Origin of the sequence: Arthrobacter sp. SW1, from assembly GCF_001766675.1 — a bacterium.
Lineage (GTDB): Bacteria > Actinomycetota > Actinomycetes > Actinomycetales > Micrococcaceae > Arthrobacter.
On sequence record NZ_MJLT01000001.1, the window covers coordinates 456,429 to 513,241 of the forward strand.

The 56,813-nt window shown below is 67.8% G+C and carries 49 protein-coding genes, 2 tRNA genes and 1 riboswitch (2 of these 52 cut by a window edge); of the genes, 19 read left to right on the plus strand and 32 right to left on the minus strand.

The annotated features are described in order from the left end of the window. Positions 1 to 813: the 3' end of a TPM domain-containing protein gene (locus BIU82_RS02155; protein WP_171906472.1), read on the plus strand. Its footprint begins 1,254 nt before the window's first position; 813 of the gene's 2,067 nt are visible here — the last part of the coding sequence; its start codon lies off the left edge, out of view; the stop codon is at positions 811 to 813. Positions 814 to 913: 100 nt separating this feature from the next. Next, positions 914 to 1,702 (plus strand): PspA/IM30 family protein, encoded by a 789-nt coding sequence (locus tag BIU82_RS02160; protein WP_070347790.1) that lies wholly within the window; start codon positions 914 to 916, stop codon positions 1,700 to 1,702. A gap of 94 nt (positions 1,703 to 1,796) precedes the next feature. On the opposite strand, the gene BIU82_RS02165 is transcribed toward BIU82_RS02160, so the two are convergent. The 8 genes from BIU82_RS02165 to BIU82_RS02200 form a co-directional block, all read right to left on the minus strand. Continuing rightward, on the minus strand, positions 1,797 to 2,942 hold the full coding sequence (locus BIU82_RS02165; protein ID WP_070347791.1) for an acyl-CoA dehydrogenase family protein: 1,146 nt from the start codon (positions 2,940 to 2,942) through the stop codon (positions 1,797 to 1,799). A gap of 40 nt (positions 2,943 to 2,982) precedes the next feature. Then, on the minus strand, positions 2,983 to 3,912 hold the full coding sequence (locus tag BIU82_RS02170; protein ID WP_070347792.1) for a cytochrome b/b6 domain-containing protein: 930 nt from the start codon (positions 3,910 to 3,912) through the stop codon (positions 2,983 to 2,985). Positions 3,913 to 4,090: 178 nt separating this feature from the next. Beyond that, positions 4,091 to 4,924, minus strand: coding sequence for an alpha/beta hydrolase (locus tag BIU82_RS02175; RefSeq protein WP_083292142.1), 834 nt, complete (start codon positions 4,922 to 4,924; stop codon positions 4,091 to 4,093). Positions 4,925 to 5,053: 129 nt separating this feature from the next. Beyond that, positions 5,054 to 6,775 (minus strand): LuxR C-terminal-related transcriptional regulator, encoded by a 1,722-nt coding sequence (locus BIU82_RS02180; protein ID WP_139146463.1) that lies wholly within the window; start codon positions 6,773 to 6,775, stop codon positions 5,054 to 5,056. 72 nt (positions 6,776 to 6,847) lie between these two features. After that, positions 6,848 to 6,921: transfer RNA gene (locus tag BIU82_RS02185), tRNA-Met, on the minus strand. Between the two features lie 133 nt (positions 6,922 to 7,054). Further along, positions 7,055 to 7,128, minus strand: a tRNA-Met gene (locus BIU82_RS02190). 165 nt (positions 7,129 to 7,293) lie between these two features. Further along, positions 7,294 to 10,305: a UPF0182 family protein gene (locus tag BIU82_RS02195; protein ID WP_070347794.1), complete on the minus strand. Its 3,012-nt coding sequence runs from the start codon at positions 10,303 to 10,305 to the stop codon at positions 7,294 to 7,296. Between the two features lie 129 nt (positions 10,306 to 10,434). After that, positions 10,435 to 11,469, minus strand: a complete 1,035-nt coding sequence (locus BIU82_RS02200) for a S16 family serine protease (RefSeq protein WP_253182663.1) — start codon at positions 11,467 to 11,469, stop codon at positions 10,435 to 10,437. Between the two features lie 339 nt (positions 11,470 to 11,808). On the opposite strand from BIU82_RS02200, the gene BIU82_RS02205 reads away from it, so the two are divergent. After that, positions 11,809 to 13,272 (plus strand): zinc-dependent metalloprotease, encoded by a 1,464-nt coding sequence (locus tag BIU82_RS02205; RefSeq protein ID WP_070347795.1) that lies wholly within the window; start codon positions 11,809 to 11,811, stop codon positions 13,270 to 13,272. On the opposite strand, the gene BIU82_RS02210 is transcribed toward BIU82_RS02205, so the two are convergent. Genes BIU82_RS02210 through nudC form a run of 3 tightly spaced genes read right to left on the minus strand, consistent with a single transcriptional unit; the run spans position 13,269 to position 17,027 of the window. Further along, positions 13,269 to 13,898 (minus strand): M48 family metallopeptidase, encoded by a 630-nt coding sequence (locus BIU82_RS02210; protein WP_070347796.1) that lies wholly within the window; start codon positions 13,896 to 13,898, stop codon positions 13,269 to 13,271. The two genes, BIU82_RS02205 and BIU82_RS02210, sit on opposite strands and share 4 nt — an antisense overlap. Continuing rightward, positions 13,888 to 16,041, minus strand: coding sequence for an ATP-dependent DNA helicase UvrD2 (locus BIU82_RS02215; protein WP_070347797.1), 2,154 nt, complete (start codon positions 16,039 to 16,041; stop codon positions 13,888 to 13,890). Before BIU82_RS02215 ends, BIU82_RS02210 begins: the two co-directional genes overlap by 11 nt. Next, complete coding sequence (nudC, locus tag BIU82_RS02220; protein WP_070347798.1) at positions 16,038 to 17,027, minus strand: NAD(+) diphosphatase; 990 nt, start codon at positions 17,025 to 17,027, stop codon at positions 16,038 to 16,040. The genes BIU82_RS02215 and nudC overlap by 4 nt, the downstream gene beginning before the upstream one ends. A gap of 158 nt (positions 17,028 to 17,185) precedes the next feature. Here nudC and BIU82_RS02225 point away from each other — a divergent pair, with 158 nt between their 5' ends. Further along, positions 17,186 to 18,430 carry a macrolide 2'-phosphotransferase gene (locus tag BIU82_RS02225; RefSeq protein ID WP_070347799.1) on the plus strand — a complete coding sequence of 415 codons (1,245 nt, stop codon included), beginning with the start codon at positions 17,186 to 17,188 and terminating at the stop codon, positions 18,428 to 18,430. Positions 18,431 to 18,444: 14 nt separating this feature from the next. On the opposite strand, the gene BIU82_RS02230 is transcribed toward BIU82_RS02225, so the two are convergent. From BIU82_RS02230 to BIU82_RS02240, 3 genes are all read right to left on the minus strand, one after another. After that, positions 18,445 to 21,891, minus strand: coding sequence for an ATP-dependent DNA helicase (locus tag BIU82_RS02230; RefSeq protein ID WP_253182664.1), 3,447 nt, complete (start codon positions 21,889 to 21,891; stop codon positions 18,445 to 18,447). A 119-nt stretch (positions 21,892 to 22,010) separates the two neighbouring features. Next, a complete protein-coding gene (locus BIU82_RS02235; protein ID WP_070347800.1) occupies positions 22,011 to 25,307 on the minus strand; it encodes an ATP-dependent DNA helicase in 3,297 nt (1,098 codons plus the stop codon). Next, complete coding sequence (locus BIU82_RS02240; protein ID WP_070347801.1) at positions 25,304 to 25,720, minus strand: MGMT family protein; 417 nt, start codon at positions 25,718 to 25,720, stop codon at positions 25,304 to 25,306. The genes BIU82_RS02235 and BIU82_RS02240 overlap by 4 nt, the downstream gene beginning before the upstream one ends. Before the next feature lie 72 nt (positions 25,721 to 25,792). On the opposite strand from BIU82_RS02240, the gene BIU82_RS02245 reads away from it, so the two are divergent. The 4 genes from BIU82_RS02245 (at position 25,793) to BIU82_RS02260 (ending at position 29,383) form a co-directional block, all read left to right on the plus strand. Beyond that, complete coding sequence (locus BIU82_RS02245; RefSeq protein ID WP_070347802.1) at positions 25,793 to 26,503, plus strand: 3'-5' exonuclease; 711 nt, start codon at positions 25,793 to 25,795, stop codon at positions 26,501 to 26,503. 328 nt (positions 26,504 to 26,831) lie between these two features. Next, on the plus strand, positions 26,832 to 27,767 hold the full coding sequence (locus BIU82_RS02250; RefSeq protein WP_070347803.1) for an ABC transporter substrate-binding protein: 936 nt from the start codon (positions 26,832 to 26,834) through the stop codon (positions 27,765 to 27,767). A 117-nt stretch (positions 27,768 to 27,884) separates the two neighbouring features. Continuing rightward, positions 27,885 to 28,649 carry an amino acid ABC transporter permease gene (locus BIU82_RS02255; RefSeq protein WP_070347804.1) on the plus strand — a complete coding sequence of 255 codons (765 nt, stop codon included), beginning with the start codon at positions 27,885 to 27,887 and terminating at the stop codon, positions 28,647 to 28,649. Next, positions 28,646 to 29,383, plus strand: coding sequence for an amino acid ABC transporter ATP-binding protein (locus BIU82_RS02260; protein WP_070347805.1), 738 nt, complete (start codon positions 28,646 to 28,648; stop codon positions 29,381 to 29,383). The genes BIU82_RS02255 and BIU82_RS02260 overlap by 4 nt, the downstream gene beginning before the upstream one ends. A 94-nt stretch (positions 29,384 to 29,477) precedes the next feature. Here BIU82_RS02260 and BIU82_RS02265 read toward each other — a convergent pair whose 3' ends face one another. After that, positions 29,478 to 30,464, minus strand: coding sequence for a glycoside hydrolase family 3 N-terminal domain-containing protein (locus BIU82_RS02265; RefSeq protein WP_074466394.1), 987 nt, complete (start codon positions 30,462 to 30,464; stop codon positions 29,478 to 29,480). On the opposite strand from BIU82_RS02265, the gene BIU82_RS20110 reads away from it, so the two are divergent. Next, positions 30,448 to 30,672, plus strand: coding sequence for a hypothetical protein (locus BIU82_RS20110; RefSeq protein WP_253182645.1), 225 nt, complete (start codon positions 30,448 to 30,450; stop codon positions 30,670 to 30,672). The two genes, BIU82_RS02265 and BIU82_RS20110, sit on opposite strands and share 17 nt — an antisense overlap. A gap of 211 nt (positions 30,673 to 30,883) precedes the next feature. Here BIU82_RS20110 and hemL read toward each other — a convergent pair whose 3' ends face one another. The 9 genes from hemL to hemE all read right to left on the minus strand — a co-directional run bounded on the left by hemL (position 30,884) and on the right by hemE (position 40,945). Continuing rightward, on the minus strand, positions 30,884 to 32,197 hold the full coding sequence (hemL, locus tag BIU82_RS02270) for a glutamate-1-semialdehyde 2,1-aminomutase (protein ID WP_070347806.1): 1,314 nt from the start codon (positions 32,195 to 32,197) through the stop codon (positions 30,884 to 30,886). A gap of 58 nt (positions 32,198 to 32,255) precedes the next feature. Beyond that, complete coding sequence (locus BIU82_RS02275) at positions 32,256 to 33,386, minus strand: LLM class flavin-dependent oxidoreductase (protein WP_070347807.1); 1,131 nt, start codon at positions 33,384 to 33,386, stop codon at positions 32,256 to 32,258. Positions 33,387 to 33,457: 71 nt separating this feature from the next. After that, positions 33,458 to 34,438, minus strand: coding sequence for a porphobilinogen synthase (hemB, locus tag BIU82_RS02280; protein ID WP_070347808.1), 981 nt, complete (start codon positions 34,436 to 34,438; stop codon positions 33,458 to 33,460). Next, the gene (locus BIU82_RS02285) at positions 34,435 to 35,307 is read right to left on the minus strand and encodes a uroporphyrinogen-III synthase (RefSeq protein WP_070347809.1); all 873 of its coding nucleotides are present in this window, start codon (positions 35,305 to 35,307) and stop codon (positions 34,435 to 34,437) included. Before BIU82_RS02285 ends, hemB begins: the two co-directional genes overlap by 4 nt. A gap of 4 nt (positions 35,308 to 35,311) precedes the next feature. Beyond that, the gene (gene hemC, locus BIU82_RS02290) at positions 35,312 to 36,295 is read right to left on the minus strand and encodes a hydroxymethylbilane synthase (protein ID WP_070347810.1); all 984 of its coding nucleotides are present in this window, start codon (positions 36,293 to 36,295) and stop codon (positions 35,312 to 35,314) included. Then, complete coding sequence (locus BIU82_RS02295; RefSeq protein WP_070347811.1) at positions 36,292 to 37,509, minus strand: ferrochelatase; 1,218 nt, start codon at positions 37,507 to 37,509, stop codon at positions 36,292 to 36,294. Before BIU82_RS02295 ends, hemC begins: the two co-directional genes overlap by 4 nt. Further along, on the minus strand, positions 37,506 to 38,207 hold the full coding sequence (gene hemQ, locus BIU82_RS02300; RefSeq protein ID WP_070347812.1) for a hydrogen peroxide-dependent heme synthase: 702 nt from the start codon (positions 38,205 to 38,207) through the stop codon (positions 37,506 to 37,508). Before hemQ ends, BIU82_RS02295 begins: the two co-directional genes overlap by 4 nt. Positions 38,208 to 38,287: 80 nt before the next feature. Then, positions 38,288 to 39,808: a protoporphyrinogen oxidase gene (hemG, locus tag BIU82_RS02305; RefSeq protein ID WP_070347813.1), complete on the minus strand. Its 1,521-nt coding sequence runs from the start codon at positions 39,806 to 39,808 to the stop codon at positions 38,288 to 38,290. Positions 39,809 to 39,811: 3 nt separating this feature from the next. Continuing rightward, a complete protein-coding gene (hemE, locus tag BIU82_RS02310) occupies positions 39,812 to 40,945 on the minus strand; it encodes a uroporphyrinogen decarboxylase (RefSeq protein WP_070348000.1) in 1,134 nt (377 codons plus the stop codon). Positions 40,946 to 41,094: 149 nt separating this feature from the next. Here hemE and BIU82_RS02315 point away from each other — a divergent pair, with 149 nt between their 5' ends. Further along, positions 41,095 to 42,441: a glutamyl-tRNA reductase gene (locus BIU82_RS02315; protein WP_070347814.1), complete on the plus strand. Its 1,347-nt coding sequence runs from the start codon at positions 41,095 to 41,097 to the stop codon at positions 42,439 to 42,441. Between the two features lie 4 nt (positions 42,442 to 42,445). On the opposite strand, the gene BIU82_RS02320 is transcribed toward BIU82_RS02315, so the two are convergent. Continuing rightward, positions 42,446 to 43,183, minus strand: a complete 738-nt coding sequence (locus BIU82_RS02320; protein WP_070347815.1) for a VOC family protein — start codon at positions 43,181 to 43,183, stop codon at positions 42,446 to 42,448. Between the two features lie 26 nt (positions 43,184 to 43,209). Further along, complete coding sequence (moeB, locus tag BIU82_RS02325) at positions 43,210 to 44,409, minus strand: molybdopterin-synthase adenylyltransferase MoeB (protein ID WP_070347816.1); 1,200 nt, start codon at positions 44,407 to 44,409, stop codon at positions 43,210 to 43,212. Positions 44,410 to 44,521: 112 nt separating this feature from the next. Between moeB and BIU82_RS02330 the strand changes: the two genes are divergently transcribed. The 3 genes from BIU82_RS02330 to BIU82_RS02340 are packed head-to-tail and all read left to right on the plus strand — an operon-like array spanning position 44,522 to position 45,762. Then, positions 44,522 to 45,151: a TetR/AcrR family transcriptional regulator gene (locus BIU82_RS02330; protein WP_070348001.1), complete on the plus strand. Its 630-nt coding sequence runs from the start codon at positions 44,522 to 44,524 to the stop codon at positions 45,149 to 45,151. 52 nt (positions 45,152 to 45,203) lie between these two features. Continuing rightward, positions 45,204 to 45,428, plus strand: coding sequence for a DUF3107 domain-containing protein (locus tag BIU82_RS02335; protein ID WP_070347817.1), 225 nt, complete (start codon positions 45,204 to 45,206; stop codon positions 45,426 to 45,428). A gap of 31 nt (positions 45,429 to 45,459) precedes the next feature. Next, positions 45,460 to 45,762, plus strand: a complete 303-nt coding sequence (locus BIU82_RS02340; protein ID WP_070347818.1) for a hypothetical protein — start codon at positions 45,460 to 45,462, stop codon at positions 45,760 to 45,762. Positions 45,763 to 45,859: 97 nt separating this feature from the next. Here the strand turns inward: BIU82_RS02340 and BIU82_RS02345 are convergent, their stop codons facing one another. The 4 genes from BIU82_RS02345 to thiO form a co-directional block, all read right to left on the minus strand. Continuing rightward, on the minus strand, positions 45,860 to 46,195 hold the full coding sequence (locus BIU82_RS02345; RefSeq protein WP_070347819.1) for a 4a-hydroxytetrahydrobiopterin dehydratase: 336 nt from the start codon (positions 46,193 to 46,195) through the stop codon (positions 45,860 to 45,862). Between the two features lie 35 nt (positions 46,196 to 46,230). Further along, positions 46,231 to 47,028: a thiazole synthase gene (locus BIU82_RS02350; RefSeq protein WP_070347820.1), complete on the minus strand. Its 798-nt coding sequence runs from the start codon at positions 47,026 to 47,028 to the stop codon at positions 46,231 to 46,233. 3 nt (positions 47,029 to 47,031) lie between these two features. Further along, positions 47,032 to 47,268: a sulfur carrier protein ThiS gene (gene thiS, locus BIU82_RS02355; RefSeq protein ID WP_070347821.1), complete on the minus strand. Its 237-nt coding sequence runs from the start codon at positions 47,266 to 47,268 to the stop codon at positions 47,032 to 47,034. Further along, positions 47,265 to 48,524 (minus strand): glycine oxidase ThiO, encoded by a 1,260-nt coding sequence (gene thiO / locus BIU82_RS02360; RefSeq protein WP_070348002.1) that lies wholly within the window; start codon positions 48,522 to 48,524, stop codon positions 47,265 to 47,267. Before thiO ends, thiS begins: the two co-directional genes overlap by 4 nt. Next, positions 48,516 to 48,635: riboswitch (TPP riboswitch) on the minus strand. It overlaps the preceding gene by 9 nt. Positions 48,636 to 48,662: 27 nt before the next feature. Between thiO and thiE the strand changes: the two genes are divergently transcribed. The 4 genes from thiE to BIU82_RS02380 all read left to right on the plus strand — a co-directional run bounded on the left by thiE (position 48,663) and on the right by BIU82_RS02380 (position 53,840). Further along, positions 48,663 to 49,346 carry a thiamine phosphate synthase gene (gene thiE / locus BIU82_RS02365; protein ID WP_070347822.1) on the plus strand — a complete coding sequence of 228 codons (684 nt, stop codon included), beginning with the start codon at positions 48,663 to 48,665 and terminating at the stop codon, positions 49,344 to 49,346. Between the two features lie 132 nt (positions 49,347 to 49,478). Then, a complete protein-coding gene (locus BIU82_RS02370; protein ID WP_070347823.1) occupies positions 49,479 to 50,969 on the plus strand; it encodes an RNB domain-containing ribonuclease in 1,491 nt (496 codons plus the stop codon). Positions 50,970 to 51,252: 283 nt separating this feature from the next. Continuing rightward, the gene (locus tag BIU82_RS02375) at positions 51,253 to 52,941 is read left to right on the plus strand and encodes a DEAD/DEAH box helicase (RefSeq protein WP_070347824.1); all 1,689 of its coding nucleotides are present in this window, start codon (positions 51,253 to 51,255) and stop codon (positions 52,939 to 52,941) included. A gap of 8 nt (positions 52,942 to 52,949) precedes the next feature. Next, positions 52,950 to 53,840, plus strand: coding sequence for a site-specific DNA-methyltransferase (locus BIU82_RS02380; protein WP_070347825.1), 891 nt, complete (start codon positions 52,950 to 52,952; stop codon positions 53,838 to 53,840). A 2-nt stretch (positions 53,841 to 53,842) separates the two neighbouring features. On the opposite strand, the gene BIU82_RS02385 is transcribed toward BIU82_RS02380, so the two are convergent. Continuing rightward, positions 53,843 to 54,205, minus strand: coding sequence for a hypothetical protein (locus BIU82_RS02385; RefSeq protein WP_070347826.1), 363 nt, complete (start codon positions 54,203 to 54,205; stop codon positions 53,843 to 53,845). A 191-nt stretch (positions 54,206 to 54,396) separates the two neighbouring features. Here BIU82_RS02385 and BIU82_RS02390 point away from each other — a divergent pair, with 191 nt between their 5' ends. Next, entirely contained in the window at positions 54,397 to 55,194 is a 798-nt protein-coding gene (locus BIU82_RS02390; protein ID WP_083292144.1) for an EI24 domain-containing protein, read from the plus strand. Positions 55,195 to 55,240: 46 nt separating this feature from the next. Here BIU82_RS02390 and BIU82_RS02395 read toward each other — a convergent pair whose 3' ends face one another. Beyond that, positions 55,241 to 56,089, minus strand: a complete 849-nt coding sequence (locus BIU82_RS02395) for a PHP domain-containing protein (RefSeq protein WP_070347828.1) — start codon at positions 56,087 to 56,089, stop codon at positions 55,241 to 55,243. 93 nt (positions 56,090 to 56,182) lie between these two features. On the opposite strand from BIU82_RS02395, the gene BIU82_RS02400 reads away from it, so the two are divergent. Next, positions 56,183 to 56,813, plus strand: partial view of an aminopeptidase P family protein gene (locus BIU82_RS02400; protein ID WP_070347829.1) — the 5' end (the start) only. 941 nt of this gene lie beyond the right edge of the window; the window shows 631 of its 1,572 coding nt (coding positions 1–631); it begins with the start codon at positions 56,183 to 56,185; its stop codon lies beyond the right edge, outside the window.

Below are 56,813 nucleotides of genomic sequence, written 5' to 3' on the forward strand. Positions count from 1 at the left end.
CAGACCAACGTCCTGCTGGACGCGATCTCCAAGCTCTCCGGCAGCCTCGACGAGGCGCGCACCGCGCTGGAATCCGCGGTGGTGGACACCAGCCAGGACCTGGCACAGGCCAAGGCCATGATCCAGTCCGGGGCGCACCCCGAGCTGACCGGTCCCGTGGCCGGCGTTGAATCCGCACTGGCGCAGGTGAAGGCCGAGATCCGATCCGGCAAGATCGACCCCATCGCCACGCTGGACAAGGTGGAGAAGGCGCACCAGGCTCTCGACCAGTCCCTCGGCGGCATCCGCGACCAGCAGGAGCAGTCCCGCCGTGCGCAGGCTTCGCTGCAGCAGACCATCATGGCTGCCCAGGCACAGATCAGCGCCACCTCGGACTACATCACCGCCCGCCGCGGCGGTGTCGGTACCGAGGCCCGCACCCGCCTCGCCGAGGCGCAACGGAACCTGGACTACGCACTCTCCATTTCCCGGAACGATCCCGTGACCGCTTTGGCCTATGCGCAGCAGGCCCACGCGCTGGCGGCGCAGGCCGCCCAAGTGGCGCAGTCCGACGTCGAGCAGTTCGGCGGCTACGCCAACCAGGGCTACAACAGCGGCGGCATGTTCGGCGGCGGTGGTGGCGGCGGCCTGGGCGGCGCCATCCTGGGCGGCATCCTCATCAACTCCATCTTCAACAGCGGCGGAGGCGGCTGGGGCGGCGGTCACAACGACGGCGGTGACGGCGGCGGCTTCTTCGGAGGCGGCGGCGACGGCGGAGGCTGGGGTGGCGGCGGCGACTGGGGCGGCGATTCCGGTGGCGGCGGCGACTTCTAGCCAACAAAGACTAGGCGGGGCACCTGCCCCACGTAGAAGCGGTACAACAACTGATCACTGGATTCAGTGAAACCCACTGAGCAGGACGAAAGGCAACACCATGGTTAAGCAGTCCATTTTCGGCAGGATCGCACAGCTCGCCAAGGCGAACATCAATGCCTTGCTCGACCAGGCTGAGGATCCGCAGAAGATGCTGGACCAGATGGTCCGTGACTACACGAACAACATTGCCGAGGCAGAGTCCGCGGTGGCCCAGACGATCGGCAACCTGCGCATGCTCCAGGCCGACTACAACGAGGACATCAAGAACGCCCAGGACTGGGGCAACAAGGCCCTCGCCGCGTCCCGCAAGGCCGATGAATACCGCGCTGCCGGAGACACCGCCGATGCCGAGAAGTTCGACAACCTGGCCAAGGTGGCCATCCAGCGCCAAATCACTGCCGAAAGCGAAGCCAAGGCAGCGGAGCCGAACATCGCCTCGCAGACCGAGGTGGTGGACCGCCTCAAGGCCGGCCTGGACCAGATGAAGAACAAGCTCAACCAGCTCACCGCCAAGCGCAACGAACTGGTGGCCCGCTCCAAGACCGCCGCTGCGCAGTCCCAGGTGCACGACGCCCTCAAGAGCATCGACATCATGGATCCCACCAGCGAGGTTGGCCGCTTCGAAGAAAAGATCCGCCGCGAAGAAGCCAAGGTCCTCGGACAGCAGGAACTCGCCGCATCCAGCCTCGACGCGCAGTTCAACCAGCTTGAGGACCTCGGCGAGCAGAGCGAGATCGAAGCCCGCCTTGCGGCGCTGAAGTCCGGCGGTTCGACGGCGGCCATCGGCAGCGGCTCGGCAGCACCCGCCACCCCGGCCATCAACGAAGCGGACTTCGACAAGCTCTAAGCCCGCCCACCGGCGATAGACCAAGAGCCCGGTTCCCGGTCCGAAAGGACGGGGAACCGGGCTCTCGCCGTTTCAGGCACGCATCCGGCCGCGCTTAGCCTCGTTTCGCTTCCACCGCCATGCGGCCGATGATGAGCTGCATGATCTCGTTGCTGCCTTCCAGGATCTGGTGGACACGGAGGTCCCGCAGGATCTTCTCCAGGCCGTACTCGGAAAGATAGCCGTAGCCGCCGTGCAACTGGACGGCTTTGTTGGCTACGTTGAAGCCGGCATCGGTGGCCACCCGCTTGGCCATGGCGCACAGGCGGACGGTGTCCGGCGCTCCCCTTTCCAGGGCGTCAGCTGCCCGCAGGAGCAGGGTCCGGGCGGTTTCCAGCTCGGTGTCCATGTCCGCGATGTCGAACAGGAGCGCCTGCTGCTTGATGAGCGGGCCGCCGAATGCGGAGCGGCCGCTCAGGTAGGCGATGGATTTCTCCATCGCTGCCTGGCCACCGCCAAGCGAACAGGCCCCGATGTTCAGCCGCCCGCCGTTCAGGCCCTTCATCGCAATGGCGAAGCCGCCGCCTTCCTCCCCCAGCATGTTGGCGGCAGGCACCCTGACTCCGTCGAAAATGACCTGGCGGGTGGGCTGGGCGTTCCAGCCCATCTTCTTTTCGTTGGGCCCGAAGGACAGGCCCGGTGCCTCACCCGGGACCAGGAAGGCCGTGATGCCGTGGCTGCCCGAATCCGAGGTGCGGGCCATCACGATGTACACCCCGGCGGCCCCGGCCCCGGAGATGAACTGCTTGGTGCCCGTCAAAAGGTAATCGTCGCCGTCGCGCACGGCCTTGGTGGTGAGCGCCGCGGCGTCGGAACCCGCGCCCGGCTCGGTGAGGCAGTAGCTGCCCAGGATTTCCATGGAGGCGAGCTGCGGTACCCAGGCGGCCCGCTGCTCCTCGTTTCCGAAGGCATCCACCATCCAGGCCACCATGTTGTGGATGGAGATGTAGGCGGCGATGCTCGGGTCCGCCTTGGAGAGCTCCTCGAAGATCAGCACGGCGTCCATCCGGCCAAGTCCGGAGCCGCCGAATTCCTCGCCGACGTAGATGCCGCCCATGCCCAGCCCGCCGGCTTCCTTCAGCACGTCCACGGGGAAGTGTTTCTGTTCGTCCCATTCAGCCGCGTGCGGGGCGATCGCTGTTGCCGCGAAGTCGCGCACCATTTCCACTACTGCCTGCTGCTCTTCGTTGAGCTCGAACATGCGCACTCCTTATCCGGGTTGGCCGGCTGTTTGCCAGGTGCTATTTACTGACCTTCCCCGTCAAGGATGCGATGGGGCGAAGGAACAGGGGCCTGGCCAGGAACCAGGCAGCCACGATCACGGCAAGTGATGCGGCGAAGATACCGAAACCGATCCAGTTCTCGTCGGTGCTGCCGCCGTACATGTGGTTCAGGTTGCGCAGTGCGCCGGTAGCCAGCACGAGAGTGATGTGCACGAACGTGAACAGCACGAAGTAGATCATCACCGGGAAATGCACGGCGCGGGCGAACTCGATCGGGTAGATCTTGTTGACCGCAGCCTTCTTGGGCCAGGCCGAGGAGGTGCGCAGGCCGGTGATGATGGCCAGCGGCGCGGCGATGAACACCGTGGCGAAGTACGTCAGGAGCTGGAGGGCGTTGTAGTTGACCCAGCCGTCCTCAACGGGCCAGTTCAGGGACAGGTACTGGATGCCTGCGGAGACCGCGTTGGGGAAGACATCCCAGCTGGTGGGCACGATCCTCACCCAGTGGCCAGTGGCGAAAAGCAGGATGATGAACACAACGCCGTTGAGCACCCAGAGAGCGTCCAGGGTGAGGTGGAACCACAGGTCCAGGCTCATCTTGGTGGGCGCGTTCCTGGTGCGGATCAGGCCCTTGTTGTTCCGGGTCCAATAGGCCGGAGGGCGCTTGGCCGTGCGGACCTGCCAGCCGGAGCGGACGATGAGCACCAGGAAGAACATGTTGAAGAAGTGCTGCCAGCTGAGCCAGACAGGGAATCCTACGGGCGCGCCTTCCGGGAGCTCCGAATGGCCGGGGTAGTCATGCAGGAACGACTGTCCGGCGGTGGTGCCCGTGAACCATTTGGCCAGCAGCACGAGCAGCAGAAGCAGCAGCAGGGCGGCGGAAACGGCCACGGCGGGCCGGAACCATTTGCTTTGCTTGACTGACGGCTTCTTGGTGGGGGCGGACATCTTCGCAGACACCTCTCGGGGGAACTTTCGCAATCACGGACGCATCAAGCTAACAGGCTTTCGCCCGCCGCAGCCAACGCCTGTTACGCCAGCATTCGCTTGCGGCCCTCGGACGCTCCCGACGGCGGCTTCCAGCTGCCGTCCGGGCGTCCTGAACCGAGAATACTAGGAAATCCAACTATTCACCATGGGCGCGCACGCCGTCGAAGAAGGCAGTCAATTCTCCACCCAGCAGTTCCGGTGCCACGACGGGCGCGAAGTGGCCGGCGCCCTCCAGTTCGCGGACCTCCCCGCGGGCCACATGCTCCGCCAGGTACCGGGCGGACTCCCGTACAAACGCGGGGTGGGTGGTGCGTGTTCCCCACAAGGCGAGCACCGGGGCGGACACCTTGGCGAGCCGGCCGGCGTCGTACATTCTCGGTCCTTCCGCCGTCGCGTTCTGCTGGAAATACCGCAGCATGGCAGGGATGCTGCGCCCCCACTGCTCATGGAAATCCGGAGGCAGCGCCGCGTGTTCAGCGTCGTTGATGACGTACGGGGCGAAGGACCGCGCGGCATCCGCCAGGTTCCCGACGACGGCGGGCGCGGCCGCGCGCTCGATGGCGGCTCCCAGCGCGGCCAGCTCGCCAGGCCCGGCCACCGTGGGAATGTAGCCTTCGAAGATGGCCACGGCGGCTACGGAGGAGCTCTGCGCGGCAGCACCGAGAACGGCTTCGATGCCCGACCAACCCAGCAGGTACACGGGCGCGCCGACCATGTCGATGAACGCCACCAGGTCTTCGACAAGCCGGCCGGCGGTGTGATCGGGATTGTCGCCGGACAGGCCCCGCCCGCGGGTGCTGGGTGTGTAGCAGGTGAACCGCCCGGAGAGCTGCGGCACGAGGGCCTCGTAGGCGACTTCGCCGTCGCCCCATCCGCCGTGGACAAGCACGAGCGGTGGCCCCTCTCCCCGGACACGCCCGACAATTTCCGTGCCATCGGCGGAGATGGCCACTTGCACTTTGTCTTTCATGATCCGCTCCTTGCGTGGAGGCACCGTGTTTCGGTGCTCTACCTCCGACGGTAGGGAGCGCGGGGTCGCGCCGGCATCGGCAAAAGCGGCCACCTTCGCGGCATCAGCTACGCAAAAGCGCGTAGGGCCTCAGCGGGCCCCGGCCAAGCGATGGGCTATTGCATAGCGCGCAGCCTGGGTCCGGGACGTGGCGCCGATCTTGTTATAGATGTTCGTCAGGTGCCGGGCCACGGTGCGGTCGCTGATGAACAATGCCGCGCCGATCTGCCGGTTGGAGCAACCCTCCGCCACGAGTTGGAGGACCTGGCACTCGCGCGGGGACAGGCCGTCCGGGGCATCCAGGGACGCTTCCGCCGCACCAAGCCGGGTGAAGATCTCCTGTGCCCGGGCCGCCTCCCTGCCGGCGGACGCCGCGTCGCCCAGCTCGCCGTATGCCCGGGCCAGGCCCTGGCAGCACTTGGCCGCGTCGTAGTCCGAGCCGAGCCCGTACCACCGGGTGCATGCGTCGCGAAGCAGCGGCAGCGCCTCCGCGGCTTTTCCGTGCACAAGCAGCACCGTTCCGCGGGCGGTCGCCGCCATCGCCTCCAAGCCCGACGTCGCATACGCAACCGCTGCCTCGTCGAGCTCCAAGGCGGCGTCCGCTGCGGACTGGAGCTCACCCGCGGCAATCGCGATGTCCACCATTGCGGAGCACAGTACCGCCCGGCGCAGAGGGAGCTGGCCAGCGGCAGCAAGCGCGGCCGAGAGCGACGCAAAGGCAGCACCGGGGTGCCCCGCCGCGAGCTGGAGCAGTGCGCTTCCGGGTTGCGGGTCCAGTCCGCGGGCATGGGCTTCGGCGTAGGCCTCAGCGGCGTCCTCCTGCCCCCGCAGCCGCCGGGCCTCGCCGACGAGATACCACGCTTGTGCGGCGTAGTCGGTGCGGTTGGCGTCCAGCGCCTCGATCAACCCAGCCGCCAAGGACTCGGCCTGCGCCCATTCCCCGCGCACCATTTTCAGCTGCACCCGGTGCACGGCACACATGGCACTGAAAACGGCCTCCGCAGGGACGGAGCTCAGCCACTCTTCAGCGAGCTCCGTCCATGTGCGCATCCGGCGGATATCGCCCAGATCATGGCAGGCCGCGATCGTGTGGCAATACAGGACTCCGGTCATGAAGGGATCGAGCCGGCCCTGCTGGACCGTTACCATCACTTCGTCCAGCAGGGCCAGTCCGCCGGCCACCTCGCCGGACATCGCGAGCGCACGGCCTTCTCCGTTGATCCCGACAGCGAGCAGCACCGGGTCATCCAGGCGGCGTCCAAGATCGATGATTTTCCGGGCCGTCTCCAACGCGGCAGCAGGCCGGCCTGCCATGAGGTTGGCGTCAAGGCCCGTCAACGAGTCCAGCAAACCGTGGACACGGCCCTCGGGACAACCCTCCAGGAGCCGCTCTGCATGGCCGAGCCACCCCGCGCCCAAGGACTGCTCACCCCGCGCCAGATGGAAGACGCCTACCCGGAAGGCGACCGCCACGGCATCGACCGGCCGCGAAGCGGAAGCGAAGGCCCGGCATGCCTCGCCGTTGAGCCTGATGCAGTCGTCGATCCGGCCGCTCCACCATGCCGCATCCGCTGACGCCGCCAGGTCCACGGCCGTCAGTCGGGCCGGATCAATGCTGCCGAAAGCATCCGCGGCCGCAGTCCATTCCCGGGCCGCATACAAGCGCCGTGCCCGTTCCAGGAGGTCTTCGTCCAGCTCCGCCACCGCCCGCATCCGCTCGTCGCCGCTGTCGATTGCCGCCGGCTGCCCGGCACTACCAGAATCCAGCGGTCCCTGCCGCACCGCAAGAGTCAGCCGCGCGGCAAGAGTCACCTGTGCAGGGCGGGAAGGGTGGGAAAACAAAAGATCCGGACCAGTTTTCACTGATCCGGATCTTTCCTTCAGTTGCGGGGACAGGATTTGAACCTGTGACCTCTGGGTTATGAGCCCAGCGAGCTACCGAACTGCTCCACCCCGCGGCGCAGGTTCCACTCTACCCTATTTTTGGCGGGCCACTGACCACTCCTCCGAGGGGCGGTCCATTCCTCGCAGGAAGCCCTGGGAAAACAAAAGATCCGGACCAGCTTTCACTGATCCGGATCTTTCTTTCAGTTGCGGGGACAGGATTTGAACCTGTGACCTCTGGGTTATGAGCCCAGCGAGCTACCGAACTGCTCCACCCCGCGGCGCACAAACTACTTTACCGTCAGGTGAATGCCCGGCCAAATCGAGGCGACGTGATGTCCGTCTCCCCTCGCTCCATGGCGGGCCGGCCCGCCCCCGAGGCGGCGGAAGCCGGTGTCCGCCGCAAACGGCGGACACCGGCTTCCAAAGGACCCGATTCCGGCTGGCTAGCCGCCCTGGGTGGGGGTCGGCGTCGGCGTCGCAGTGGGCGACGGCGACGCACTCGGTGCCGGCGTCACCACAAGACGCGCTTCGGCGTCGAGGGCCTTCTTCAGTGCCGCTGCCAGCTTGCTCTGCTGGGCGCCGTACCCGGCGAAGTCGCCCTTGGCGAGGGCGGCCTGGCCATCCGTGATCGCCTTGTTGGCTTCATCCAGTGCCGCCTTGAGGTCGGCCTTGGCGTCCTCAACACCCGGCTTCGGCGAGGTGGGCGTGGTGGGCTTGTTCGGTGTCTGGCCGTTGTTGTCCGAGTCACCTGCCGCGGCACCGGAATCGCCGCCGAAGAGTTCGTCCAAAGCCTCGTCCAAGGTCGCGGCGAAGCCCACCTTGTCACCGAAGGCCACGAGCACGCGCTGCAGTGTGGGGTACGAGGTTTCACCCGTGGACTTCAGGTACACCGGCTGCACGTAGAGCAGGCCACCGCCCACCGGAAGGGTCAGGAGGTTGCCGTTGAGCACATCGGAGGCACCCTGGCGCAGCAGGTTCAATTCCCGGGAGACCTCGGGGTCGGAGTTGAACTTGTTCTGCGCCTGGCCGGGGCCGGGCACCTGCGAGTCGGTGGGCAGCTGGAGCAGGCGCAGCTGCCCGTAGCCTTCGCCCTTCACGCCCTTGGTGCTTCCGGCGTCCGAATCAGCGGACAGGAAGCCGTACAGGATGTTGCGGGCGTTGCCGTTGACCACCTGCGGGATGAACGAGGACGTCAACTGGAAGGCCGGCTTGGTCTGGCCCGGCATTTGCAGGGACATGTAGAACGGCGGCTGCTTGGGAGCCTCGGTTCCCGGAGAAACGTTGACGGTGGGATCGTTCGGCACGCTCCACGCATCGTTGTTGTTGTAGAAGCGGTCCGGGTTGGTCACGTGGTAGCGGCCGAGGAGTTCGCGCTGGACCTTGAAGAGGTCTTCCGGATAGCGCACGTGGCTCATCAGCTGGCCGGACATTTCGCTGTACGGCTTGATGGTGCTGGGGAAGATCTTCTGCCAGGACTTCAGGATGGGGTCCTGGTCGTCCCAGGCGTACAGGGTGACCGAGCCGTCATAGGCATCCACGGTCGCCTTGACGGAGTTGCGGATGTAGTTCACCGTGCTGTTCGGCAGCACCGCGGCACGTCCCGTGCTGGTCTGGGTGTCAGCCGTGATGTTCTGCAGCTGCTGCTGCTGGGAGTACGGGTAGTACTGGCTGGTGGTGTACCCGTCCACGATCCACTTCACGCGCCCGTCGACCACGGCCGGGTAGGCGTTGCCGTCCACGGTGAGGTAGGGAGCCACCTTCTCGACGCGCTCACGCGGGGTGCGGTCGTAGAGGATCTGGGACTTCTCGTTGACGCCATCGGAAAGCAGCAGGTCCGAGGACTGGAACTTCATCGAGTACAGCAGGCGGTTGAACCAGTTGCCCACGTTCGGGCCGCCGTTGCCGGTGAAGGTGTACTGGGTGTCGGTGGACCCGTCCCTGCCTGCCGGCCGGTCCTGCTCGCGGTGCGGGGATCCTTCGGGCGCGCCGACCACCGAGTAGTCCGTGGTGCTCTCCCCGAAGTAGATCCGCGGCTGGTAGCTCGAATCGTTGCCGAGGGCGCCGCTGGACGGAATGCCGGAGAGCAGGAAATCGGGCTTGCCGTCAGCCGTGAACTTGTTGCCCTTGGCCGCGACGACGCCGTAGCCGTGCGTGTAGACGATGTGCTTGTTGTACCAGGTCTGCTGGCCGCTGCTGATGCCTTCGGCATTCAGTTCGCGGACCGCGATGACGGTGTCCTGGACTTTGCCGTCCACGGTGTAGCGGTCAACGTTCAGGGCCTTCGGGAACTGGTAGTACGGGCGGTACTGTTCCAGCTGGCCGAACGCCGAGGACACCAGGTTCGGGTCGAGCAAGCGGATGTTCGCGGCCGTCTGGGCATCCTTTGCCAAGGCTCCGCTGCTGGCGGTGGTGGTGGCCTTGTACGGCTGGACCTGCACCTTGTCCAGGCCGTAGGCGGCCCGGGTCATGGTGATGTTGCGCTCGATGTAGTCCTTCTCCAAGGTCTGTTCCGAGGGGCGGACCTGGAACTGCTGGATGACCCACGGGTACACACCGCCGGCCAGGATGGAGGTGATGATCAGCATGGCCGTGCCGATCACCGGCAGGCGCCAGCGGCCGATCACGGCGGCCACGATGAACAGGACTGCCACCAATACTGCGGCGACGGCGAGGATTGACTTGGTGGGCACGACGGCGGTGACGTCGGTGTACAGCGCACCCGCCCAGCGGCCGGAGTTGTTCTGCACGGTGGCGTAGACATCGAGCCAGAAGTTGGCACCGAGCAGGAGCAGGAACAGTGCACCGCTGACGGCAAGGTGGATCTGGGCGGCGCGGCTGGTGAAGACGCCGCGTTCCATCAGGCGGATGCTGCCGTACAGGTAATGGGTCAGGATGCCTGCGACGCCGGCTACCACCACCACGCTGATCAGGAATCCGGTGACGAAGCCCAGGAACGGCAGGCTCATCAGGTAGAAGCTGATGTCCAGGCCGAACTGCGGATCCTGTTGGCCGAACTGCTCCTGGTTGAAGAACAGGAGAGCCTTCTGCCACTGGCTGGCCGCGGCGCTGCCGGCGAAAAGGCCGAAGAGCACGGGCAGGCCGATCATCACGACGCGGCGCACCGGTTCAAGCTGCACCTGATAACGGCTGAGGTTGTCCCGCACGTCCGAGTCCGGCGCATAGACGGGCCGGGCGCGGTAGGCCAGGCGGATGGACGCGTACACAGCAGCGAACATCAGGATGAATCCGGCCAGGAAGGTCAGGATGCGGGCCAGGTTCTCCCGGATGTAGACCTCGAAGAAGCCAAGCTGCTGGTACCAGAGGACGTCGGTCCACACATTGGAGAAGAACACGAAGGCCACCACAACGAGGGCGACCACGATCAACGTGGGCGTCAGGGCACCCCGTCTCAGCGGCGGTCTTCCGGGCGGGCGGGTGCTTGCAGGACGGGACAAACCAGGTACCTCATAGCTCGTTGTCAGATTTACGGGTCAGTGCGGGTGTGTGTCGGCCGGCCCGGCGCGCAGCACCGGGAGCCGTCACTTATGCCACGAGTGGCAGCGGAGCTAAGTTCCACCGCCAGTCTAGTTCTTCGTGCAGGCCGGCAATCCGGAGGTGTCCTCCCCTGCGGCAAGGCGCTTTACGGCCGTTTCGGCATCGTCAAGAGTCTCCACTTTCACCACCTGCAGTCCGTCGGGAATGTGGCCGACGACGTCCTCGCAGTTTGCGGCCGGCGCCAGGAACATCGTGGCTCCCTCGGCGCGGGCACCGTGCATCTTCTGGGCAATGCCGCCGATCGGGCCCACCACGCCTTCCGGGGAGATCGTTCCGGTACCGGCGATGTGCTTCCCGCCGGTGAGGTCTCCGGGGGTGACGCTGTCCATGATGCCCAGCGCGAACATCATGCCGGCACTCGGGCCGCCAACGTCTTCGAGGGAAATCTTCACGTCAAAGGGGAAGGTGAACTTGTACTGCAGGGCGACGCCGAGAAGCCAGCGGCCGCTCTCGCTCTTGCGCGGGGTGATGCTGACGCTGACCGCCTTGCCATCCCGTTGGACCGCGACGGCGGCGGGAGCGCCCGCGGTAGCGGCCAGTTCGCTTTGGATGACGGCAAGGGACGTCACGGCCTTGCCGTTGATCGATGTAAAGGTATCGCCCTTGCGGAGCTTGCCCTCGGACGCCGAGTTCTCACTGAGTTCGGCCACTTCCAGCTTCTGCTCGTAGCTGATACCCAGTTCCTTCAGGGCAGCGGCCACGGCGTTCTCCTGCGAAGACGTCATGGCCAGGGCGCTCTCCTGCTCGGATTCCTCCTTGGTGGTGCCCTTGGGGTAGATCAGTTCCTCGGGATAAACGGCCTTAGACCCATCGAGCCATGCCTGGAATGCTTCCAGCAGGCTCACGGGCCCGTTGGGGCCGCCGTTGATGTAGACGGTGGTGAGGTCGAGGTTGCCCTTGGCGGGGAAGCTCTCATGGCCGGTGACCGAGATGACCGGTTTCCCGTTGTCCGAGCCGATGGTGTTGAAGGTGGGGCCTGGAGATTCCACGACGTAGGGCACCGGAAGGGCCACCGCGGCAATGCCGAGCAGCACCGCAAGGGCGCCCGATACCAGCATCGCCATATAGCGGCCGCTCCGCTGCGGACCCGGCCGGGTCGCCGCGAAAGGTGCGCCGGCACCCGCTTGCTGGCCGCCGTCGTCGAAATTTCCGGTACTCCGGTCGTCCCCGGGGTTCGGCGATGTGTTCACTGAATGGCCTCTCCGAGCGCACCGCGAGGTGCGCAAAGTCGTGTTGCCGGACGCCGCGCGCCGGGCACCCTTCTCAACGTCCCACCCTACGATGCCCGGGCCTTCCCATGCTGCTTTGCCTAGAGCGAACGGGCGGCCCGCAAGGCAGACAGCCCCCGCCCCGGGCGGTACCTTGAAGGTGATCACCAGTCAGCAACGACGATCGGCGGCACCATGACTTCCAAGCCCAACACGCCCTCCAACGGGGACGACTCGCCCCAGGATCCCCTGGCAGAGATGCTGAAGAACCTGATGGGCGGCCAAGGCATGGGCGACATGGACCCCTCGGAGCTGGCCAAGGCAGCCGGCCTGCCGAACGATCCGGCCCTGCTGCAGCAGATGTTTTCCCAGGTCCAGGCCATGATGAGCGCCAGCTCCGAAGGCCCCGTCAACTGGCAGCTTGCCCACGACAATGCCCGCCGCGTGGCCGCCGCCGGCAGCGATCCTTCCGTGACCGCCGCGCAAAGCCGCGAAATCGATGAGGCCCTCCGCCTGGCCGAGCTGTGGCTCGACCCCGTGACCGATCTGCAGGCCACCGGGCTGATCGGCCATGCCTGGTCCCGCGCCGAATGGGTCGAAGCGACCCTGGGCACGTGGAAGCGGCTGACCGAGCCCGTGGCCAACAGCATCGCCAATGCCCTCTCCGATGCACTGACCCAGCAGATGCCCGAGGAAATGAAGTCCATGATGGGCGGCGCGTCCTCCATGCTGCAGAACATGGGCGGCGCGATCTTCGGCATGCAGCTTGGGCAGGCCATCGGCGCGCTGTCCGCAGACGTTGTCAGTTCCACAGACATCGGAGTGCCCCTGGCTGACCTTGAAATGGCGCTGCTGCCCTCCAATGTGGCCAAGTTCGGTGAGGGCCTCAGCGTTCCGGAGAACGACATCCGGCTGTTCCTCGCCGTCCGCGAAGCCGCGCATGCCCGGTTGTTCGTCCAGGTGCCGTGGCTGCGCGGGCACCTCCTCGGCGCGATCGAAGCCTACGCCCGCGGCATCCACATCGACATGAGCCGTATCGAAGACCTCGCCCGCGACCTTGATCCCAGCAACCCCGAAGGCATCCAGGAAGCGCTGTCCCAGGGCGTCTTCACACCCGAGCGGACGCCTGCCCAGTCCGCGGCGCTGGAAAAGCTCGAAACCGCACTGGCCCTGGTCGAGGGCTGGGTGGATGAGCTGACCGCCGCCGCCACCGAGAAGATGCTGCCTTCGGCGTCCGCCCTGCGTGAGACCGTGCGCCGGCGCCGCGCCACCGGCGGTCCGGCCGAACAGGCCTTCTCGTCCTTGGTGGGGCTGGAGCTGCGGCCGCGCCGGCTCCGCGATGCGGCCACCCTGTGGTCCGTGCTGAAGGAAGAACGCGGCATCGCCGGCCGCGACGCCATCTGGCAGCACCCGGACCTGCTGCCGACCGCCGAAGACCTCGACGATCCCCAGGGTTTCTCCGAGCGCCGCCGCCTGGCCGAAGCCAGCGACAGCGAAGTGGACGATGCCCTGCAGAAGCTGCTGAGCGGCGGTTACGACTTCCCCGCTGATCCTGCCGGACCCGCGCAGGCAGCAGACGGTTCAGCCGACAGTTCAGCCGACGGCGAGGACAGCTCCGAGGACGGCGACGACTCCGGCGCCGGGGACACGAAGGCCTAGCAGCCGGCGTCGTCTCCGGGGACCCCGGCATCCCCCGGACCTCCGGTGTCCCGGCCAAGGCCCCGTGACGTGGCGAAGGCTACTCCCTCGAGGAAAGCCTTCGCCCGTTGCGTTTCCGGGTAGGCCTCAAGGAGGCGCCAGAAGGCGGCGTTGTGCCCGGCCACCAGCAGGTGTGCCAGCTCATGCAGCAGCACATAGTCGATCACCCACTGCGGCATGGGCTTCAGTTTGTCCGACAGCCGGATGCTGCCGTCCGCCGGAGTAGCCGAACCCCAGCGCGAGTTCTGGTTCCCCACCCAGCGCACCGACGTCGGGACTGCCCGGCCACCGAGGTACCGGGCGGACAGTTCGGCCGCATGGGCCGCGAGTTCCGCGTCCCCGGAGGGCCGACGACGCCCCGCGCCGCGCGCCCGCCGCTCCCCTTGCCGCTTGAGCTTCTCCAGCATCCGGCCCACCCATTCGCGTTCCTGGGCCCGGGTGAACGACGCCGGAATGGCGACGACGGCGGTTCCGTCCTCCCAGAAAGCGGCCACAGTGCGGCGGCGCCGGGCGGAACGGCGCACGACGACGGGAGCGCCCTCATCCGTAGTCAGCCCACCCGTTGCGGACGCTCCCTCAGCCCTCATGGCCGTGCCCGCTTTCGGCCGGAACGGATTCGGCCAGCACGGAGAGGACCGCCTCGCCGTACTTTTCGAGTTTCGAGGGCCCGACGCCGGCCAGCGTGGCAAGTTCTTCAAGGCTCGCCGGGCGGGCCTCGGCGATGGCGGTGAGGGTGGCGTCGGTGAACACGACGAATGCCGGGACATCGGCCGTGCTGGCCTCGTCCTTTCGCCACTGGCGCAAGGCCTCGAAGGTCTGTCCCTCGTAGCTGGCCGGGCACTGCCGGCAGCGGCCGATCTTGCGTTCGGCGCCCGTGGCGAGCATGCTTCCGCACACCCTGCACGACGCCGGGGCAGCGGCTTTGCGGCGCGGCAGCGGCCGGCTGCGGGCGCTGGCCGAGCCCACCGAATCGGGACGCAGCCCGTCGAGGAAACGGGAGGGCTTGCGGTTGGCCCGGCCGCCCGGAGTGCGGGCCGTGGACCAGGAAAGGCTGAGGTGTTCGCGGGCGCGGGTGATGCCGACGTAGAGGAGCCGGCGTTCTTCGTCCACGGCCTCCGGTGTGTCCGCGAAGGAAATGGGCATGAGCCCTTCGCTCAGGCCCACCAGGAACACGGCGTCCCATTCGAGGCCTTTCGCGGCGTGCAAGGAGGCCAGGGTGACGCCTTGCACCGTGGGGGCGTGCTGGGCGACGGAGCGTTCCTGGAGTTCGTTGACGAACGCTGCCAGGTTGAATTCCGGGCCCCGGTTGGCCACGAGTTCATCGGCCAGGGCCACCAGCGCAGCGAGCGATTCCCAGCGTTCCCGCAGGGCACCGCCGCCGTGCGGGGCGGAGTCGGTGTAGCCGAGGGTGGACACGATATCGCGGACCAGCTGGCCGAGCGGTTCACCGGCAGTGTCCGCTGCAGCCCGGGTGGCGGCACGCAGCTGCAGGATCGCATCGCGCACTTCCTTGCGGGCGAAGAACCGCTCACCGCCGCGGAGCTGGTACCCGATGCCGGCGGAGGCAAGTGCCTGTTCGTAGGCTTCGGACTGGCCGTTGGTCCGGAAAAGGACAGCGATCTCGCTGGCCTGCACTCCGGCGTCGAGCAGTTCCCGGATGCGGCCGGCCACCACGGCGGCCTCGGCTTCGTCATCGGGGCATTCCATGAACCGCGGTGCCGGACCGGCCGGCCGCTGTGCCACAAGCTGGAGGGGCTTCGCCCAGGCGGCGTCGGCAGCAGGTCCCCCGCTGCGGCGGGAACCAAGCAGATCGTTGGCGAGCTTCACCACCTGCGGGGTGGAACGGTAGTCGCGGACCAGCTTGACGACCGTGGCCTCGGGGAACTGCTTCTTGAATCCCAGCAGGTGCTTGGGTGAGGCACCGGTGAAGGAGTAGATGGTCTGGCTGGCGTCGCCCACCACGCACAGTTCGTCGCGCTCCCCCAGCCACAATTCGAGGAGGCGCTGCTGCAGGGGCGAGACGTCCTGGTATTCGTCCACCACGAAGTGGCGGTACTGTTCACGGACGGTCGCGGCCACCTTCGGATCTTCCTGCAGGATGCCCACGGTAATCAGCAGCACGTCCTCGAAGTCGATGACGTTGCGGTCCGTCTTGATGTCTTCATAGGCCTGAAACACCCGGGAGACGGCCGTGAGGTCGAAGCCGCCGGGCGTGCCGCGTCCCTGCGCGTTCTCCAGGTAGTTGGCCGGGGTAAGCATGGACACCTTGGCCCATTCGATCTCGGCGGCGAGGTCGCGGATGGAGGCGCGGTCCGTGCTGAGCCGCAGGCGGCGTGCGGCCTCGGCAATCATGGTGGCCTTGTGGTCCAGCAGGTTCGGCAGGGTGCCGCCAATGGCCTGCGGCCAGAAGAACTGCAATTGGCGCAGGGCTGCGGCGTGGAACGTGCGGGCCTGCACGTTCCCGACGCCGAGGTCCCGGAGGCGGCTGCGCATCTCGGCGGCGGCGCGGGCGGTAAAGGTCACGGCAAGCAGCCGCTGAGGGCTGTACACCCCGGAATGCACGCCATAGGCAATCCGGTGGGTGATGGCGCGGGTCTTTCCCGTTCCGGCGCCGGCGAGGACACACAACGGGCCGTTCAGTGTGCTGGCGACTTCACGTTGTTCGGCGTCGAGGCCGCCCAGGATGCGTTCTTCCAAAGAGCCGCCGGGGCCGGCCGATGCAGCCGTCATTTGGCGGGTTCCTCGATGGTGCCGCCGTACCAGTGCTCGATCAGGGATCGGGCAATCGACAGCCGGGAAGGGATGGTGATCTCCCCGGAGAGCACGGCATCCTGGAGTTCCTCGCGGCTGAACCAGCGCGCCCTGGTGACCTCCACGCCGTCGGGCCTTGGCTCGGTGTCCTCGGTGAAGGCGGTAAACCCCAGCATCAGCGAGGCCGGGAACGGCCAGGACTGAGAACCAAGATACTGGCAACTGCTGATGCGCACGCCGACTTCCTCGGCGATCTCGCGCACCACGGCCTGTTCCAGCGATTCACCGGGCTCCACGAAACCGGCAAGCGTTGAGTGGTTGATGGATCCTGCGGGGCCGCCACCGCCAAGGAGGACGCGGCCGTCCGGGCCGACGACCGTGACGATGATTGCGGGATCGGTGCGCGGATAGTGCTCTGAGTTGTCCCGGGGGCAGCGCCGCACCCAGCCTCCGGCTTCGATGTCCGTGGGCGTGCCGCATTGCGGGCAGTGGGTATGGGTGGCATGCCAGTTGGCGATGGCGCTGGCCTGGATGAACAAGGCGGTGTCCGTGGCGTCCAGGCGGGCGGCCATTTCCCGGAAACCGATCCAGGAGGCTGTGCCGGGGACGCCCGCCGTGCCGGGTTCCGGGACAGTGCCGGGGACGAGGAGCAGCACCGGGGTGTCCCGCGAGTGTGCGGCGTCGCTGAGCGTCCTGCCCAGGTAGATGGTGGTGACCGGGGCACCGGAGCCGGCTTGGAGGGATGCCAGCAGCGGGGCGGCATCACCCAGCCAGAGCCCGTCTCCTTCGACGAGTGCCTGGCGTCCGGCGAGGACCATGGCCTTGGCGGTTCCGGACGCAATGATCTCCTCGACCATTCCGGGCTTGACGCGTTCGGCAGATGCCCTGTCAACCATGGCGGGCGGAACCGGAAGGAGCGTGTCCGTGAGGTGGTTCGCCGGCGTCCGGAACTCGGTAAAACTCATGTACCTACCGTACTGACTCGCACCGACAAATAACATTTGCCCTGATCAGGGCCCCGTGCCTCCACCGCGGACTGTTCGGTGCTCCTTTTCGGGCGGATCTGGAGACTCGCCGCAGGGACACCGCCCCGACGGCGCCCGCTGACCCTACCGTGGAATGTGTGAGAAGAACACCGCTCGAACTGGCCGCCATTGCAACAGCGGCAGTGCCCGGCCTGGCGCCGACAGCCACTGCTTCCGCCCCGGACGACGCCGCCGATTTCGATTCGGCGCTTCTGCTCGACGCCGACGGCAAACGGTGGCGGGTGCGCTCACCGAGGCACGCCGAGGCGAGCACCCGGCTGGAGACCGAGTTCATGGTCCTGCGGGCTTTCACCCCTGCCATCCGCGCGGAGCTCCCTTTCCTGCTGCCGACTATCGCCGGAACCGTGCGGCAGGGCTCGCTGAGCACCTTTGTCTACACACACCTGGCCGGCTCGACGCGCAGCATCGAGGAGCTCTCCGCATGCAGTGACACCCTGGCCAAGGAGATCGGCACGGCCCTGGCCGCCGTCCACGACCTGCCGCAGGCCCTGGTCAACAACGCGGACCTGCCCAGCTACACGGCCAATGAGTTCCGTCAGCGCAAGCTCAACGAACTCGACCAGGCAGCGACCACCGGGAAGATTCCCACGCTCCTGCTCCGCCGCTGGGAGCACGCACTGGAGGACATCGGCCTGTGGCGGTTCAACCCGTGTGTCGTGCACGGGGACCTGCACGAGGACAACCTGCTGGTGGACGGCGAGCGCGTCACCGCGCTGACCGGATGGACGGATCTGCGCATCGGTGACCCTGCCGACGATTTCGCCTGGCTGGTGGCCTCCAACGAGCAATCGTTCGTGGACGCCGTCCTGCGCCATTACACCGCGGCGCGCCGGGACAAGGCCGACGAGCACCTGCTCCGCAGGGCCGCGCTCCTGGCCGAATTCGCGCTCGCCCAGTACCTGGTGAAGGCCCTCGCTGCGGGCCACGCCGCGATGACCGCGGAGGCCGAAGCCATGCTGAAGTCCCTCGCGGACGACATCGGCGAGCAGGAAGCCGCCGACGACGATGCTCCGGAGACGGCGGCCGTTCCGGCCGGCGTGCCTGTCACTGGAGCTCCGGCAACCGGGGCTTCCGCGGGTGCAGCTCCCGTAGCTCCGGCGGCCGCGCCGCCCGCCGTCGTCAGCGTCAGCCCTGTGCCCTCGCCGGTGCAACCGCCTGCGCCGGCCGTGACCGTCGCCCCGATTCCCGCAGCCGGCAACGATTCCGCTGACAATACGGCCGCTTCCGCCGAGCCCGGGAGCGCGGCAGCGGCCCCGGACACCTCGACGGCGGCCATCCGGATCGTGCCGCTGGCGGGCTCCGGAGACGCGACCGGCAGCTAAGGCGCGCCCGGCGGCTAAGCTGCCGGATCAGCGAGGGCTGACTCGATGACCGCTTCGAGTTCGGCTTCGGAGCCAAGGTCGTGCGGCCGGACGACGGCATCCTCCGGAACGTAATAGAAAGCCGCGCTGACCGATTCCAACGGCACGTCCATCAAACGGGCCCACGCCAGGCGGTACACGGCAAGCTGCACCGAACGGCTGCGGGGCCTGCTGCCCGACGGGCGGCGTCCGGTCTTCCAGTCGACCAGTTCCCAGCTGCCGTCGGCATTGCGGAAGACGGCGTCGATCCGGCCGCGGACCACCACCCCGCCGATCGCCGTTTCCACCGGCACCTCCACGAAGGCCGGTGCTCGGTGCGCCCATTCCGAATTCTTGAAGGTCTGCACCATGTCATCGAGGCCGTAGGCGGCATCGATATGGGCGTCGGCACCGGATTCTTCGCCGAAGTCCAGCATGCCGCTCGTGCCGAAATACTCTTCGACCCACGAGTGGAAGGCGGTTCCCTTGCGTGCCGCCGCACCCGGTTCACGGGGCACCGGGCGGCGGAGCTGGGCCAGAACGGCCTCCGGGTCGTCGCCCAGTTCCACGAACATGGAGGCGGAGATGTGTCCGGGCAGGTGTACTTCCTGGACCGGTTTCCGCATGCGGGAGCGTTTCAGGAGGAGGTCCGCTTCCGCAGCCCATCCGGTCACGGCATGTCCGCCCACACCCTGAACCGGCGCTGCATCGCTTTCCGGGCACAGCGGTTCCCCCGGCAGGAGCCGTTCGATGGCATGCCTGACCCTTGCGGCCGCGGCGTCCATGGCGGAGCGCCGGCCGGGAACGTTCCGCAGCCTTTCCCCGGTGCGCGGATCGTGCGGGCCTTCGAGGGGGTCGTACGGGAAGACGGCGAGTTCGGCGGCCACGGTGAGCGGGCTCTCGGCCGGCAGTTCATCCTCACGCAGGGAACCGGGATGGATGGCGGCGGAAGCACCGGCGTCGGGGTTTTCCGCGAGCGGCGCGAGCTCGGCCAGGAAAGGCGACACCTCGGCGATCCCGGCACGCGAACCGTTCCACGCGGCGCTCGACGCCCACAGCACGAACTTGGCCCGGGTGTAAGCGACGTAGGCGAGGCGGCGTTCTTCCTGTTCGCCGTGATGCTGGACCTCGGATTTGAAGTCCTTTTCCGCGTCCAGGCAGCTCTTCTGGTCCGGCTGGTCAAGGTCCCATTGCGGCAGGTCCGCGCGGTCGCCGCGCAAGGGCCAGGGAAGCGCCGCAGTGCCGCTGCTCCAGCGCGAATCACGGTTGCTGGGGAACGCGCCGGCGTTGAGCCCGGGGACGAAGACAACATCCCATTCCAGCCCCTTGGAGGCGTGGACCGTCAGCAGCTGCACGGCGTCGTGGTTGACCTCCGCCGCGGCGGCGTCCAGGCCGCCTTCCTCGGAGGCCGCGGCTTCCAGCCAGGACAGGAACGCCAGCGGGTCCACGCGGTGGGAGGTCTGCAGGAAGCTTGCCGCGGCGTCCTGGAAGGCATCCAGGTTGCGGCGGGCCTGGTGGATGCTCACCCCGGGCTTGGCGGCCACTTCGATGTCGAGCAGCATGGCCCGTTCCACTTCGCCCAGGAGGGTGGTGAGGTCGTCGCCCAGGAAGCCGCGCAGGTTCCGCAGCTCGGCGGACAAGCGGGCGAGCCGCTCCTGCGCCGCCTCGCTCAAGGAACGTCCGTGGGCCGAGGTCCAGCCGGGCCGGGGCAGGAAGTCCAGTGCCTCGACCAGGCTTGCGGCATCGGTGATGTCGCTTTCGACGACGGCCGGGGCGGCGTCTTCGTCCGCGGCCAGTTCTGCGGCGAGGGCATCAGCATTGCTGCCTGCCTGCGCCCGGCGCCGGGCCAGGAACCTGGACCAGTCCTGGAAAGCCATGAGGTCCGCCGGACCGATCCGCCACCGGGCCCCGGCGATCAGGCGCATGAGGGAATCCGAGCGGCCGGGATCGGCCAGTACCCGCAACGTTGCCACGAGGTCCACGACCTCCGGCGTGTCCAGCAGGCCACCCAGGCCTACGATTTCGTAGGGAATCCCCTGCCGCTCGAATTCGCGGCGGAGGATTTCCATTTGGGCCCGACGGCGGCACAGGACTGCCATGCTCGGCGGCACCGGCTGCCCGGCTGGGTCCGTTTCGAAAATCGTGCGGCGGTAGCGCAGGACATCGGCGGCGATTGCCGTGGCTTCGTCTTCATCGGTAGCGAAGCGTCCGAGCACGACGTTGCCATCCACCGCTGCCGGACTCGGCTGCAGCGGTGGAACCCCGATGGAACTGCCGCCCCCGCCGCCGTGTGCGTCGTCCCCGGCGCTCCGCTCGCCCGCCGGACCGCGTGAGGCGGCGTTGAGCGGGGCGGAGATGGCATTCGCCGTGGCGAGGATGTTCCGGCCATTGCGCCACGCCGTCGTCAGGTAGGAAACGGGCGCCGGAGCAAAAGAGGCCGCTCCGTCACCGGCATCAGTGCGCGCAGGGAATTCCTGCACGAAGTGGAAGAGCTGGCCGGCGGAGGCACCGCGGAAGCCGTAGATGGACTGGTTCGGATCGCCCACCGCGGTGACGGCGTGTCCTCCGCCGAAAAGCCGCGAAAAAAGGACGAGCTGGGCATGCGAGGTGTCCTGGAACTCGTCGAGCAGCACCACCTTGTACCGGGAACGCTCGGTGGCCGCCGCCACGGGCACCTCACGGGCGATCTTCGCCGCGAGCGCCACGAGGTCGCCGAAGTCGAGGACTCCGCGTTCCCGCTTGGCGGCCTGGTAACGGCCCACCATGTCCGCCACGCTGGCGCGGGTCAGCAGCATGCCGTGGAGTTCGATGGCCGCCTGGGTGGGGTTCTTCTTGGCACCGGCCTGGTACGGCAGCCGGCTGAACTCCGCAGCCCGGTCCATCAGCCAGGACTGCACCTCGCCGGGTTCGCGGAGGTGTTCCGCGCATTCCCCGGCGAGCTGGACCACCGCGTTGACCAGCGTGGATTTGGCTGCGGTGAAGTGCTCGTACGGGCCGTCGTAGCCTTCCACGACTTCGCTGGCCAGCTGCCAAGCCTGGGCCGCACCAAGGAGCACCACGTCGCGTTCGATTCCCAGGCGCAAACCGTAGTCGGACACGATGCCGCTGGCGTAGGAGTGGTAGGTGGAAACCTTGGGTTCCAGCTCATCGGATCCGGCCAGCCATTCGGGAAAGCCGTGACGCCCGGGCTCCGCGACGGCGATCCGCTGCAGGGTGGCCAGCTTCGAGCGGATGCGGCTGGCCAGTTCCCCTGCCGCCTTGCGCGTGAAGGTGACGCCAAGGACCTCTTCGGGCCGCACCCAGCCGTTGGCCACGAGCCACACCACACGGTCGGCCATGGTGGCGGTCTTCCCGGACCCTGCCCCGGCGATGACGAGCCGCGGGGACAACGGCGAAGCGATGATCGACGCCTGCTCATCGGTGGGACGGTTCTTTTCGCCCATGATCGCGGCGAGTTCGCCGGGGCTGAAGCGGGGCGCCGGAACGCCGTCGGCACGCCCGGTACCGGAGTCCACCGGCTCCGGGGAAATTCCACCGAACGCCGGGGCCAGGGTGTCGATCGTCATTCGGTGACCTGCTTTCCTCGGGCACAGAGCGGGCAAATTTCGGGGAGGCGGCAACCGTGGCCGCCATGGCCCCCCTTGGCTGGGTCATGCCGGGCTTCGAAGGTGGAGCCGGACATCAGCACGGCGGCTTCGTTGACCATGTCCCGCGCCCAGTTGTCCGAGGGATCCAGCGCGTCCTGGGCCTGGATTCCCGGGGACTTGGTCTTGGTACCAAGCTGTGCCAGCACGGCACCGCCGGGAGTAGCGCCCTCGGAGGACCCTTCCTCGTCGAAGGCACCTTCCAGGACCGCTGCCTGGTAGGCACCCAGCTGCGGATGGCGTGCGAGTTCAGCCTTGCCCGGCTGCCGCTTGCCGGTCTTCAGGTCCACGATCACCAGCCGGCCCTCGGCGTCGATCTCCAGGCGGTCCACTTGGCCGCGGAGCATGGCGGCGCGTTCCCCCACCGGCGGCAGCGGCACCTCGAAGTCGAGTTCGACGCCGAGCAGGCGCCGCCCTTCGCTGCGCATCACCAGGATGTACTGGGCAAGCTTGCGGACCATGGCTTCGGCCCGCTGGTAATCCAGTTTCCCTTCCCAGGTGTCCTTCATTCCGAGGGATGGCCAACGGCGGGCCAATTCTGCAAGGTACTCGGCGCCGGAGGCGTCCGGAAGTTCCTGGGCGATGCCATGGACCAAGGTTCCCAGGCTTCGGGCGAAGTCGGTGGCGGCTTCGCCCCCGGCTGCCTGGACAAACCAGTCCAGCGGCGACTTGTGCACGGTTTCGACCTTGGACGGCGACACCATGACCGTTCCCCCATCCGGGACGACGGCGGCATCGCTGCTGAGCGGGGCGAGCCCCCACCAACTGTCGGGATGGGCGCCGGCCACCGGAGGCTCGGCTGTTGCCAGGTGCGCGAGGACCCGTGCGGCTTCGGCGGCCTCCGCTTCCGGATCGCCCGCCGTTCCGGGACGGGCCGGACGCAGGCCACCCGGGATGTCGACGAGTTGGACTTTCTGGCGGAGTTCCGCAACGAGGGCACGGAGGGTCATGGGCCGCTCCACCGGTGTGTAACCACGGGCGTACTGGCCGGGCTCCAGCGGAGCGACGTAATCCAGGAAGGCCGAAGGCTGTTCGTCCTCCGAGGACACGGCCGTGCAGATCAGGACCTCCCGCGCCCGCGACACAGCCGTGGAGAAGCTCCGCAGCTCGTCATAGCGGATATCGCGGAGCCTGCTCAGCGGGCCCCGCTGCAGGGCGTGGTCCACCCCGTGCTCCACCGCATCGGCAAAGAGCGTGCTGCCCAGGAGCTCGCCGCGCAGGCGGGTATTCGGCCAGACTCCTTCCTGCAGGCCCGCGACAATCACCACGGGCCATTCCCTGCCCGCAGCGCTGGCCGGGGTCATCAGCTCCACGGCTTCTTCAAGCTGTGCACGGGCGGCGAGCGTATCCATGGGGAGTTCCTGGTTCATCAGGTACTCAAGGAATTGCTCCGCGCCCGAGCCCGGCAGCTGGTCCACATACCGCTCCGCTGTGTGGAACAGAGCCATCATGGCATCAAGGTCGCGGTCCGCACGGGCTCCCGACGCGCCGCCGTCGAGCGCCAACGCCGCCCAGCGGGAGGCGAGGCCGCTGCTGTTCCACAGGGCCCAGAGCACGGTTTCGGCGTTGGCGCCGGGCTGTTCAAGGGCGGTCCGGCCGGCCGCGAGCATGCGGGCCAGCCGCCGGGCGGAGCTGCCTTCGATGCCAAGGGTGCCCAATGCACCGGGCTCAAGGAGGGCCTCGACCAGGAGCGAATCACTGGCCCGGCCACCGCCGCCGAGCAGTTCCTCCCGGCGCAAGGCCTGCCGTAGCCTACGCAGTTCGATGGCGGTCGCACCGCCGATCCGCGAGGTCAGCAGGGAAACCGCCAGTTCCGGGGTCAGCCTGGACTGATCCAGCACCACGCCGTACAGCTCAAGCAGCGGGCGCACGGCGACCTCGTCCCGCACGGCGGAGTCCGCCACCGGGACCTGGACCGGGATTCCCTGCCCGGACAGGTAGCGCTGAAGCTGGGAAAGCTGGCCGCCGTTGCGCACGATGACGGCGATATCGCTGAAAGCCCGGCCGTCCCGCAGCTGTGCTTCAAGGATGCGCTGGGCGACGTAGCGGAGTTCGTGGGCGGGAGACGGCAGGAGATGGGCTTCGGCGCTGCCCTCTCCCCTGATTGCGGAGTCGCTGTCCGTCTCCGCAGGCTCGAGCTGCCGGGCGAGCTGCCCGCCCTGGCGCTGCGAAATGCGCGCCGCCACGCGAAGCCAGGCGTCGGCAACGGCCGGCGCCTGCCGGTGCGCAGTCCACAGCGGCAGTTCGCGCACCGGCTTCTCCGCCAGGCCCTGCCCGCCAAGCAGCCTGGGAAGCTCGGCCACGAGATCGGGCCGCGCACCACGGAAGCCCTGCACCACGGTGTCCGGCGAGGAAGTGACCAGCACATCCTTGCCTTCCGCGATATCCGCCAGGAGTTCGAAGACCGCCGGGTTGGCTTCCTGGATATCGTCCACGAGGATCAGCTGGAGCCGTTCGCGTTCCGCGGCAAGGAAGTCAGGCGCGTCCTGGAAGATCTGCCGGGCGGCGGTGATGATGCCGGCGGGGTCGAACGCCTCGGGCATGCGGAGATCCAGGACGTCCCGGTACTCCGAGTAGAGCCGGGCGGCGGCCATCCAGTCCGGCCTGTCACATTCCCACGCGAGCGCTGCGAGGTCCTCCGCGGTGCGTCCGGATTCGATGATGCGGTCGAAAAGCTGGCGGATTTCCTGCCGAAAGCCGCGTGTGGGCAGCGCTCCGGAAAGGTCTTCCGGCCAAGGCAATTCCAGGCCGGGCCGGCTGTGGCCTTCAAGCAGTTCCTTGATGATGAGGTCCTGTTCGGGACCCGAGAGGAGCTTGGGCGGACGCGGCAGCGGCAGGACCCCTTCGGCTTTGGCGCGCCGGATCAGCTCGAAAGCGTACGACGCCCAGGTGCGTGCCGGCGTCGTACTCAGCGTCCGGCCGAGCCGCGCCGTAAAGCGGTCCCGCAGCGCCGAGGCGGCATGCCGGCCGGGGGCAAGGATGAGGATGCGGCCGGGGTCCACGCCGTCCCGCTGTACGCGCCGCACGGCGGCTTCCACCAGCACGGTGGTCTTCCCCGTGCCGGGTGCTCCCGGGACCAGGAGGGGGCCGGAACCGTGCGGAAGATCGACGACGGCGGCCTGGTCCGCGGACAAAACGGGCACCGCGCAGACGTTCCCGCGCGGGGGGACAAGACGGAGTCGCTTTGCTGGCTGTTGGGTTACCGGGACGCTCACACAGTCATTTCATCATCGGGCACTGACAATTTATGGAGCTGACGCTCCAGCTCCTCCGAAATCGCGTCGATCCTGTCGAAGTCCGCCTCTGTGGGCGACCAGCGCGCGGCCGCGATATCCACCCGCCAGCGCCCTTCGCCGCTTCGTTCGAACTGTTCGACATCGCCGCGCAGTGCCGTCCCTTCAGCACGGTAGCGGCGGAACGCCTCGGCTTCGTGGCCGGGCGGGGCTTCGCCGCTTGACCTCAGGATCCGCCACCAGGCCACTCCGCTTCCGTGATGGCTCATCACGGACCCCACCTGGCGGGGCCCACCGTGGCCAAGCAGTTCCGCGACGTCGCCATAGGCAAGGACCGCTCCCGGAGGGACGAGGCGGACGACGCCAAGCACCGCCTCCACCAGCTCCATCCGCATCTTTCCACCCTATCCGCTGCCGCCGCAGTGTCGCTTTCGAATCTTGTCCGGGGGTGCCGGTAGCGTGAAACCATGAGCTCCTGGAACACCCTCCCCCGCGCAGCCTTCGACCTTGAAACCACCGGCCGGAATTCCCGCGCCGCGCGGATCGTCACGGCCTCAATCACCGTGGTGGACGGCGAAGGCAACGTCATCACGGAGCGCGAGTGGCTGGCCGATCCCGGCGTCGAAATCCCCCAGGAAGCCAGTGACGTCCACGGCATCACCACGGCGAAGGCCCGTGCGGAAGGCCGCCCGGCGGCGGAGGTCACCCGGGAGGTCGCCGCCACCCTGCAGGAACTGTTCGACGACGGCGTTCCCGTCATTGCGTTCAACGCCAGCTATGACTTCACCGTCCTCGCTGCCGAATCCGCCCGCTACGGCGTGCCTCAGCTGACGCGCTTCCCGGTGCTGGACCCGTACATCATGAACAAGCAGGTGGACCGCTACCGCAAGGGCAAGCGCACGCTCTCCGCGCTGTGCGAGGAGTACGGTGTGGACCTGGAAAACGCCCATACCTCGGCCGCGGATGCCCTGGCCACGCTGCGCGTGCTCGATGCCATGGCGGGCAAGTTCCCCAAGCTGCACATGCCGGCATCCAAGCTCCACCAGCTCCAGGTTGACTGGGCCGCGGCCCAGGCTGCCGATTTCCAGTCCTACCTGCGAAAGAGCAAACCTACCGCCGTCATCGAAGGCGACTGGCCTGTGCTTCCTCCGGAGGATGCCAGCCGGGGCGGCTTCTAGCTCCACGCTTCCGGGCGCCATAACACGCGCTCCCGCATGACGCATGTCACAGGAACGAGGCCCCGGCGGCAGGCACCGACGGCCTGGACGCAATTTTCCTGTTGCGTTTTCTTACGCGGCATTCACACGCAAGATCCCTCCACCGCGTAATAAATCTTCGAAATATTGACCATTGTTTCGAACTATGTTCGGAATCTTTGAGCGTTCTACCCGGATGACATAATTATCTTTGGCGGGTCGAGTTCTGCTGAGCCCCACGAAAGACCCTGCGGCCGCATCCCCGCCCGCGTCACCGAGACCTTGTAATTCCGATGAAAGTGAACGCTTGATGAAAATCAAAGCTCTGAAGTGGCTGTCCACCGTCCCCGTGGCTGCTGCCCTTGTCGTGTCCCTCGCCGCCTGCGGCGGCGGTGCGTCCCCCGCTGCCTCGGGCCCCACCGACGCCCTTGCCGGCGCCCAGAACGCCGACAAGTACACCACGGCTGACGTCACGGCACTGGACAAGATCGACAAGAGCAAGCTGGGCCTCATCACCGACGGCACCATCAAGGTGGGCACCCTCTCTGACGCCCCGCCGAACATCTTCATCAAGGACGGCAAGTTCACCGGCTTCGACAACGAGCTCCTGCGCGCCGTGGGCGACAAGCTGGGCCTGAAGGTCGAGTTCGTCTCCACCGAGTTCTCCGCCCTGCTCGGCCAGGTCAAGAACAAGCAGTTCGACGTCGGATCCTCCTCGATCTCCACCACCGACAAGCGCCGCGAGACCGTCGCCTTCACCAACGGCTACGACTTCGGCTACATGGCCGTTGTGGCCAAGGAATCCGGCAGCGTGAAGGGCTTCGACAGCCTCAAGCAGGGCATGCGCATCGGCGTTGTCCAGGGCACGGTCCAGGACGACTTCGTCACCAACACCCTCAAGATCGAGCCGGTCCGCTTCCAGGACTACAACACGGTCTTCGCCAACCTGAAGTCCGGCCAGGTTGACGCCTGGGTTGCCCCGTCCCAGCAGGCCACGGGCCAGGTCAAGGCCGGCGACGGCACCAAGATCGTGGAGCAGCGCGCCACCACCCAGAACTTCTCGGCCTACGCCGTGGCCAAGGACAACACCGCCCTGGTCGAGGCCCTGAACTCCGGCCTGGACGCCGTGATCGCTGACGGCACCTGGACCAAGCTGGTCAAGGAATGGATGCCCGAGCGCAAGACCGCGGAAGAGCAGCGTCCCGAAGGCTGGAAGCCCGGCAGCAAGGCTGTCCAGGTCAAGTAAGCCGCGCTCCCGGCGCCGTACCTCAAGCGCCGATCGCCTTGCACAACACATGAAAACCGCCCGGCCCGGATCCCGCCCCAAGGGATCCGGGCCGGACGGCTGACATCAAGGAGTCACATGGATACCCTCACCCGCCTCGGCGAGACATTCCTCGATTGGAAAGCGATCGGCGAGGTCCTGCCCACCATGTTCGCCGTGGGCCTGCCCAACACCCTGATCATCGCCCTGTCCGCAGGACTGATCGGTACCCTGCTGGGTATCCTGCTGGCCCTCATGGGCATCTCGCGCAATCCCGTAGCCCGGTGGATCGCCCGCATCTACACCGATATCTTCCGCGGCCTGCCCTCCATCCTGATCCTCCTGGTGATCAGCCTCGGCTTCGGCCCGCTCTTCCGTGAAGCAACCGGCATCAGCACGCCGTACCCGATGGGTATCGCGGCCTTGGCACTCATGGCCGCGGCGTACATCGGCGAAATCTTCCGTTCCGGCATCCAGAGCGTGGACAAGGGCCAGCTTGAGGCCTCGCGGGCCCTGGGCTTCGGCTACGGCCCGTCCATGCGCATGATCGTGGTGCCGCAGGGCATCCGCCGCGTGCTCCCCGCCCTGATGAACCAGTTCATCATTCTCATCAAGGAATCCTCGCTGATCTTCACCCTGGGCCTCATGGCGTCCGAGCGGGAAATCTTCCAGATCGGCCGCGACCAGGCCTCCCTGAGCGGCAACCTCTCCCCCTACGTTGCCGCCGGCATCTTCTACCTGGTGCTGACCATCCCGCTGACGCACCTGGTGAACTACATCGACAACCGCCTACGCACCGGCAAGGAACAGAAGCACGAACCGGACGAGGCCGCGGCCGTCATCGGAAAGGGAGCCCACGCATGAGCCACTTTGAATCCGGATCCCTCACCGGCAAGAACCTGCACCTCGCCTTCGGCCACAACAAGGTCCTTCGCGGTATCGACATCCACGTGGAGAAAGGCACCGCGGCGTCCGTGATCGGTCCCTCCGGTTCCGGCAAGTCCACCCTGCTGCGTGTCATGAACCGCCTCATCGAACCGGACCAGGGCGACATCCTGCTGGACGGCCGTTCGGTCCTGAAGGACAACCCGGACGAGCTGCGCCGCCGCATCGGCATGGTCTTCCAGCAGTTCAACCTCTTCCCGCACAAGTCCGTGGGCGAGAACGTGGCGTTTGCCCTCCGGAAGCTGCGCAAGCTCCCCAAGGACCAGGCTTGGGCCGAGGCCCTGGAACAGCTGGACAAGGTGGGCCTGAAGCACAAGGCCGAGGTACGCCCGGCCACGCTCTCCGGCGGCCAGCAGCAGCGCGTGGCAATCGCCCGGGCCCTGGCCATGAAGCCCGAAGTGATGTTCTTCGACGAAGCCACCTCCGCCCTGGACCCCGAGCTCGTCAAGGGCGTGCTCGCGCTCATGACGGAGCTGGCCCAGGAGGGCATGACCATGGTGGTGGTGACCCACGAGATGGGCTTCTCCCGCAACGTATCCAACCAGGTGGTCTTCATGGACGGCGGCGTGGTGGTGGAAAACGGCAGCCCCGAGCAGCTCTTCACCGAGCCGAAGACGGAGCGCCTGCAGAAGTTCCTCTCGGACGTGCTCTAAGCACCTTCAGGAAATCCCCGGTTACCGGACAATTCCCCTGCGAACGCGGCAGGGATTGTTCCGGTAACCGGGGATTTCCCCGTTAAACAGAAAGCTACTTGCCCGCCTTCACCCGGAGGATGGTGAGCGCCGCGGCGTCGACGGCCTTGCGGAAGGCGGGCTCCGCCGTCGCGCGCTTCAGGACCTCGGCGTACATGGCGGAAACAGCGCCGGGATCGGCGCAGAGCGCCATGGTGCCGCCGGCGGCGATGAAATTGGCTGCCCGCTCCCCCATGCTCCAGGGCGAGAGCTGGGCGGCGTTGCAAAGATCATCGGAAACGATGATGCCTGTGAAGAGGGCGTCGCTACGGAGCATGGTGCGCATGACCACCGGTGAGAACGGCGCGGGCCGTGCCTTGTCGATGCGGTCGTAGTAGGCGTTAGACACCATGACCCAGCGGACGCCCCCGCGGATGGCGGCGGTGAACGGCGCCAGGTACGGATCCGTGCGCGTGGTGGCGGTGTCGTGGACGTTGCCGCTGGTGTCCGTGTTGAGCGTGACCCGGCCGAGCCCCGGGTAGTGCTTGACCACGGGCGCCACCCCGGCGTCGCGCAGGCCGGAGGCGAAGGCGTTGCCGTGTGCGGATACCGACGACGGCGTGTAGCCGTACTCGCGCTGGAAGTAGCCGATCGGGGCGTTCGACGGCGCGAAGGCGGCACCGGGGACCGTGTCCAGGACGGGCGCGAGGTTGACGTTGACCCCGGCTTTGCGGAGTTCGGCACCCCAGCTCCAGGCCTTGGCCCGTAACTGGGCCGGCGGGGTGGCGGACTGGACGAGCGCCGTCGGGATCTCGGAGAAACCCGGGCCGCGCAGGACCTGGACGTAGCCGCCTTCCTGGTCGGTGGCCACTGAAACCGGAACCTTGTTCCCGGACTTCGCGGCGGCGGAGCGCAGGGACGCCACCAGCGAGGCCGTGGCACCGATCCCGGATTTACTGCGGCCTGCCAGGTAGAAGTTGCCGATGTTCCGGCCGAGGAGTCCGGTGACGGCTGGGGCGTCGCTGCCATCGGCCTTCGCTCCCACCATGAAGAGCTGTCCCACGCGCTGCTCCAAGCGAAGGGAGGCGAGGACGCCTTCGGGCGTCGCGGGCGGCACCGGCTTCGCCGTCGGACGGGGCTTCGGCGCGGCGGATGGTGTGGGCGTCGCGGTGGGCCGCGGCGTCGGGGGCGCTGTGCGCGCCGAAGGGGACGCGGACGACGGCGGCGCGGCGGCCGGGCTTGACGCGGACGATTCGCTGTGGCCCGGCTGAGGCGTGCCGGACGGTGTGCATGCCGTCAGGACCGTGAGGGAGACGGCGAGTGCCAGTGTGCCGGCACGAGGGAACCAGCGCTGTCGTCGGGAATGGGGTGAGTAAGTGTGAAGCATGGAACCAGCCGCCTGCCAGGCCTCCTGCGTACCAGGCCAGCCTACGCCTGCGACGGCCGGCGGCGGGGGAACCGCCGCCGGCTGAGGCAAGAGGATCAGGCAGCAACCGCCTGGGCTGCAGCCTTGGCGGCGGCCGGGAGGGCGTCGAAGATCCGGTTCATGGCGGCGTCGTCATGGGCCGCGGAGAGGAACCAGGCTTCGAAAACACTCGGGGGCAGGTAGACGCCGGAATCCAGCATCGAGTGGAAGAACGGCGCATAACGGAACACCTCCTGGGCCTGCGCGTCGGCGTAGTTGTGCACGCCGTTGGCGGAGGTTCCGAAGGCCACGGAGAACAGGTTCCCGGCGCGCTGAATGGAGTGGTCCACGCCGGCTGCATCCAGCGCGGAGGACAGGGCCGCGGAAAGCTCGAGCGAGCGGGCATCAACATGCGCATACACCTCGGGCGTAGCGTGCGTCAGCGTGGCCACACCTGCGGCCATGGCCACCGGGTTTCCGGAGAGGGTACCCGCCTGGTATACGGGGCCGAGCGGCGCGAGGTGGTCCATGACGTCGGCACGGCCGCCGAGGGCCGCCGTCGGCATGCCGCCGCCGATCACCTTGCCGAAGGTGAGCAGGTCCGGAGTCCAGCCTTCGGAGGCGCCGCCGGTGAGGCCCCAGTAGCCGGCGTAGCCGGTGCGGAAGCCGGTGAGGACTTCGTCGAGGATGAGCAGCGCGCCGTGTTCGCGGGTGATGCGGGAGAGGGCGGCGTTGAAGCCGTCGCCGGGCGTGACCACACCCATGTTGGCCGGGGCGGCTTCGGTGATGACGGCGGCGACGTGTTCGCCGTGCGCGGCGAAGGCGGCCTCGACGGCGGCAACGTCGTTGTAGGGCAGCACGAGGGTTTCGGCGGCGGCGGCTTCGGTGACGCCGGCCGAACCGGGAAGGGCCATGGTGGCCAGGCCGGATCCGGCGGACGCCAGCAGCCCGTCGAGGTGGCCGTGGTAGCAGCCGGCGAACTTCACGATCAGGTTGCGGCCGGTGAAGCCGCGGGCCAGGCGGACCGCTGTCATGGTGGCTTCGGTGCCGGTGGAGACCATGCGGAGGCGTTCGACGGCGGAGACGCGTTCCTTGACCAGCTCGGCCAGGCGGGCCTCATCGGGAGTGGACGCACCGAAGGACAGGCCGCGGTCCACGGCGGCGTGGACGGCGTCGAGCACGGCGGGGTGGGCGTGGCCGAGGAGGGCCGGGCCCCAGGAACAGACGAGGTCCACGTAGTCCTTGCCGTCGGCGTCGGTCAGGTAGGCGCCCTTCGCGGCGACCATGAAACGCGGAGTGCCGCCCACGGAACCGAAGGCGCGCACGGGCGAGTTGACGCCGCCGGGCATCAGGGTCTGGGCATGGGCGAAGAGATCATCCGAACGAGTCATGCCTTTATTCTTTCATCCCGGACGGGCGGGAAATTCCGCCCGTCCGGGATGAAGAGCGTCACTTCACCTGTGCGTTCACGGCCAGCAGCTCCGCCACCCGCGGCGCCACCTCGGTGCCGAACAGCTCGATGGAACGCATCATGTTTCTATGTGGCAGGGTTCCGCTGCTGTACTTCAACTCGAAACGGTCCGCACCGAGCGAACCCTTGAGCTTGGCGATCTTTGCCGCCACCGTATCCGGCGAACCAACGAACAGCGCGCCATCCTCGTCAACGAGCGCCTCGAATTCGCCGTATCCGGCCGGGCCCCAGCCCCGTTCCGCACCGATCCGGTTCCGGGTGGCCAGCCAATGCGGGTAGTACTCCTCGCGGGCCTGCTCATCCGTTTCCGCAACATAGCCCGGCGAGTGGACGGCCAGCTGCTTGGGATCATGGCCGGCCTCGGCCAGGCTGCGGCGGTAGAGCTGGGCGAAGGGAGCGAAGCGTTCGGGTTCGCCGCCGATGATCGCCAGCACCATCGGGTAGCCGTAGGCCGCGGTGCGGACCACGGACTGCGGGGTGCCGCCGACGCCGATCCACGTGGGCAGCAGGCGGTTCTCCAGGTGCGGGTAGACCATCTGACCGTGCAGTCCGGCGCGCGTGCGGCCGTCCCAGTTCACCGGCTTCTGGGAACGGACGCGGTGGTAGAGCTCCAGCTTCTCTTCGAAAAGCACCTCGTAGTCGGCCAGGTCGTAGCCGAAGAGCGGGAAGGATTCGGTGAAGGATCCACGCCCCAGGATCACTTCGGCCCGGCCGTTGGAGACGGCGTCGAGGGTGGCGAAGCGCTGGAAGACCCGGATGGGATCGTCCGAGCTGAGCACCGTGACGGCGCTGCCCAGGCGGATCCGCTTCGTGGCGGAGGCGATGGCGGCCAGCACCACTTCGGGAGCGCTGACCGCGAAGTCGCGGCGGTGATGCTCCCCCACGCCGAAGGAGTGGAGCCCGACGGCGTCAGCCAGCTTGGCCTGCTCCACCAGCTGGCGCAGTACCACGGCATGGTGCTTGGGTTCGCCGGCATCGTCGAGGTCGACGTCGCCGAAGGTGCTGACGCCCAACAGCATCGTATCGGCCGCTACGGGAGCCGTCGGATCGAAAGCGGGATCAGTAGCTCTGGGATCAAGGGACTCGGAAGCTTCGCTGTTTTCATGCATACGCATACAAACGGAGAAGGCCCCGGAATCATTCCCGCGGTGCGGACGCACCGCCGTCGGGCAGTCCGGGCCTAGCCTTCCTTCAGCCAGCCGGCCAGCTCGGAGGCCCAGTACGTCAGCACCATGTCCGCGCCGGCGCGCTTGATACCGAGCACGGATTCCGTAACGGCGCCACGGCGGTCGATCCAGCCGTTGGCGGCAGCGGCCTCGATCATCGCGTACTCGCCGGAAATCTGGTAGGCCGCCACGGGCACGGGGCTCATGGCCGCGACGTCAGCCAGGATGTCAAGGTAGCTCATGGCCGGCTTGACCATGACCATGTCGGCGCCTTCCTCAAGGTCCAGTTCCACCTCGATGATCGCTTCGCGGCGGTTGGCGGCGTCCATCTGGTAGCTCCGGCGGTCGCCCTTGAGCTGCGAGTCCACGGCTTCGCGGAAGGGGCCGTAGAACGCGGAGGCGTACTTTGCGGCATAGGCCAGCACGGCGGTGTTCTTGTGCCCGGCTTCCTCGAGGGCCTGGCGGATGACGGCGATCTGGCCGTCCATCATGCCGGACGGCCCCAGCACGTGCGCACCGGCGTCGGCCTGCGCCACAGCCATCTGCCCGTAGATTTCCAGCGTGGCGTCATTGTCCACGTAGCCGTTGGCGTCCAGCACGCCGCAGTGGCCGTGGTCGGTGAATTCGTCCAGGCACACGTCGCTCATGACCACCAGATCGTCGCCCACTTCGGCGCGGACGTCGCGGATGGCCTTGTTGAGCACGCCGTCCGGGTCCAGGGATGCGGAGCCGGAAGCGTCGCGCACAGCGGGAACACCGAACAGCATGATGCCGCCAACGCCCAGCTCCACGGCTTCGGCTGCGGCCCGCTTCAGGGTGTCCGTGGTGTGCTGCACGACGCCGGGCATGGAGCTGATCGGCGCGGGCTCGCTGAGGCCTTCGCGGATGAAGGCAGGCAGGATGAGGTCCGCGGGGGCCAGCCGGTTCTCGGCGGTCAGGCGGCGCATGGCCGGGGTGGTGCGGAGCCGGCGGGGGCGGTGGTGGGGGAAGCTCATGTCAGCCCTTCGGTAGCGAACAATTCGGTGAGGGCGGCGACGATGCCGTCCGGGGTGGGTTCCTTGGCCGTCGCGGCGACGGCGATCCCCACATCAGCCGCCTCGGCCGCCGTCGAACGGCCGATCGCGATGAAGCGGCACTCCCGCAGCGGCAGCAGGGTCGCGGCGACCCGCCGCGCGGCACTCGGTGAGGCAGCCACGACGGCGGCCAGCCCGCCGTCGTCGATCAGCGTGCGGGCGGCGGCCGGCTCCAGCAGCGGCAGCTCCCCGCCGTCGGCATCCGACCAGGCCGGGGCCTTGGCGAGTTCCGTCACCAGCCGCTCGTCCGGGCGGGCCGGGTAGTCGACCGTGCGGTAGGCGGTCACGACGGCGACCTCCGCACCCTTGGCGGCCAGGCCGCCGGAGAGGAGGGTGTCGGCGATGTCCGCCTGGGGAAGGAGGACGCGGCCGGTGCCTTCCGGCCAGACCTCGAGGAGGCCGGCGGCGGACTGGCTGCCCTCCGGTGCAAGGTCCACGCGGATACCCTCGGCCTCGAGGATCCGGCGTGAGGACGGGCCGATGGTGGCAACCCGGACGCCTGCCGGGATGAGTGCGGACAGCTCCGCTCCGCGCTCGGCGGCCTTGGCCTTCAGCGCCCGGACCGTGGTGATACTGCTGACCACGAGCCAGTCATAGTCTCCTGCCGCGAGGCCATCGAGGGCATCCCCCAGCGCCTGCTGGTCCGCCGCGCGTTCGAAATCGATCAGCGGCAGCAGCAGCGGCTCGGCACCGGCGTCGGACAGTGCCTGCGCCAGCGACGCCGCGCGGTCGGGGCTCCTCGTGATGAGGACCTTCCGGCCGCGCAACGGAGCAGCGGCAGCATTTTCCATGGACTCAGGAAGCGGCAAGGTCGGTAATCTCCGCGGCGCCGGCGGCCAGCAGCAGTTCCGCAACCTCAATGCCGAGCAGGGTGGCGCCGACTTCATTGAGGCCATCCGTGGCCTTCTTCTCACGCACGGTCTTCGCGCCGTCCACCGAGCAGACCACAGCCTCCAGGTAGAGCATGCTGCCCTTGCGGTAGGCGAAGGCGCCCACCGGGGCGGCGCAGCCGGCTTCGAGACGGGCCAGCACGGCACGTTCGGCCGTGACGGCGAGGCGTGTGTCCTCATCGTTCAGTGCCGCAAGGGCCTGGGCCAAGGCCTCGTTCGAGCCGCCGGCGGGGGCATCGGCGGTGCGACATTCGATCGCGAGCGAGCCCTGGCCGGGTGCCGGGAGCATGGCGTCGCTTTCGAAGTATTCGCTGATGGCGTCCAGGCGGCCGATGCGTTCCAGACCGGCCGCGGCGAGCACGACGGCGTCCAGGTCGCAGCTCTTGCCGGGCACCACGGCGTCGGTGCTGTTGCCCGGCAGTCCGGGCACGCGACCGAGGCGGGTGTCCACGTTGCCGCGGATGTCCACCACCTCGATGTCCTGGCGCAACGCGCGGAGCTGGGCGGCACGGCGGGGCGAGCCCGTGCCCACCTTGGCTCCGGCCGGAAGCTGCGCCAGGGTGAGGCCGTCACGGGTGCAGAGGACGTCGCGCACGTCCACGCGCTTCGGCGTGGCAGCGATGGTCAGCCCCGGTTCGGCACCGGTTGGCAGGTCCTTGAGCGAGTGCACGGCAACGTCGCAGCGCTTGTCCAGCAGAGCCTCGCGGAGGGCCGCCACGAACACTCCCGTACCGCCCATCTGCGACAGCGAGCCGGTCTTCACGTCGCCTTCGGTGGTGATGTGGACGAGTTCGACGTCGAAACCTCCGACCGCGGCCAGCCGGTCCGCGGTCTGCTGCGTCTGGGTCAGCGCGAGCTTGCTGGCGCGCGTACCGATCCGTACGGTCACTTGCCGGCCCCGGCGGGGTAAGCGTCATGGCCGGTGCCCACGGTGGAGCCGACCTCAGCAATGACGGGCTTGGTGCCACGGAAGTTCTCGCAGCAGTTCGGACGGCACACGTCGTACCAGGGACCGAGGTCCGTCACGTGCGGGCGCTCGGCGATGTTGTTGCCGGTGGTGCGTTCGCAGATCAGGTCGACAAGTCCGGAGACGAACGCCGCATGCGTGCCCGGGGTGGGGACGCGGGTGGCTTCCATGCCGAGGTTTTTGCAGGTTTCCAGGGCCTCGGTGTCCAGGTCCCAGGCGACTTCCATGTGGTCGCTGACGAAGCCGAGCGGGACGATGACCACGCCGAGGACGCCCTCGGGCGCGATCTCTTCGAGGTGGTCGTTGATGTCCGGTTCCAGCCACGGAATGTGCGGGGCGCCGGAGCGGGACTGGTACACGAGGTCCCATGCCACGTTGGGAGCCACGGCGTCCATGATCGCGCTGGCGTTCGCCAGGTGCTGCGCGGCGTAGGCCGAACCTTCGGCAAATTCGCGCGGTTCGTCGTCCGACTTGCCGGCAGCTTCGGCGTCGCGGGTGGGGATGGAGTGCGTTGCAAAGAGCACGCGGATCTTCGAATCCGGATCCTCGATTCCGGCAGCGGCGAGCTTGCCGCGGATTTCCTCCAGGCCGGCCGCCGTTCCCTCAAGGAAGGGCTGCACCACGCCGGGGTGGTCGAAGTACTGGCGGATCTTGTCCACCTGGAGCTTGCCGTCCAGGCCGGTCTCCGTCAGGGCCATGCCGATGTCCTCACGGTACTGGCGGCAGCTGGAGTAGCAGGAGTAGATGCTGGTGGTGAGCATCAGCAGTCGGCGGTGGCCGGCGTCGTACGCGTCCTGCAGGACAGGCGCGATGTAGGGATCCCAGTTACGGTTGCCCCACAGCACGGGCAGCTCGATGCCGCGGGCGGCGAGCTCGGCCTCGATGGCGGCCTTCAGTTCGCGGTTCTGCTGGTTGATGGGGCTGATGCCGCCGAAGGCGCGGTAGTGGTGCGAAACCTCTTCCAGCCGCTCATCCGGGATGCCGCGGCCGCGGGTCACATTGCGCAGGAAGGGAATGACATCCTCCTGGCCCTCCGGGCCACCGAAGGAAGCCAGCAGCACGGCGTCATACTGCAGCGGTTCCATGCGCCCGCGTTCCGTAACCTCGTTAAGCTCCGTGGAGACGCTGAGGCTCATGCCAGGACCTCGGCGATCTCCGCGGCGCTGACGCGGCGGCCGGTGTAGAACGGGATCTCTTCGCGGACGTGGTTGCGGGCATCCGTGGCGCGCAGGTGGCGCATGAGGTCCACAAGGTCCACCAGCTCCGGGGCTTCCAGGCCGAGGATCCATTCCCAGTCGCCCAAGGCGAAGGAGGACACGGTGTTGGAAATGACCTGCGGGAAGTCGCGGCCGAGGAGGCCGTGGTCGCGGAGCATCTTGCCGCGCTCTTCGGCGGGCAGCAGGTACCACTCGTAGGAGCGGACGAAGGGGTACACGCAGAGCCAGGTGCTGGGCTCGACGCCGCGGGAGAAGGCCGGGGTGTGGTTCTTGGCGAACTCGGCTTCGCGGTGCACGCCCATGGCGGACCAGACGATCTCGGTGCCTTCGAACAGGGCGCTGCGGCGGATGTCGCGGACGGCGGCCTGGAGGGCCTCGGGCTTGGCGCCGTGCAGCCAGACCATGATGTCAGCGTCGGCGCGCATGGCGGAAACGTCATAGCTGCCGCGCAGGACAACGCCGTCCTCGGCCAGCTTGGCGGTCAGTTTCTCGAATCCGGCGGCAGCGTCGCTGCTGCGCTGGATGTCTGCCGAACGCTTGAAGACAGTCCACAGGGTGAAGAACTGTTCTTCGTTCTCAGCAGTTTTAGTGACAGATTCGGCAGAAGTGTGGCTCATGGTTCAAGTTTGCCCTTTGTTAGGTACTAAGTCGAAACGGATCAGTTCTACAACGCGTAGAAGTGTTTTATTTCACAAGATCATGGCTTTTCAGCGCTCCGGGCGGCCTCCGGGAAGGCAGCATTGAGCTGCCTTTCGGTGTCGGCGACAACCGCCGCCAGGCCGTTGCCGGCCAACCAGCCGCCCACCAGGATCAGCCCGCCGGCCTGCGCGGCCACCTTCCGGACCTCGGCCACCCGTTGCTTGTGCCCGACGGCAGCAAACGGCAGGGCTCCGGCCCAGCGGACCACATCCCAGTCGAGCACGTCCTCCGTGCCCAGTTGTACGCCCAGCAAGGTGGAAGCATCGTGGAGCGCGGCGTCAAGAAGCGCGGCGTCGTCCAGGGTTGCCGGATCCGCATCGGCACCGGCCGTTCCGCCGTGCGCCCGGCCGTAGGAGAGCCGCAGCACGTGCGTTCCAGGCCCGGCTTCTTCGGCAAGCCAGTCCCATTTCGCCGTGGCATGGGTCAGCGCCTTGGCCTGGATCCCAGCTACCTGCGGAGCCACAAGGATTCCCGTGCCGCGCGGCCGCGAATCGAGTTCGGGCTTATCCAGGACCAGGCTGACCAGGCTGACCAACGGCCCGGCAGCCGGGCGGAGCGCCGCGAGTTCCGGCAGCTCTGACTCCAGCAGCCCGACGGCGGCGGGACCGTCGAGCGCGACGACGAGCCGTCCGGCGTCGTACGCCTGCGTCCCGCTGCCGCCGGTGGCACTGATCCGCCACGCACCGTCCACGCGCGAGACGGACTCCACGCGCGTTTCCGGAAGCAGCGTCACGTTGCGCTTGCGAAGATCCGCAAGCAGCGCAGTGATGAGGGTATTCATGCCACCGGCAAGCCCGGCGACGGCCGACCCGGCCTTCTTCGCACCGCCCGCGCCGGCGGAGGCACCCACCACCCGGCGCTGCTGCGCGACGGCGGCCGCCAGGGATCCTGTGCTCCGCAACGCGGCGCGCAGGCCGGGGGCCACCATGTCGATATCGAGCAATTCCGGATCGGCCGAATGCACGCCGCCCACCACCGGGGACACCAGCCGGTCCAGCACGCGCCGGCCCATCCGGGCACGGACCAGGGAAGCGACGCTGGTCACCTCTCCCCCGGCGCCCACGGACGCGGGAAGCCAGCGGTCGAGCGTTGCCCGGAGGGCGCCTGCCAGGCCCAGTGAGCGGCGGACTTCCGGGTCCCACGGGTTGGCGGGGATTCCGAGCACGCCGGTCTTGGGCAGTTCCTGCGGGCCGTCCGGCAGCTGTACCCAGGCACCGCCCGGATTCGGGGCCACGATGCGGTCCGCCAGGCCAAGTTCTGCGGCGAGGTCTGCCACGGCTGTGGAGCGGGTGGCGAAGGATTCCGCGCCGCTGTCCAGGCCCAGGCCGCCGAGTTCGTGCCTGCCGACGCAGCCGCCCCAGTCCGCCCGGGCTTCCAGTACCGTGACGGCCAGGCCGGACGCGGCGAGCCCGCGGGCCGCGAGCAGCCCGGAGATTCCGCCGCCGACGACGACGGCAGTTGCCGCAGCGTCCCGGCCCCCCGGGTCCTTGCTTGCCGGCGCTGCCGGCCGGCTGTGCACGGGCTACTCCGCCGGGATCGAGTGGATGAGTTCCACCACGCGGGTCAGGACGGTGGGGTCCGTTTCGGGCGGCACGCCGTGGCCGAGGTTGAGCACATGGCCGGGCGCGCCGGCGCCGGCGGCGATCACCGAACGGACGTGGGCTTCGAGGACCTCCCACGGAGCGGAGAGCAGGGCGGGGTCGATGTTGCCCTGCAGCGGAACGGTGCCGCCGAGGCGGCGGTTGGCTTCATCGAGGGGAAGGCGGTAGTCGACGCCCACCACGTCCACGCCCACGTCGCGCATGGCGACGAGGAGCTCGGAGGTTCCGGTGCCGAAGTGGATGAGCGGGGCGCCGAGGTGGCGGACGTGGTCCAGGGCGCGGACCGAGGCAGGGGCGACGTACTTGCTGTAGTCGGCCAGGCCGAGGGAACCCGCCCAGGAGTCGAAGAGCTGGCCGGCGGAGGCACCGGCTTCCAGCTGGGCGCGCAGGAACAGGCCGGAAGCGTCGGCCGCCCAGTTGGCCAGGGCAGCCCAGGTCTCCGGGTCTGCGTGCATCATGGTGCGCGGGCCGAGGTGGTCGCGGGACGGGCGGCCTTCCACCATGTAGGCAGCCAGGGTGAAGGGGGCGCCGGCGAAGCCGATCAGCGGGGTGCTGCCGAGCTCGGCCACGGTCAGGCGGACGGCATCCCGGATGGGTTCCAGCGATTCCCACGTCAACTGCGGCAGGGCGGCAACATCGGCAGCGGTGCGGACCGGCTTGTCCAGCACAGGGCCCACGCCGGGAACGATGTCCACGCCCACGCCGGCCAGCTTCAACGGGATGACGATGTCGGAGAAGAAGATGCCGGCGTCCACGTCATGGCGGCGGACCGGCTGCAGGGTGATTTCAGAGGCCAGTTCCGGGCGCAGGCAGGAATCCAGCATGGCCACACCCTCGCGCACCTTCAGGTACTCCGGCAGGGAACGGCCGGCCTGGCGCATGAACCACACCGGGCGGCGGCTCGGCTTCCGGCCGTGGTACGCCTGGATCAGCGGCGAGTCCGCGGTGCGGCCGTCCATGAGGGGGTGGCCGGCGTGGAGTCCGGTTGCCGCGGCGTCGCCGGCGGTGGAAGGGGCAGGCCGGGCGGAACCCGGCAGGGCAGAGCTGGAAGTCATGCCTTCGATTGTGCCCAACATCAGGGACGAAAGATAACGACAGTCTGTCGCCGGGCAGGCCACGTGGCCACCATCACAGCCGGCAGTGGCAGGAACCATGCCGCGCCTGTTGTTCTACCGGGCACCGAAAAAGCTATGATGGCTCTGCTGTGGTTCTTTTTTCTCTCGTGGCGACCCACGCCGACATCGACCTTGAGACCGTTGCTCAACTGAGCACCGGTTCTTCTGCGCTTGCTTCCGCCGCCCTGGCTGAAAGCGGCTTGGTTTCCGGCGCCGTTGTCCTCGCCACTTGCAACCGTTACGAAATCTACGGCGAGACCGCGCATGCCGAGGACCTCGAGGCGGCACGCTCGGCATTGGTCGGCCAGATCAGCGGGCTCAGCGGCCTGAACGAACAGCTCGTCTCCAAGGCCTTCAGCACCAACAGTGGACCCGAGGTCAGCCGGCACCTGTTCGCCGTGAGCGCAGGGCTGGATTCCGCCGTCGTGGGCGAACGCGAAATCGCCGGCCAGGTACGCCGCGCCCTCATCACCGCCCAGCACGAAGGCACCGCTTCCCCGGGCCTCGTCCGGCTCTTCCAGGCTGCATCGAAGACCGCGAAGGATGTCGGCGCCCAGACCGCGCTCGGCTCCCGTGGCCTGTCCATCGTGTCTGTGGCCCTCGACCTCGCCACGGACCTCGCAGACGACGCCGGCTGGAGCAGCAAGAAGGTGGTCGTCTTCGGCACGGGCGCCTACGCCGGCGCCACCATGTCCCTGCTGCGTGAACGCGGCTGCCAGGACATCTCCGTGTACTCTTCCTCCGGCCGCGCCGAGACTTTCGTGGCCACCCGCGGCGGTACGGCGCTCGACGCCGGGAGCCTGCCCGCCGCCGTCGCCGCGGCTGACGTCATGATCGGCTGCAGCGGCTCGGACAACCGCGTTGAGGCCGCCGAACTGGCGCGCATCCGCGAAGGCTCCACCGGCCCTCTGATCGCGATCGACCTGGCGCTGACGCATGACTTCGATCCCGCCGTCGGCGAGCTCGACGGCGTGGAGCTGCTGACGCTCGAATCCGTCCGCCTCGCCGCTCCGCAGGAGCAGGCCGAGTCCCTCGCCCAGGCGAGCAGCATTGTCTCTTCCGCGGCCGCGGCGTTCGAGCAGGAACGCGAAGCCCGCTCTGTTGACGCCGCGATTGTCGCCCTGCGCCGGCACACCATGAGCGTGCTGGATTCCGAGATGGAGAAGGTCCGGGCCCGCCACGGCTGCACCGCCGCGGCTGAAGAGGTCGAGTTCGCGCTTCGCCGCATGGTCAAGCAGCTGCTGCACATCCCCACGGTCCGGGCCCGCGAACTTGCCGCCAACGGCCAGCAGGACGACTACGTCGCAGCGCTTGAGGCCCTCTACGGCATCCAGGTGGAGCAGCCCGCGGCCGCCGCACCGGCGGCCGCGTGCCCCGTGGACCATTCCCGCATTGAACGCGGCGCCACGCCGCTCCCCCGAACCGAAAGCGCCTAAAGCTTCAGCGCGGCGCCAGGACGCAGAATTCGTTTCCTTCGGGATCAGCCATGACAACCCACGGCACCTCGCCCTGGCCGATGTCGGCAGTGGTCGCACCCAGCTCGCGGAGCCGCGCCACGGCGGCCGCCTGGTCATCTCCGGGATACGGCAGCAGGTCCAGGTGCATCCGGTTCCAGACGGTTTCCTCGCCCTCGGTGCGCAGGAATTCCAGGTACGGGCCCACGCCCCGGTCCGAACGCAGGCGCGCGTGCTCGTCATCCACCTCGTGCGCGGTCCAGCCGGTCGCTTCGCCCCAGAACGCAGCCATGGCACGCGGGTCCGAGCAGTTGACCACGATCGTGGCGATGGGGCCGGTATCGCGGTAGACCTCCCGTGGCTCAAGCACGCAGAAGGCATTGCCTTCGGGGTCCCGCATCACGGTCCAGGGCACATCGCCCTGGCCGATATCCGCGTAGGACGCGCCCAGTTCGAGCAACCGGGATACCAGCTCCGCCTTGTGCGCTTCCGAACTCGTAGCGAGGTCCAGATGGGCGCGGTATTTCACGGTCTCCGGCTCGGGAACCGCCACAACGTCCACGCACACCGCAGACGCGTCCGGCCAAGTGAAGCCGACGGGTTCGACATTGCTGACGCCGGGCCCTTCACTGGACAGCCCCCAGCCGAGGGCCTCCGCCCAGAACCGGCCGATCGCGACTTCATCTCGCGCCTTGAAATTTACCTGGACAAGTTGCAGGGCCATACTGCCCGACCCTACACCGGACTCGCCTAGTAGACCGGCTTCTGCGGTTCAACGTCGCGCACCCAGGCGAGGATGCCGCCGTCGAGGTGCTTGACCCGGGTGTACCCGGCCTTGCGGGCGGCCTGCAGCACCGCGGCCGAGCGCGTACCGCCCTTGCAGTGGAACACAATATCCTTGTCCTGCGGCAGCTCAGCCCAGGCCTCCCCCGCGAGGATCCTGCCCTGCGGGATCAGCACTGCGCCGTCGATGTTCACGATGTCGTGTTCGCCGCTCTCCCGCACGTCGATCAGGGCGAAGTCCTGCTCCCCTGCGTCGCGGGCTTCCAGCATGCCGGCCAGTTCAGTGGCGGTCACGGTGGGCACGGCGGCGGTGTCCGCCGCGCGCACGATGCCGCAGAAGGCCTCGTAGTCGGTGAGTTCGGTGACCGGCTCCGCTTCGGGGTCCTTGGCCACCTTGATTTCGCGCCAGCTGCCGCCGAGCGCGTCGAAGAGTGCCACCCGGCCCAGCAGGGAGCGTCCGACGCCGGTGATCAGCTTGATTGCCTCCGTCACCATGAGGGAGCCGACGGCGGCGCACAGCATGCCGAAGACGCCTCCTTCGCCGCAGGACGGGACGGAACCGGCAGGCGGCGCTTCCGGGTAGAGATCGCGGTAGCTGGGGCCGTGCTTGGCCCAGAAGACGCTGACTTGGCCGTCAAAGCGGAAGATGGACCCCCACACGTAGGGCTTGCCGAGGATTTCGGCGGCGTCGTTGACGAGGTAGCGGGTGGCGAAGTTGTCAGCGCCGTCCAGGATGAGGTCGTAGCCGGCGAAGATGTCCAGTGCGTTGGAGGAGTCCAGCCGGACCTGGTGCAGCTGCACGGTGACCAGGGGGTTCAGTTCGAGGATCGCGTCCCGGGCGGATTCGATCTTGGGGCGGCCGACGTCGGACACGCCGTGGATGATCTGGCGCTGGAGGTTGCTGAGGTCCACGGCGTCGTCGTCGATGATGCCGATGGTTCCCACCCCGGCGGCGGCGAGGTACAGCAAAGCAGGCGAACCCAGGCCGCCTGCACCGATGACGAGCACCTTGGCGTTCTTGAGGCGGCGCTGCCCCACCGCTCCGATCTCCGGAATAATGAGATGGCGCGAATAGCGTTCCACCTCTTCGGTGCTCAGCTCCGCGGCGGCGTCCACAAGGGGCGGCAGCGGGGCGGACGTGGTCTGGGCAGCAAATGCGGTGGCCATACTTCAATGTATGCCTGCCATTGCCGCCAGGTCATATTACCGGCGCGTAAAGTGGTCATAACTGCAAGGGAAAGGCGGCAGACAAGTGGCTGAGAGCGCACGTGCACAGCAGGTGGTACCGGCAAAGCAGGAGCGGAGCGGGGCTGCACGTTCTGCCAGGCTTCCGCGCGACGAGCGGCGCGCCCAGCTGCTCAATGCCGCCCTCGAAGTGTTCGTCGCCAATGGTTTTCATGGTGCCGCGATGGATGAAATCGCCGAAACCGCCCGCGTCAGCAAACCCGTGCTGTACCAGCATTTCCCGTCCAAACGCGAGCTCTACATGGCGCTCCTGGACAGCCACCTGGCCACCCTCACGGAGCTCATGCTCGGTGCGCTGAATTCCACCACGGACAACAAGCAGCGCGTGCAGGCCGTGATGCGCGCTTACTACCAGTTCATTGCGGCCGATGACCAGGCCCACCGCCTGGTGTTCGAATCGGACCTGATCAACGATCCGGACGTCAGCTCCCGCCTGGAGACGTTCAACCGCACGTTCGCCGACGCCGTCGCGAAAGTCATTGCCGAGGACACCAAGCTGCCGCCGATGGAAGCACAGCTCCTGGGCCGCGGCCTGGCCGGAATGGCGCAGGTCAGCGCCCGGTACTGGCTGGAGACCGACGGCGGGCTGGACCTCGATGTGGCCAGCGACTTGATCTACCGTTTAGCTTGGCGCGGAATCAGTCGCTTCCCCAAAGAGTCCTAGGCTAGAAATAGAGAACTGAGTAAACCCCTTTTACCGGCTGGGAGGCCTTGCTGTGGAAGTAAAGATCGGCATTCAGAACGTTGGCCGTGAGATTGTGCTGGAATCTGCGCTCGATGCCGAGTCCGTCGCGAAGATCGTCGGTGAAGCCATTTCCAAGGGCACGGACCTTCGCCTGAGCGACGAAAAGGGCCGCCAGGTCATCGTCCCCGGCAGCGTGCTGGGCTACGTGGAGATCGGCGCCGAGGAAGTCCGCCGCGTAGGCTTCGGCGCCCTCTAGGCCTCCGGCGAAGGGAAGGGAGGGAGTTCACGTGCTTTCACTTGTCATCGTCGCCTTGGTGACCGTTGCCGCAGGCTTCCTGATCTGGGCGAACGACAAACGCCACAGCAAGTACGGCATCGCCCTCCCCGCCGGAGTGGCGCTGGCTGCAGGCATGCTGAGTTGGATCATCTTCATCCTGCTTGGCTTCGGCTACCAGCCCGGCCTGACGTGGATTCCCTGGGTGCTGCCGATGGTCCTCGGCACGGCGGCGGCTTTCGCCGTCGTCCTCTATCTCGGACGCGTCCGCACCGCGCGGGACACCGCCAAGCTGACCGCCGCGCTGCGCCTTTAGGAAGCGGCATCTCTAGGAAGCTGCGTCTTTAGCTGAGCCAAAGCTGTGGCCGCCAACCCTTCCGGTTGGCGGCCACCGTGCTTTAAACCGCAGTGCGTCAACCCGGGAAACGCTCGGGCTGTGCAGCGGCGCCCATGGACGCCGCGGCGTCACTGCAGCGCTGTGCGGCCTTGACGTCGCGCGCCGTAACTTTCGTGCCGGCGTCGTGCGAGGTGAAGCGCAGGAGCACCCGGTTGTAGCGCCAGTCGAGGTCCGGGTGGTGGTTCGCGTCCTCCGCGATCTGCCCGACGGCGGCAATCAGCTCCAGTGCGGCCGCGGCGGTGGGCAGTTTGTAGACCGTGACGAGGCCGCCGTCGCGGTATTCCCAGTCCGGCAGGCCCGGCAGGGCTGCCTCGATCTCCTCCTGGCTGAGAATGTCTTTCGCGTCGCCCATGGCGGAACCTCCTGTCCGGATCCCCTGCGGAATCCCTAAAGGAATTCGGCGCGTCCCTCCATTGCCGAGGAAGCCAGGGCGTGTTCCCGGCGCGGGATGCGGCCTGCCTGCCTGGCCAGCCTACCGGCCACCACTGCGTGTTTGAAGGCCTCCCCCATCTGCACGGGGTTCTGCGCGCGGGTGACCGCAGTGGCCAGGAGCACGGCGTCGCAGCCCAATTCCATGGCCAGGGCTGCGTCGGACGCGGTGCCGATGCCGGCGTCGAGCACCACGGGGACGGAGGCGCGGGAGACGATCAGTTCGATGTTGTGCGGGTTCAGGATGCCCAGGCCGGTGCCGATCGGCGCGCCGAGGGGCATCACGGCCGTGGCGCCGAGGTTCTCAAGGCGCAGCGCCAGCACGGGGTCGTCGTTCGTGTAGGCGAAGACCTTGAAGCCGCGGTTGACCAGTTGTTCCGTGGCGTCGACCAGTTCGACGGCGTCGGGCAGCAGGGTGTGTTCGTCGGCGATGACTTCCAGTTTCACCCAGTCGGTTTCCAGCGCTTCACGCGCCAGCTCCGCGGTCAGCACGGCATCCTTGGCGGTGAAGCAGCCGGCCGTGTTGGGCAGCACGCGGATGTTGTTGTCCACCAGGAGCTGGAACAGCGATCCGGTCTCGGCGGGAGAGTACCGGCGCATGGCCACCGTGGTCAGCTCGGTGCCGGAAGCGAGCAGGGCGGCGCCCAGGCCGTCCAGGCTCGGCGCCCCGCCGGTGCCCATGATGAGCCGGGAGCCGAGCTCGACGCCGTCGATCACCAAGGGATCGTTCTGGGTCCGGGTGCTTGTGGTGGTCATGGTTCAGCCTCCCTGTACCGCGGTGACGATTTCGAGTTCGTCGCCTTCTGCGAGCGCCGTGGCGGCCCATTGGCTGCGGGGCACCACTTCCGAATTGCGTGCGACGGCGACGCCGATCTTGCGCCCGTCCGTTGCCTGGCCGTTGGCGTCCAGGGCGCGGCCGGTGAGTTCGGTGACAAGGGTGGTGACCGAGGCTCCGTCGCCGATGGAGCGGTGGTCTCCGTTGAGTTTGATGTTCATGCGTGGTCCTTGAAGGTGGATGGTGTTGCGTGGAGGGGCGTGAAGCGGTCGGGGCGGAACTTGTCCCAGCGTTCGTCGTGGCGGCCGTCCAGCAGGTCCGCGCAGATGGCGGCGGCCGCGGGGGTGAGCAGGACTCCGTGGCGGAAGAAACCGGTGGCGACGATCAGCCCCGGCACGTCTCCGCCGTCGTCGGGCATCCGTACCCGGCCGAGAAGCGGCGCGTTGTCCGGCGTGCCGGGCCTGGCGCGGGCGGTGCATTCGAGCAGTTCGAGTTCCGCGACGGCGGGCAGCAGCACCTGGGCGTCGCGGAGCAATTGGTAGACGCCGCCAGCGGACACTGCGCTGGCGGAGCTTGGTCCGTCTTCGCGCTGGCTCGCCCCGATCACCACGGTGCCGTCTTCGCGCGGAACGATGTACACGGGCACCCCGCGGACCAGGCCTCGGACCGTGGCGGTCAGCAACGGTTGCAGGTGCTGCGGCACTCGCAGGCGCAGGATGTCTCCGTACACCGGGCGCACGGGAAGGCTGAGGCCTTCGGGCAGATCCTGCAGCGCGGGAGCGGCGAGCCCGTTGGCAATGATTGTTTCGGTGGCATGGATGTCGGAGCCGTCGGCAAGGCGCACACCGGTGACTGCGCCGTCGGTCCGGAGGAGGCCGGCCGCGGCGGAGCGGAGCAGGTATCCGTCCTCAGCGCCTGCAACCCAGGTACCGTGGTCCGGCGCGTGCTTGCCGAGGGCGTGGAGGATGGCCTCCGCGAGCCTGCGCGGGTCCACCTGATGGTCGCCGGGGATGTCGAAAGCGCACGATATCTGCGGGCTGAGCAGCGGCTCACGCTCGCGGGCCTCGCGCAGCGGCAAGGTCCGGACTTCCAGGCCCAGGCCAAGCTGGACGTCCCGGAGGTCGGCGAAAGCACGGCGGTCGGCGGCGTCGGCGCCTACGGCGAGGGTCGGCGTCGTACGGTATCCGGTGCCGCCCGGCGCGGCGTCCAGTCCTTCCACGAAGGCGGGCCACAACTGCGAGGAGGCGAGCATCAGCTCCAGGAGGTCTTCCTCCTGATAGTGCAGTTCGCTGACGGGGGCGAGCATGCCCGCGGCGGCGAAGGTGGCGCCGCTGGCGGGCGCGGGATCGATGACGACCACGGAGCGGCCGGAGCGGCGCGCCTCCAGGGCGATGCCGAGGCCGACGATGCCGGCACCGATGACGGCGACGTCGGCAGTGACGGCGGGCGTCCGGGGTGCCGGATGGGCTGTGTCCATGGGGTCCTTCCCTACGCCGGCATTAACCGGATCAGGTCAAGCGGTCGGCGCTGAAGCCCTCTCAGCCGCACGGTCTTATTACGACCGCTCGCGGCTCCCGCAGTACCAGCCCAGTTTAGGGGAACTACTCTGGATTCCATGGCCCAGCATGTTCTGCACACCACTGCCCGCCTGTACCTGTGCACCGACGCGAGGAAGAAGCAGGGCGATTTCGAGCAATTCGTGGACGCCGCGTTCGAGGGCGGAGTGGACATCATCCAGCTCCGCGACAAGACGATCGAAGCGGCCGAGGAACTGGAGCTGCTGGAGGTCCTGCACACGGTGGCGCATCGGCACGGCCGGCTCTGGGCCGTCAATGACCGCGCCGACATCGCGTCCCTCTCCGGCGCCCCCGTCTTCCACATCGGCCAGAAGGACCTCCCCCTCCGCGATGCACGGCACCTCCTGCACGACCCCACAGTGATCGGCCTGTCGACGCACACGCCGGAGCAGGTTGACGCCGCAATCGCCGCGTCCCCGGGCCGCAGCGGCCTGGACTACTTCTGCGTGGGGCCGGTCTGGGCGACACCCACCAAGCCGGGCCGGGACGCCGTCGGGCTGGACCTGGTGAAGTACGCCGCAAGCGCGGTGCGGGCCGCGGACGAAGAACGTGTGGGCGGAGTGCAGCTGCCGTGGTTTGCGATCGGCGGCATCGACCACAGCAACGTCGAAGAAGTGGTGCAGGCCGGCGCCAGCCGCATCGTCGTGGTGCGCGCCATCACCGAGGCGAGCGATCCGACGGCGGCCGCGCAGTCGCTGCTCGCGGCGTTGCCTGACTCCTAGGACCCTCCGGTCACAATCGGCCAGAAGGGCGACGGCGGCCCCTGCCGGGGCGCGTTTGGCTCCCCGGCAGGAACCCCCGCTCTTCCGCGGCAATCGTTTCCAGCCCAAACCGGATGGATTACGCTGATTTTTGTGCCACATCACCGGATAGCCCCGAATGTCAGCGAAACGTCCAACCAGTTGGCGGAGGCATTGGCTGCCCTGCGGACGGAGCTCGAACTGCCGGAAGATTATCCGGAAGAGGCACTCGCGGAGGCCAAGGAGGCCGTGGCATCCCACACCCTTCCGGCGCTGGACCTGGACCACATCCCCTTCGTCACCATTGATCCCGCCACCTCCACGGACCTGGACCAGGCTCTACACATCGAGCGCGACGGTGACGGCTACAAGGTCTTCTACGCCATTGCCGATGTGCCGTCCTTCGTCACGCCCGGCGGAGCCCTGGACACCGAGACCCGCCGCCGCGGCCAGACCCTCTACGCCCCGGACGGCCGCATCCCGCTGCACCCCGAGGTCATCAGTGAACAGGCCGGAAGCCTCCTTGCCGGACAAAAGTGCGGCGCATTTGTCTGGGAGTTCCACCTTGACGGCGCCGCCGAAGTGACCTCCGTTGCCGTCCGAAGGGCCGCCGTCCGCAGCCGCGCGAAACTGAATTACCGCGACGTCCAGGCGGACATCGATGCCGGAACCGCAGAGCCCGGGCTGCAGCTGCTCAAGGAGGTGGGCCTGAAGCGCGTGGAACTGGAGCGCAAGCGCGGCGGTGCCAGCCTGAACATGCCCGAACAGGAAATCGTGCCCCTGCCGGTGGGCGGCTACCGGATCGTGGCCGCGCCGTCCCTTCCTGTGGAGGACTGGAACGCACAGATCTCCCTCATGACCGGGATGGCAGCAGCGCAGCTCATGCTGGACGGCAAAGTGGGCATCCTGCGGACCATGCCGGCACCGGACGAGCGCTCCCTGCTCCACTTCAAACGCCAGACGGCCGCCCTCGGCAAGCCATGGAACAACGGCCAGGGCGGCATCAGCTACGGCGAATACCTCCGCACACTGGACGCTTCTGATCCGAAGCAGCTGGCCATCCTGCACTCGGCCGGCATGCTGTTCCGCGGCGCCGGTTACACCCCGTTCGACGGTGAGGTTCCCGACGACGTCGAACAGTCCGCGATCGGCGCACCCTACGCGCACACCACCGCGCCGCTGCGGCGCCTGGTGGACCGCTTCGTCCTGGTCATCTGTGAAGCCCTGAGCAACGGCACGGAGATTCCGGGCTGGGTGCGCGAGGCACTGCCGTTCCTGCCCGAAATGATGGCTGCCTCGGACCAGCTCGCCGGCAGGCTCGAGCGCATGGCGCTGGACACCGTGGAGGCTGCGCTGCTGGTGAGCCATGTGGGCGAGGAGTTCGACGCCGTCGTGATTTCCGGATCCAAGCCGAACGGCTCCAAACCGAACGGCGGCAACGGGAACGGAAACGGCAACGGGCGGCCGTCCGGCGTCGTGCAGATCGCGGAGCCGGCGGTCACCGCGCGCTGCGAGGGAGAAATGGAGTCCGGCACCAAGGTGCGGGTGCGGCTGCTGGCCGCCGACATCCATGCCCGGCAGATTTCCCTCGAACTGATCGGCTGAGCCGCCGGCCGTCGTGAAAATCACACCTTTCAAGGTGAAAACCGGATATGCCGTTACACTTGACCCGTAGTAATGGATGCCCGGTCGTTGATTCATTCCCTTTTGACTCAACAAGCCCGCACCTACGCGATCTTGAGATTTGCCCGCTGGTCACCAGTGCCAGTATTCAGATAGCCCGCGATCGGCTTCCACTGGACACGCTTGCGCCCGTCCGTGCTCCGGAACGGCTTTGCCGGAACCGTTGAGCATGCAGCGCAGCCCAAATGAATAAGGAAACTCCCCTGTGAGTGAATTGCACACCCATGAAGTCCTGAGCGACGGCAACGAATCGATCGAGCCCGAGGAAACCATCACCTCGGATGAAACGCCCCACGAGATCGAAGAGAAGTCCTTCGCCGACTTCAACGTCCGTGCGGACATTGTGGAATCGCTGGCCGACGCCGGCATCACCCACCCCTTCCCCATCCAGGCCATGACCCTTCCTGTGGCCCTCGGCGGACACGACATCATCGGCCAGGCCAAGACCGGTACGGGCAAGACCCTCGGCTTCGGCATCCCGGCCCTGCAGCGCGTCGTCGGCCAGGACGACCCCGGCTATGACGCCCTTCCCGTGCCGGGCGCCCCGCAGGCCCTGGTCATCGTGCCCACCCGCGAACTCGCGGTGCAGGTGGCCAACGACCTCCAGACCGCGTCCCGCAAGCGCAACGCCCGCATCGCCACCATCTACGGCGGCCGCGCCTACGAACCCCAGATCGAAGCCCTGCAGAAGGGTGTGGAAGTTGTGGTCGGCACCCCGGGCCGCCTGATCGACCTCTACAAGCAGCGCCACCTGAGCCTGAAGAACGTCCGGATCGTCGTCCTCGACGAAGCCGACGAAATGCTGGACCTCGGCTTCCTGCCCGATGTCGAGACCCTGATTGCCGGCACCCCCGCCGTCCGCCAGACCCTGCTGTTCTCGGCCACCATGCCCGGCCCGGTCATCGCCATGGCCCGCCGCTACATGACCCAGCCCACGCACATCCGCGCTGCCGATCCCAACGACGAAGGCCTCACCAAGCGCGATATCCGCCAGCTCATCTACCGTGCGCACAGCATGGACAAGACCGAGGTGGTGGCCCGCATCCTGCAGGCCCGCGGTCGCGGCCGCACCGTCATCTTCACCAAGACCAAGCGGACCGCCGCGAAGGTGGCCGAAGAGTTGGTTGACCGCGGCTTCGCGGCTGCCGCCATCCACGGCGACCTCGGCCAGGGCGCACGCGAGCAGGCCCTGCGCGCCTTCCGCAACAACAAGGTGGACGTGCTGGTGGCCACCGACGTCGCCGCCCGTGGCATCGATGTCGAGGACGTCACCCACGTCATCAACTACCAGTGCGTGGAAGACGAGAAGATCTACCTGCACCGCGTAGGCCGCACCGGCCGCGCCGGCAACAAGGGCACCGCCGTCACCTTTGTCGACTGGGACGACGTCCCCCGCTGGGCCCTTATCAACAAGGCCCTGGGCCTGGATGTGCCGGAGCCCATCGAAACCTACTCCTCCTCGCCGCACCTCTACACCGACCTGGACATCCCGGAAGGCACCAAGGGCCGCTTGCCGCGCGACAAGCGCGTGCTGGCCGGAGTCGAGGCCGAAGTCCTGGAGGACCTCGGCGAGACCGGCAAGAAGAACTCCCGCTCCGGCAAGTCCGGCAGCCGCGGCGGAAAGCGCGACGGCGGACGCCGCCAGGGCGAGTCCGGCGGCTCTGCTTCCGGCGAAGGGAAGTCCCGCGAAGGCGGCCGCACCCGCAACCGTCGCCGCCGCAGCGAGGGCGAATCGGGCGACAACGCCGCACAGTCCACCACCTCGGCGTCTGGTACAGCCCGGTCCGAGGGCGGCGAAGCCGCTGCGGAGAAGCCTGCCCGCACGCGCCGAACCCGGACGCGCCGCCGCAATGGCGAGGTCGTGTCCTCTCCGGCTGAGAACACCGAGGCATAAAAGCCTCAATGACTGACACTGTTTGGGCGCCGGACGGCAGCAACCTGGTGGTGCACGCGGACAACGCCGCGTTCCTCCCCACGCTGCCGGACGGCGCCTTCACACTGATCTACGTTGACCCGCCCTTCAACACGGGCAGGGTGCAGCGCCGGCAGGAAACCCGGATGGTCCGCAACGCCGACGGCGAAGGGGACCGGCTCGGTTTCAAGGGCCGTTCCTACGACACCATCAAGGGTGCCCTGCACAGTTACGACGACGCCTTCAGCGACTACTGGTCGTTCCTGGAGCCGCGGCTGCTCGAGGCCTGGCGCCTGCTCGCCGACGACGGCACACTCTACCTGCACCTGGACTACCGCGAAGTCCACTACGCCAAAGTGATGCTGGATGCGATCTTCGGGCGTGAGTGCTTCCTCAACGAGATCATCTGGGCCTACGACTACGGCGCGCGTGCCCGCAACCGCTGGCCCACCAAGCACGACAACATCCTCGTCTACGTGAAGAATCCGTCGAAGTACCACTTCGACAATGACGAGGTGGACCGGGAGCCCTACATGGCCCCCGGCCTGGTCACCGAAGCCAAGCGGAAGAAGGGCAAGCTGCCCACCGATGTCTGGTGGCACACCATCGTCTCCCCCACCGGCAAGGAAAAGACCGGTTATCCGACGCAGAAGCCCGAAGGGCTGGTGCGCCGGATCGTCTCGGCCTCAAGCCGGCCCGGGGACTGGTGCCTGGACTTCTTCGCGGGCTCCGGAACCCTGGGCGCGGTGGCCGGGAAGCTCGGCCGCAGGTTTGTCTGCGTGGACCGGAACGCCCCGGCGATCGAGATCATGCGCAAGCGGCTGGAAGGAAAGGCCGAGTTCGCCGAACTCCTTCCGCTCGTGGAAGAATCCGCGGGCTAGGCTCAACCGCAGCCGTGCATCAGCTGGATGCCGTGCTCCGTCTGGCGGTTGTCCAGGACAGCTCCGGCAGAATCGCAGAGTGCGTTGACCAGCAGGGCGAAGCCTTCGCCGTTCTGGAAGTTGCCGCCACCGCCCGGAACCTCTGGAACGGTGCCCGGAGGAAGGAAGACCCACGCGCCCCAGGCCTCCACGAAAGCCCAGTTTCCGCTGAAGTGGACGTTGCTGCTGATTGGCGGTACAAACACCCATTCGCTGCCCGTGTATGCGGGGCGGCTGGCGTTCGTACAGTCCAAGGCGTTGGCAGCGACGGGAACAAACATGAGGGCTGCGGCGAGGCCCGCGGCAGCCAGGGATTTCCTGAACATGGTTTCTCCATCGACAAATGAACGGGTAGAGCTACTGCGATGAGACCGTGAATGATGCGGTTGCTGGCCGCTTCCCCAACAGCCGAAACGATACTCAGGGCCCGCGCCAAGTCAAGACGTTTTCCTTATCCCCGGAGACCGGCAGAACGCCGGATTTACTGCCGTATCAGCCAATGAGTATCGTGTGCCTCATGAGTGGACACAGTGCGGGACCGCCCGGCGCGAAGCGCAATCCTGTCAGGGAATTCCTCGGTGGCGCAGGGCACCTGTTCCGGGCGTTCGCCTGGTGGCGCCGCAGGCCAGGCCTCATGGCACTCGGCCTCGTCCCGGCGGCCATCTCTGCCGTCCTGCTGTGCGCTGCCCTGGTGGTTCTTGCGGTTTTCCTGGCACCCCTTGTCGCAGCCCTCACGCCGTTCGCGGACGGCTGGCCGGCCTTCTGGCGGGATGCGCTGCGTGCCGGACTCTCAGTAGGGATCTTCGCCGGCGCCACTATCGTGGGCGTGCTCTCTTTCGCCGTACTGACGCTGACCGTGGGCGGCCCGCTTTATGAACGCATCGGTTCCGCGGTGGAACGCGAACTGGGCGACCCGCCCTCCGAAGCCGAAGGCGCCCCGGGCGGCTGGCTGGCCGATGGCGCGTCCCTGCTGGGCCGGGGCCTGCTTTGTTCGCTGCTCGCCGGTGCGCTCGGCCTCATCCCGGTGGTGGGGGCGGTCATCGGAGCGATCGTCGGATTCGTCCTCACCGCCTGGCTCCTGGCCGAGGAGCTTTCCTCCCAGGCCCTCGCCGCCCGGGGTTTTGCGCGTGCGGATCGTCAAAGGCTGCTGCGTTCCCGCCCGGCACGGACCCTGGGTTTCGGCCTGGCGGCCCAGGCATTCTTCTTCGTGCCGCTCGGGGCAGTACTGGTGATGCCTGTCGCCGTGGCGGGCGCGAGTACTTTCGTCCGTTCGCTGCAGACGGGCACGGCACCGGTACCGGCGTCCCGGACCTGACGGTCCAGCAGTTCCGGAGGGATCAGGGCATGGAAGGAGCAGGACGCTAAGCGCGCACAACCTTGCTGCCGCGGCCGAGTTCCTCGATCCGTGCCAGGACTTCTGGCCTCGTCAGGTTTTCGCCCAGCAGGTTCACCTTGCCGGTGCCGTGGTAATCGGACGAACCGGTCATGAAGAGATTGTTCTCCGCGGCGAAACGGCGCAGGAATTCCCGGCCTTCTTCCGGGTTGTCCCGGTGCTCCACCTCGAGTCCCAGCAAGCCGGCGTCGACCATCTCGCGGTAGGTACGCTCCCCCACCACGCGTCCACGCGCGGACGCCACCGGGTGCGCGAACACCGGCACGCCGCCGGCTGCGCGCACCAGTTCGACGGCGAACGCGGGCTCGGGTGCGTAGTGCTGCACGAAGTAGCGCGAATGTGAGCTCAGGATGGCGGTGAACGCTTCCGTGCGGTCCGCGACGGCGCCGGCCGCCACGAGCGCGTCGGCGATATGCGGCCGCCCCACCGTGGCACCCGGGGCGACGTGGTGGATGACGTCGTCCCAGCTCAGCGGGTAGTCCTCGGCGAGCAGGCTCACCATCCGCTGGGCCCGGGTCAGCCGGGCGTCCTTGGACTTGGTGATTTCCTCCAGCAGCCCGGGGTGCGCGGGATCATGCAGGTAGCTCAGGAGATGGACGCTGATGCCCGTTTCGGTGCGGCAGGAAATCTCCATGCCCGGCACCAAGGCAACACCGTGTTCCAAGGCCGCGACGGACGCTTCCGCCCAGCCGTCGGTGGAGTCGTGATCGGTCAGCGCCACCACATCCAGGCCCGCCTTCGCGGCGGAGCGGATCAGCTCCCCGGGGGCCTCGGTTCCGTCCGAAACATTGGAATGGGTGTGCAGGTCGATCTTCACTCCCCCAGCTTAAGTGACTGCGGGCTTGATGGGCCCGGGCCGCCATGCCGGCGTGCGTTGGCCCCCTCCGTGAACAGGTGGGAACATGGGAGCGTGAACGATGCAGAAACCACCCAAAATTCAGCTCAGCAGCCCTTGGAAGACCGCGTCAACAACCGGTCCCAGCGGCCCACCTCCGATGCCTTCAAGGCCTTCATGGCCAGCAACTGGGCGCCCGCCGCGCAGGTGACCCCCGCGCGCGACGCCGTCGCAGACCACGCCGCCGCCCGCCGTCGGGCCATCTCCGAAAAGTTCGCAGGCCTCCGCGTCGTCGTTCCTGCCGGTCCGCTGAAGGTCCGCTCGAACGACACCGATTACCGCTTCCGTCCGCATTCCGCATTCGCCCACCTCACCGGCCTGGGCCTGGACCACGAGCCCGACGCCGTGCTCATCCTGGAACCCGTCAAGGAGGGAACCGGCGACGACGGCGGCAACCACCGCGCCACCCTGTACTTCCGCCCGCTGGCCGGCCGCGACACCGAACAGTTCTACGCCGACGCCCGCTCGGGTGAATTCTGGATCGGCCCCCGCCCCACCCTCGCCGAATTCGAAGCCCGCCTGGGCCTGCGCACCGCGCACATCGACGAACTCGAAGTCGCCATCACCAAGAACGTGGGCGCTCCGGAAATCGGCGGCATCGCGATCCGCCTGGTCCGCAAGGTGGACGAGAACATCGACGCCCTGG

What these genes read in the sequence shown, in the direction of transcription:
- BIU82_RS02160 (WP_070347790.1), top strand. Translation starts at nt 914, where the DNA reads ATGGTTAAGCAGTCCATTTTCGGCAGGATCGCACAGCTCGCCAAGGCG.
- BIU82_RS02165 (WP_070347791.1), bottom strand. Translation starts at nt 2,942, where the DNA reads ATGTTCGAGCTCAACGAAGAGCAGCAGGCAGTAGTGGAAATGGTGCGC.
- BIU82_RS02170 (WP_070347792.1), bottom strand. Translation starts at nt 3,912, where the DNA reads ATGTCCGCCCCCACCAAGAAGCCGTCAGTCAAGCAAAGCAAATGGTTC.
- BIU82_RS02175 (WP_083292142.1), bottom strand. Translation starts at nt 4,924, where the DNA reads ATGAAAGACAAAGTGCAAGTGGCCATCTCCGCCGATGGCACGGAAATT.
- BIU82_RS02200 (WP_253182663.1), bottom strand. Translation starts at nt 11,469, where the DNA reads ATGGCGATGCTGGTATCGGGCGCCCTTGCGGTGCTGCTCGGCATTGCC.
- BIU82_RS02205 (WP_070347795.1), top strand. Translation starts at nt 11,809, where the DNA reads ATGACTTCCAAGCCCAACACGCCCTCCAACGGGGACGACTCGCCCCAG.
- BIU82_RS02210 (WP_070347796.1), bottom strand. Translation starts at nt 13,898, where the DNA reads ATGAGGGCTGAGGGAGCGTCCGCAACGGGTGGGCTGACTACGGATGAG.
- BIU82_RS02215 (WP_070347797.1), bottom strand. Translation starts at nt 16,041, where the DNA reads ATGACGGCTGCATCGGCCGGCCCCGGCGGCTCTTTGGAAGAACGCATC.
- nudC (WP_070347798.1), bottom strand. Translation starts at nt 17,027, where the DNA reads ATGAGTTTTACCGAGTTCCGGACGCCGGCGAACCACCTCACGGACACG.
- BIU82_RS02230 (WP_253182664.1), bottom strand. Translation starts at nt 21,891, where the DNA reads ATGGGCGAAAAGAACCGTCCCACCGATGAGCAGGCGTCGATCATCGCT.
- BIU82_RS02240 (WP_070347801.1), bottom strand. Translation starts at nt 25,720, where the DNA reads ATGCGGATGGAGCTGGTGGAGGCGGTGCTTGGCGTCGTCCGCCTCGTC.
- BIU82_RS02245 (WP_070347802.1), top strand. Translation starts at nt 25,793, where the DNA reads ATGAGCTCCTGGAACACCCTCCCCCGCGCAGCCTTCGACCTTGAAACC.
- BIU82_RS02250 (WP_070347803.1), top strand. Translation starts at nt 26,832, where the DNA reads ATGAAAATCAAAGCTCTGAAGTGGCTGTCCACCGTCCCCGTGGCTGCT.
- BIU82_RS02255 (WP_070347804.1), top strand. Translation starts at nt 27,885, where the DNA reads ATGGATACCCTCACCCGCCTCGGCGAGACATTCCTCGATTGGAAAGCG.
- BIU82_RS02260 (WP_070347805.1), top strand. Translation starts at nt 28,646, where the DNA reads ATGAGCCACTTTGAATCCGGATCCCTCACCGGCAAGAACCTGCACCTC.
- BIU82_RS20110 (WP_253182645.1), top strand. Translation starts at nt 30,448, where the DNA reads ATGAAGAGCTGTCCCACGCGCTGCTCCAAGCGAAGGGAGGCGAGGACG.
- hemL (WP_070347806.1), bottom strand. Translation starts at nt 32,197, where the DNA reads ATGACTCGTTCGGATGATCTCTTCGCCCATGCCCAGACCCTGATGCCC.
- BIU82_RS02275 (WP_070347807.1), bottom strand. Translation starts at nt 33,386, where the DNA reads ATGCATGAAAACAGCGAAGCTTCCGAGTCCCTTGATCCCAGAGCTACT.
- hemB (WP_070347808.1), bottom strand. Translation starts at nt 34,438, where the DNA reads ATGAGCTTCCCCCACCACCGCCCCCGCCGGCTCCGCACCACCCCGGCC.
- BIU82_RS02285 (WP_070347809.1), bottom strand. Translation starts at nt 35,307, where the DNA reads ATGGAAAATGCTGCCGCTGCTCCGTTGCGCGGCCGGAAGGTCCTCATC.
- BIU82_RS02295 (WP_070347811.1), bottom strand. Translation starts at nt 37,509, where the DNA reads ATGAGCCTCAGCGTCTCCACGGAGCTTAACGAGGTTACGGAACGCGGG.
- hemQ (WP_070347812.1), bottom strand. Translation starts at nt 38,207, where the DNA reads ATGAGCCACACTTCTGCCGAATCTGTCACTAAAACTGCTGAGAACGAA.
- hemE (WP_070348000.1), bottom strand. Translation starts at nt 40,945, where the DNA reads ATGACTTCCAGCTCTGCCCTGCCGGGTTCCGCCCGGCCTGCCCCTTCC.
- BIU82_RS02320 (WP_070347815.1), bottom strand. Translation starts at nt 43,183, where the DNA reads ATGGCCCTGCAACTTGTCCAGGTAAATTTCAAGGCGCGAGATGAAGTC.
- moeB (WP_070347816.1), bottom strand. Translation starts at nt 44,409, where the DNA reads ATGGCCACCGCATTTGCTGCCCAGACCACGTCCGCCCCGCTGCCGCCC.
- BIU82_RS02345 (WP_070347819.1), bottom strand. Translation starts at nt 46,195, where the DNA reads ATGGGCGACGCGAAAGACATTCTCAGCCAGGAGGAGATCGAGGCAGCC.
- BIU82_RS02350 (WP_070347820.1), bottom strand. Translation starts at nt 47,028, where the DNA reads ATGACCACCACAAGCACCCGGACCCAGAACGATCCCTTGGTGATCGAC.
- thiS (WP_070347821.1), bottom strand. Translation starts at nt 47,268, where the DNA reads ATGAACATCAAACTCAACGGAGACCACCGCTCCATCGGCGACGGAGCC.
- thiO (WP_070348002.1), bottom strand. Translation starts at nt 48,524, where the DNA reads ATGGACACAGCCCATCCGGCACCCCGGACGCCCGCCGTCACTGCCGAC.
- thiE (WP_070347822.1), top strand. Translation starts at nt 48,663, where the DNA reads ATGGCCCAGCATGTTCTGCACACCACTGCCCGCCTGTACCTGTGCACC.
- BIU82_RS02380 (WP_070347825.1), top strand. Translation starts at nt 52,950, where the DNA reads ATGACTGACACTGTTTGGGCGCCGGACGGCAGCAACCTGGTGGTGCAC.
- BIU82_RS02385 (WP_070347826.1), bottom strand. Translation starts at nt 54,205, where the DNA reads ATGTTCAGGAAATCCCTGGCTGCCGCGGGCCTCGCCGCAGCCCTCATG.
- BIU82_RS02390 (WP_083292144.1), top strand. Translation starts at nt 54,397, where the DNA reads ATGAGTGGACACAGTGCGGGACCGCCCGGCGCGAAGCGCAATCCTGTC.